Source organism: Corynebacterium sp. NPDC104732 (genome assembly GCF_055583565.1).
The window spans coordinates 56,852-111,629 of the sequence record NZ_JBVJNS010000008.1; the positions used below are offsets into that span (position 1 = coordinate 56,852).

At 59.5% G+C, this 54,778-nt stretch carries 60 protein-coding genes and 2 riboswitches (2 of these 62 cut by a window edge); of the genes, 17 read left to right on the forward strand and 43 right to left on the reverse strand.

Features of this window, described 5'->3' with window-relative positions; genetic code table 11:
• On the forward strand, positions 1-195 hold the 3' end of the coding sequence (locus tag ACZ6ZO_RS07405; protein ID WP_465291672.1) for a glutathione S-transferase family protein. It extends 822 nt beyond the left edge of the window; only the last 195 of its 1,017 coding nucleotides appear in the window; its start codon lies off the left edge, out of view; its stop codon occupies positions 193-195.
• Here the strand turns inward: ACZ6ZO_RS07405 and ACZ6ZO_RS07410 are convergent.
• Positions 192-1,061, reverse strand: a complete 870-nt coding sequence (locus ACZ6ZO_RS07410; protein WP_182385943.1) for a LysR family transcriptional regulator ArgP — start codon at positions 1,059-1,061, stop codon at positions 192-194. The two genes, ACZ6ZO_RS07405 and ACZ6ZO_RS07410, sit on opposite strands and share 4 nt — an antisense overlap.
• 126 nt (positions 1,062-1,187) lie before the next feature.
• Here ACZ6ZO_RS07410 and ACZ6ZO_RS07415 point away from each other — a divergent pair, with 126 nt between their 5' ends.
• Positions 1,188-1,859: a LysE/ArgO family amino acid transporter gene (locus ACZ6ZO_RS07415; RefSeq protein ID WP_465291675.1), complete on the forward strand. Its 672-nt coding sequence runs from the start codon at positions 1,188-1,190 to the stop codon at positions 1,857-1,859.
• Positions 1,860-2,372: 513 nt separating this feature from the next.
• Here the strand turns inward: ACZ6ZO_RS07415 and ACZ6ZO_RS07420 are convergent.
• From ACZ6ZO_RS07420 to ACZ6ZO_RS07455, 8 genes are all read right to left on the reverse strand, one after another.
• The gene (locus ACZ6ZO_RS07420) at positions 2,373-3,368 is read right to left on the reverse strand and encodes a hypothetical protein (RefSeq protein ID WP_465291677.1); all 996 of its coding nucleotides are present in this window, start codon (positions 3,366-3,368) and stop codon (positions 2,373-2,375) included.
• A 256-nt stretch (positions 3,369-3,624) separates the two neighbouring features.
• Positions 3,625-4,590 carry a hypothetical protein gene (locus tag ACZ6ZO_RS07425; RefSeq protein WP_465291679.1) on the reverse strand — a complete coding sequence of 322 codons (966 nt, stop codon included), beginning with the start codon at positions 4,588-4,590 and terminating at the stop codon, positions 3,625-3,627.
• Positions 4,591-4,713: 123 nt separating this feature from the next.
• Positions 4,714-5,337, reverse strand: coding sequence for an LPXTG cell wall anchor domain-containing protein (locus ACZ6ZO_RS07430; RefSeq protein ID WP_465291681.1), 624 nt, complete (start codon positions 5,335-5,337; stop codon positions 4,714-4,716).
• 470 nt (positions 5,338-5,807) lie between these two features.
• Positions 5,808-6,413 (reverse strand): LPXTG cell wall anchor domain-containing protein, encoded by a 606-nt coding sequence (locus ACZ6ZO_RS07435; protein WP_465291683.1) that lies wholly within the window; start codon positions 6,411-6,413, stop codon positions 5,808-5,810.
• A gap of 281 nt (positions 6,414-6,694) precedes the next feature.
• Positions 6,695-8,188, reverse strand: a complete 1,494-nt coding sequence (gene gatB, locus ACZ6ZO_RS07440; RefSeq protein WP_465291685.1) for an Asp-tRNA(Asn)/Glu-tRNA(Gln) amidotransferase subunit GatB — start codon at positions 8,186-8,188, stop codon at positions 6,695-6,697.
• 128 nt (positions 8,189-8,316) lie between these two features.
• Positions 8,317-9,348, reverse strand: a complete 1,032-nt coding sequence (locus tag ACZ6ZO_RS07445) for a 6-phosphofructokinase (RefSeq protein ID WP_182385936.1) — start codon at positions 9,346-9,348, stop codon at positions 8,317-8,319.
• 3 nt (positions 9,349-9,351) lie between these two features.
• Positions 9,352-10,719: a DHA2 family efflux MFS transporter permease subunit gene (locus ACZ6ZO_RS07450; RefSeq protein WP_465291687.1), complete on the reverse strand. Its 1,368-nt coding sequence runs from the start codon at positions 10,717-10,719 to the stop codon at positions 9,352-9,354.
• Positions 10,716-11,915 carry an MFS transporter gene (locus tag ACZ6ZO_RS07455; protein WP_465291689.1) on the reverse strand — a complete coding sequence of 400 codons (1,200 nt, stop codon included), beginning with the start codon at positions 11,913-11,915 and terminating at the stop codon, positions 10,716-10,718. The genes ACZ6ZO_RS07450 and ACZ6ZO_RS07455 overlap by 4 nt, the downstream gene beginning before the upstream one ends.
• A gap of 22 nt (positions 11,916-11,937) precedes the next feature.
• Between ACZ6ZO_RS07455 and ACZ6ZO_RS07460 the strand changes: the two genes are divergently transcribed.
• Positions 11,938-12,255, forward strand: a complete 318-nt coding sequence (locus tag ACZ6ZO_RS07460; protein WP_417925477.1) for a hypothetical protein — start codon at positions 11,938-11,940, stop codon at positions 12,253-12,255.
• On the opposite strand, the gene ACZ6ZO_RS07465 is transcribed toward ACZ6ZO_RS07460, so the two are convergent.
• The 5 genes from ACZ6ZO_RS07465 to gatC all read right to left on the reverse strand — a co-directional run bounded on the left by ACZ6ZO_RS07465 (position 12,235) and on the right by gatC (position 16,869).
• Positions 12,235-13,185 carry an ABC transporter substrate-binding protein gene (locus ACZ6ZO_RS07465; RefSeq protein WP_465291692.1) on the reverse strand — a complete coding sequence of 317 codons (951 nt, stop codon included), beginning with the start codon at positions 13,183-13,185 and terminating at the stop codon, positions 12,235-12,237. The genes ACZ6ZO_RS07460 and ACZ6ZO_RS07465 overlap by 21 nt on opposite strands.
• Entirely contained in the window at positions 13,182-13,925 is a 744-nt protein-coding gene (locus tag ACZ6ZO_RS07470) for an ABC transporter ATP-binding protein (RefSeq protein ID WP_182385932.1), read from the reverse strand. The genes ACZ6ZO_RS07465 and ACZ6ZO_RS07470 overlap by 4 nt, the downstream gene beginning before the upstream one ends.
• The gene (locus ACZ6ZO_RS07475) at positions 13,922-14,959 is read right to left on the reverse strand and encodes a FecCD family ABC transporter permease (RefSeq protein ID WP_465291694.1); all 1,038 of its coding nucleotides are present in this window, start codon (positions 14,957-14,959) and stop codon (positions 13,922-13,924) included. The genes ACZ6ZO_RS07470 and ACZ6ZO_RS07475 overlap by 4 nt, the downstream gene beginning before the upstream one ends.
• A gap of 121 nt (positions 14,960-15,080) precedes the next feature.
• Complete coding sequence (gatA, locus tag ACZ6ZO_RS07480; RefSeq protein WP_465291696.1) at positions 15,081-16,571, reverse strand: Asp-tRNA(Asn)/Glu-tRNA(Gln) amidotransferase subunit GatA; 1,491 nt, start codon at positions 16,569-16,571, stop codon at positions 15,081-15,083.
• A 4-nt stretch (positions 16,572-16,575) separates the two neighbouring features.
• Positions 16,576-16,869 carry an Asp-tRNA(Asn)/Glu-tRNA(Gln) amidotransferase subunit GatC gene (gene gatC / locus ACZ6ZO_RS07485; RefSeq protein WP_465291698.1) on the reverse strand — a complete coding sequence of 98 codons (294 nt, stop codon included), beginning with the start codon at positions 16,867-16,869 and terminating at the stop codon, positions 16,576-16,578.
• Between the two features lie 203 nt (positions 16,870-17,072).
• Between gatC and ACZ6ZO_RS07490 the strand changes: the two genes are divergently transcribed.
• Complete coding sequence (locus ACZ6ZO_RS07490) at positions 17,073-17,732, forward strand: ACT domain-containing protein (RefSeq protein ID WP_208767634.1); 660 nt, start codon at positions 17,073-17,075, stop codon at positions 17,730-17,732.
• Here ACZ6ZO_RS07490 and ligA read toward each other — a convergent pair.
• A complete protein-coding gene (ligA, locus tag ACZ6ZO_RS07495; RefSeq protein ID WP_465291700.1) occupies positions 17,725-19,734 on the reverse strand; it encodes an NAD-dependent DNA ligase LigA in 2,010 nt (669 codons plus the stop codon). The two genes, ACZ6ZO_RS07490 and ligA, sit on opposite strands and share 8 nt — an antisense overlap.
• A 64-nt stretch (positions 19,735-19,798) precedes the next feature.
• Here ligA and ACZ6ZO_RS07500 point away from each other — a divergent pair, with 64 nt between their 5' ends.
• From ACZ6ZO_RS07500 to ACZ6ZO_RS07520, 5 genes are all read left to right on the forward strand, one after another.
• A complete protein-coding gene (locus ACZ6ZO_RS07500) occupies positions 19,799-20,470 on the forward strand; it encodes a 3'-5' exonuclease (RefSeq protein ID WP_182385927.1) in 672 nt (223 codons plus the stop codon).
• A 191-nt stretch (positions 20,471-20,661) separates the two neighbouring features.
• Entirely contained in the window at positions 20,662-21,258 is a 597-nt protein-coding gene (locus ACZ6ZO_RS07505) for a peroxiredoxin (protein ID WP_208767637.1), read from the forward strand.
• 71 nt (positions 21,259-21,329) lie between these two features.
• Entirely contained in the window at positions 21,330-21,854 is a 525-nt protein-coding gene (gene ahpD, locus ACZ6ZO_RS07510; protein WP_465291703.1) for an alkylhydroperoxidase, AhpD family, read from the forward strand.
• 434 nt (positions 21,855-22,288) lie between these two features.
• Entirely contained in the window at positions 22,289-22,516 is a 228-nt protein-coding gene (locus ACZ6ZO_RS07515; protein ID WP_182385924.1) for a hypothetical protein, read from the forward strand.
• A 21-nt stretch (positions 22,517-22,537) separates the two neighbouring features.
• Positions 22,538-22,744 carry a hypothetical protein gene (locus ACZ6ZO_RS07520; protein WP_182385923.1) on the forward strand — a complete coding sequence of 69 codons (207 nt, stop codon included), beginning with the start codon at positions 22,538-22,540 and terminating at the stop codon, positions 22,742-22,744.
• 8 nt (positions 22,745-22,752) lie between these two features.
• On the opposite strand, the gene ACZ6ZO_RS07525 is transcribed toward ACZ6ZO_RS07520, so the two are convergent.
• Entirely contained in the window at positions 22,753-23,673 is a 921-nt protein-coding gene (locus ACZ6ZO_RS07525; RefSeq protein WP_465291705.1) for a uroporphyrinogen decarboxylase/cobalamine-independent methonine synthase family protein, read from the reverse strand.
• Positions 23,658-24,731: a tRNA 2-thiouridine(34) synthase MnmA gene (mnmA, locus tag ACZ6ZO_RS07530; RefSeq protein ID WP_182385921.1), complete on the reverse strand. Its 1,074-nt coding sequence runs from the start codon at positions 24,729-24,731 to the stop codon at positions 23,658-23,660. Before mnmA ends, ACZ6ZO_RS07525 begins: the two co-directional genes overlap by 16 nt.
• A 95-nt stretch (positions 24,732-24,826) precedes the next feature.
• Here mnmA and ACZ6ZO_RS07535 point away from each other — a divergent pair, with 95 nt between their 5' ends.
• The 3 genes from ACZ6ZO_RS07535 to ACZ6ZO_RS07545 all read left to right on the forward strand — a co-directional run bounded on the left by ACZ6ZO_RS07535 (position 24,827) and on the right by ACZ6ZO_RS07545 (position 27,652).
• On the forward strand, positions 24,827-25,258 hold the full coding sequence (locus ACZ6ZO_RS07535; RefSeq protein ID WP_182385920.1) for an ArsR/SmtB family transcription factor: 432 nt from the start codon (positions 24,827-24,829) through the stop codon (positions 25,256-25,258).
• Positions 25,255-26,220 carry a serine hydrolase domain-containing protein gene (locus ACZ6ZO_RS07540; protein WP_465291708.1) on the forward strand — a complete coding sequence of 322 codons (966 nt, stop codon included), beginning with the start codon at positions 25,255-25,257 and terminating at the stop codon, positions 26,218-26,220. The genes ACZ6ZO_RS07535 and ACZ6ZO_RS07540 overlap by 4 nt, the downstream gene beginning before the upstream one ends.
• A gap of 259 nt (positions 26,221-26,479) precedes the next feature.
• Positions 26,480-27,652 (forward strand): HNH endonuclease signature motif containing protein, encoded by a 1,173-nt coding sequence (locus tag ACZ6ZO_RS07545; RefSeq protein WP_465291710.1) that lies wholly within the window; start codon positions 26,480-26,482, stop codon positions 27,650-27,652.
• Between the two features lie 45 nt (positions 27,653-27,697).
• On the opposite strand, the gene ACZ6ZO_RS07550 is transcribed toward ACZ6ZO_RS07545, so the two are convergent.
• From ACZ6ZO_RS07550 to ACZ6ZO_RS07610, 13 genes are all read right to left on the reverse strand, one after another.
• Positions 27,698-29,188, reverse strand: coding sequence for a disulfide bond formation protein B (locus ACZ6ZO_RS07550; protein WP_465291712.1), 1,491 nt, complete (start codon positions 29,186-29,188; stop codon positions 27,698-27,700).
• On the reverse strand, positions 29,189-29,356 hold the full coding sequence (locus ACZ6ZO_RS07555) for a hypothetical protein (RefSeq protein WP_182385916.1): 168 nt from the start codon (positions 29,354-29,356) through the stop codon (positions 29,189-29,191).
• Between the two features lie 157 nt (positions 29,357-29,513).
• The gene (thiC, locus tag ACZ6ZO_RS07560; RefSeq protein WP_208767647.1) at positions 29,514-31,160 is read right to left on the reverse strand and encodes a phosphomethylpyrimidine synthase ThiC; all 1,647 of its coding nucleotides are present in this window, start codon (positions 31,158-31,160) and stop codon (positions 29,514-29,516) included.
• Positions 31,151-31,267, reverse strand: a riboswitch (TPP riboswitch). Its footprint overlaps the gene before it by 10 nt.
• Positions 31,268-31,274: 7 nt before the next feature.
• Complete coding sequence (locus tag ACZ6ZO_RS07565) at positions 31,275-32,051, reverse strand: energy-coupling factor ABC transporter ATP-binding protein (protein WP_465291715.1); 777 nt, start codon at positions 32,049-32,051, stop codon at positions 31,275-31,277.
• Complete coding sequence (locus ACZ6ZO_RS07570) at positions 32,039-32,746, reverse strand: CbiQ family ECF transporter T component (RefSeq protein ID WP_465291717.1); 708 nt, start codon at positions 32,744-32,746, stop codon at positions 32,039-32,041. The genes ACZ6ZO_RS07565 and ACZ6ZO_RS07570 overlap by 13 nt, the downstream gene beginning before the upstream one ends.
• Entirely contained in the window at positions 32,747-33,049 is a 303-nt protein-coding gene (locus ACZ6ZO_RS07575) for an energy-coupling factor ABC transporter substrate-binding protein (protein ID WP_182385912.1), read from the reverse strand.
• 1 nt (position 33,050) lies between these two features.
• A complete protein-coding gene (locus tag ACZ6ZO_RS07580) occupies positions 33,051-33,728 on the reverse strand; it encodes an energy-coupling factor ABC transporter permease (RefSeq protein ID WP_465291759.1) in 678 nt (225 codons plus the stop codon).
• Between the two features lie 45 nt (positions 33,729-33,773).
• A riboswitch (cobalamin riboswitch) is annotated at positions 33,774-33,980 on the reverse strand.
• Entirely contained in the window at positions 33,980-35,077 is a 1,098-nt protein-coding gene (locus tag ACZ6ZO_RS07585) for a cysteine desulfurase family protein (RefSeq protein ID WP_465291719.1), read from the reverse strand. It overlaps the preceding riboswitch by 1 nt.
• On the reverse strand, positions 35,077-35,943 hold the full coding sequence (locus ACZ6ZO_RS07590; protein ID WP_182385910.1) for an electron transfer flavoprotein subunit alpha/FixB family protein: 867 nt from the start codon (positions 35,941-35,943) through the stop codon (positions 35,077-35,079). Before ACZ6ZO_RS07590 ends, ACZ6ZO_RS07585 begins: the two co-directional genes overlap by 1 nt.
• On the reverse strand, positions 35,940-36,716 hold the full coding sequence (locus ACZ6ZO_RS07595; RefSeq protein ID WP_465291722.1) for an electron transfer flavoprotein subunit beta/FixA family protein: 777 nt from the start codon (positions 36,714-36,716) through the stop codon (positions 35,940-35,942). The genes ACZ6ZO_RS07590 and ACZ6ZO_RS07595 overlap by 4 nt, the downstream gene beginning before the upstream one ends.
• A 19-nt stretch (positions 36,717-36,735) precedes the next feature.
• Complete coding sequence (locus ACZ6ZO_RS07600) at positions 36,736-37,842, reverse strand: THUMP-like domain-containing protein (protein WP_465291761.1); 1,107 nt, start codon at positions 37,840-37,842, stop codon at positions 36,736-36,738.
• Positions 37,836-38,597, reverse strand: coding sequence for an NUDIX hydrolase (locus ACZ6ZO_RS07605; protein ID WP_465291724.1), 762 nt, complete (start codon positions 38,595-38,597; stop codon positions 37,836-37,838). Before ACZ6ZO_RS07605 ends, ACZ6ZO_RS07600 begins: the two co-directional genes overlap by 7 nt.
• Positions 38,598-38,608: 11 nt before the next feature.
• A complete protein-coding gene (locus tag ACZ6ZO_RS07610; protein WP_232843270.1) occupies positions 38,609-39,478 on the reverse strand; it encodes an ABC transporter ATP-binding protein in 870 nt (289 codons plus the stop codon).
• A gap of 49 nt (positions 39,479-39,527) precedes the next feature.
• Between ACZ6ZO_RS07610 and ACZ6ZO_RS07615 the strand changes: the two genes are divergently transcribed.
• The 3 genes from ACZ6ZO_RS07615 (at position 39,528) to ACZ6ZO_RS07625 (ending at position 44,512) form a co-directional block, all read left to right on the forward strand.
• Positions 39,528-41,531, forward strand: a complete 2,004-nt coding sequence (locus tag ACZ6ZO_RS07615) for an alpha-1,4-glucan--maltose-1-phosphate maltosyltransferase (RefSeq protein ID WP_465291726.1) — start codon at positions 39,528-39,530, stop codon at positions 41,529-41,531.
• Position 41,532: 1 nt separating this feature from the next.
• On the forward strand, positions 41,533-43,650 hold the full coding sequence (gene glgB / locus ACZ6ZO_RS07620; RefSeq protein ID WP_465291728.1) for a 1,4-alpha-glucan branching protein GlgB: 2,118 nt from the start codon (positions 41,533-41,535) through the stop codon (positions 43,648-43,650).
• A gap of 193 nt (positions 43,651-43,843) precedes the next feature.
• Entirely contained in the window at positions 43,844-44,512 is a 669-nt protein-coding gene (locus ACZ6ZO_RS07625) for a CPBP family intramembrane glutamic endopeptidase (RefSeq protein WP_465291730.1), read from the forward strand.
• Positions 44,513-44,524: 12 nt separating this feature from the next.
• Here ACZ6ZO_RS07625 and ACZ6ZO_RS07630 read toward each other — a convergent pair whose 3' ends face one another.
• From ACZ6ZO_RS07630 to ACZ6ZO_RS07645, 4 genes are all read right to left on the reverse strand, one after another.
• Complete coding sequence (locus ACZ6ZO_RS07630; protein WP_465291732.1) at positions 44,525-44,803, reverse strand: hypothetical protein; 279 nt, start codon at positions 44,801-44,803, stop codon at positions 44,525-44,527.
• Entirely contained in the window at positions 44,790-45,254 is a 465-nt protein-coding gene (locus ACZ6ZO_RS07635) for a hypothetical protein (protein ID WP_465291734.1), read from the reverse strand. The genes ACZ6ZO_RS07630 and ACZ6ZO_RS07635 overlap by 14 nt, the downstream gene beginning before the upstream one ends.
• A 246-nt stretch (positions 45,255-45,500) precedes the next feature.
• Entirely contained in the window at positions 45,501-46,325 is an 825-nt protein-coding gene (locus tag ACZ6ZO_RS07640; protein ID WP_465291736.1) for a co-chaperone YbbN, read from the reverse strand.
• Complete coding sequence (locus ACZ6ZO_RS07645) at positions 46,318-46,617, reverse strand: thiamine-binding protein (protein WP_182385901.1); 300 nt, start codon at positions 46,615-46,617, stop codon at positions 46,318-46,320. The genes ACZ6ZO_RS07640 and ACZ6ZO_RS07645 overlap by 8 nt, the downstream gene beginning before the upstream one ends.
• 42 nt (positions 46,618-46,659) lie before the next feature.
• On the opposite strand from ACZ6ZO_RS07645, the gene mce reads away from it, so the two are divergent.
• Both mce and ACZ6ZO_RS07655 read left to right on the forward strand, forming a co-directional pair.
• Positions 46,660-47,115, forward strand: a complete 456-nt coding sequence (gene mce / locus ACZ6ZO_RS07650; RefSeq protein ID WP_182385900.1) for a methylmalonyl-CoA epimerase — start codon at positions 46,660-46,662, stop codon at positions 47,113-47,115.
• 38 nt (positions 47,116-47,153) lie between these two features.
• Positions 47,154-47,420 carry a hypothetical protein gene (locus ACZ6ZO_RS07655; protein ID WP_465291739.1) on the forward strand — a complete coding sequence of 89 codons (267 nt, stop codon included), beginning with the start codon at positions 47,154-47,156 and terminating at the stop codon, positions 47,418-47,420.
• Between the two features lie 5 nt (positions 47,421-47,425).
• Here ACZ6ZO_RS07655 and ACZ6ZO_RS07660 read toward each other — a convergent pair whose 3' ends face one another.
• The 9 genes from ACZ6ZO_RS07660 to ACZ6ZO_RS07700 all read right to left on the reverse strand — a co-directional run.
• Positions 47,426-47,695 carry a hypothetical protein gene (locus tag ACZ6ZO_RS07660; protein ID WP_465291741.1) on the reverse strand — a complete coding sequence of 90 codons (270 nt, stop codon included), beginning with the start codon at positions 47,693-47,695 and terminating at the stop codon, positions 47,426-47,428.
• Entirely contained in the window at positions 47,695-48,387 is a 693-nt protein-coding gene (gene nucS / locus ACZ6ZO_RS07665; protein WP_182385898.1) for an endonuclease NucS, read from the reverse strand. Before nucS ends, ACZ6ZO_RS07660 begins: the two co-directional genes overlap by 1 nt.
• 3 nt (positions 48,388-48,390) lie before the next feature.
• On the reverse strand, positions 48,391-48,843 hold the full coding sequence (locus tag ACZ6ZO_RS07670; protein ID WP_465291743.1) for a DUF2550 domain-containing protein: 453 nt from the start codon (positions 48,841-48,843) through the stop codon (positions 48,391-48,393).
• A gap of 97 nt (positions 48,844-48,940) precedes the next feature.
• Positions 48,941-49,315, reverse strand: a complete 375-nt coding sequence (locus tag ACZ6ZO_RS07675) for a F0F1 ATP synthase subunit epsilon (protein ID WP_417925454.1) — start codon at positions 49,313-49,315, stop codon at positions 48,941-48,943.
• A 12-nt stretch (positions 49,316-49,327) separates the two neighbouring features.
• Positions 49,328-50,776, reverse strand: a complete 1,449-nt coding sequence (gene atpD / locus ACZ6ZO_RS07680) for a F0F1 ATP synthase subunit beta (protein WP_182385895.1) — start codon at positions 50,774-50,776, stop codon at positions 49,328-49,330.
• Positions 50,777-50,779: 3 nt separating this feature from the next.
• Positions 50,780-51,757 carry a F0F1 ATP synthase subunit gamma gene (locus ACZ6ZO_RS07685; protein WP_182385894.1) on the reverse strand — a complete coding sequence of 326 codons (978 nt, stop codon included), beginning with the start codon at positions 51,755-51,757 and terminating at the stop codon, positions 50,780-50,782.
• Positions 51,758-51,811: 54 nt separating this feature from the next.
• On the reverse strand, positions 51,812-53,452 hold the full coding sequence (atpA, locus tag ACZ6ZO_RS07690; protein ID WP_182385893.1) for a F0F1 ATP synthase subunit alpha: 1,641 nt from the start codon (positions 53,450-53,452) through the stop codon (positions 51,812-51,814).
• A 57-nt stretch (positions 53,453-53,509) separates the two neighbouring features.
• Positions 53,510-54,328: a F0F1 ATP synthase subunit delta gene (locus ACZ6ZO_RS07695; protein ID WP_182385892.1), complete on the reverse strand. Its 819-nt coding sequence runs from the start codon at positions 54,326-54,328 to the stop codon at positions 53,510-53,512.
• Between the two features lie 5 nt (positions 54,329-54,333).
• Positions 54,334-54,778, reverse strand: the 3' portion of a protein-coding gene (locus ACZ6ZO_RS07700) for a F0F1 ATP synthase subunit B (RefSeq protein WP_182385891.1). The gene runs 125 nt beyond the window's last position; the window shows 445 of its 570 coding nt (coding positions 126-570); its start codon lies off the right edge, out of view; the stop codon is at positions 54,334-54,336.

Below are 54,778 nucleotides of genomic sequence, written 5' to 3' on the forward strand. Positions count from 1 at the left end.
TACCAGACACCGGGCTTCGGTGACACCACCGACCTGCAGCAGGTCAAGGAGCATTACTTCATTACGCACGCAGAGATTAATCCGACGCAGATCGTGCCGGTGGGTCCTGACATGTCGGATCTCATCTCACCACATGGTCGGGAGCGGCTCGGCGGCAGCCCGTTCGGGCCGGGCGCTACCCCGCCGACGAGCTAAAGCAGGTGCTCGTTGGCTGCAGCCACGACGGAGGTGGTGAGGCTGCCGAGCATGGACGATTGCAGACGCCAGTGTTGCCAATAGAGCGGGACGTCCACGACGGCGTCGTCAAGCAGCACCAGCTCGCCGGAATCGAGCAGCGGTTGACTTTGTAGGTCAGCGACGAAAGCCCAGCCGAGGCCGGCACGCACCGCTTCGAGGAAGGCCTCGGAGGATGGGATTTGGGAGATGCGCCGTTCCCGGGGGCGTTCCGGTAGGCGGCCGTGCCAGTCCATGTCTTGGAGTGCGTCGTGGGGCCCGTAGCGCAGGACGGGCATTTCTGCCCAGTCGATGGCGCCGCCCTTGAGGTAGTCGTCGCGCAGGCGGGGCGCTGCTACCGCGCGGTACCGCATGATGCCGAGTTCGCGGACGTCGCAGCCGGAAACGGGATTGGCTTCTGTGGTGACGGCGCCGAGACAGTCGCCGCGGCGAAGAAGGGAGAGGGAGTGTGCCTCGTCCTCGATGCGCACCTGGAGGGTGGCGTGTTTCCAGGTGGCAACGTCGGCGAAGACGTCGGGGAACCACGTTGCGAGGGAGTCTGCGTTGATGGCGACGGACAGTGGCACTCGGGCGATGCTCCGCTCGAGCGCGACGTCGGTTTCCGCTTGGAGGAGCGCCATGCGCCGGGCGGCTTGGGCGAGGATTTCTCCGGCGTCGGTGGCCGCGACGGGGCTGGTGCGGCGGATGAGGACGCGCCCCATGTCCGATTCGAGCGCTTTGATTCGTTGACTCACGGCGCTCGGGGTGATGTGAAGAGCCTCGGCAGCACCTTCAAAGCTGCCTTCGTCGAGGACAGCGAGCAGCGTCGTGAGGTGATTTTGGTTCATGAAGCAATTCTAACCCACCGTTATTGCTTTTTTACAAGCATTCGCGAAGATGAACATTAGGTATATTTCTCACTTTTTCAGCGCGTTAATTTTGCTTCACATGACTTTTCGGTCACAATATAGGGCATGAGCGTAGTACTGAGTGGATTAGTGATCGGCCTTTCTCTCATTGTCGCTATCGGCCCCCAGAACGCCCTCATTATTAAGCAAGGGATGAAACGCGAACATGTCGGGGCGATCCTACTCGTCTGCATGCTTTCCGACATCCTCCTCATCCTCGGTGGCACCCTCGGCGTCGGCGTCCTCATCGAACGCGCCCCGCTCTTCCTCACTGTGCTCAAATGGTTCGGCGTGGTGTATCTCAGCTACTTCGCATTCACCTGCTTCAGAGACGCCACCCGCCAGCGTGACACCGAAGTCATCGCCGAAACAGCGCCGGAACAAGCAGCGTCCGCAGGCAGCTTCACGACGACCACCCTCAAAACCCGCGTCAAGGCGCAGGCGCGCACCTCATGGCACAAACCCGTGCTGACCGCGCTAGCTTTCACGTGGCTCAACCCAGCCGCCTACATTGACGCCCTAGTGATGCTCGGAGGCATCGCCAACCAACACGGCGACATCATGCGCTGGTACTTCGCCGCCGGCGCCCTCGCCGCCAGCGCCCTCTGGTTCCCCACCATCGGATTCCTCTCCATCAAGGGCGCCGCTATGCTCCAGCAGCCACGCATCTGGCGCATCGTTAACGTCGCGATCGGCTTCATCATGGTGTACATGGCCATCAAGGTGGCGATGTTCTAAGACGCCTGCGCTTTGGGGCTGAACCTGTGTGCCCGCGCGTTGGCCGCCTAGATTGCTGTGGGTTTGGCTGGGCCCCGACGTTACGCCCCCGACATTGCCCTGAAAATGTGGCCCTGCAACGTTGGCCCCGACATTACGCCCCCGAGGTTGCCCCAAAAACACCCCAATGAGCCCGAACTTCGGGAGGGTAATGTCGGGGAGAAGATAAAGCAGCCTTAACCGCGCCCCAACACCGAAAAGGCTGAGGCCAGTGAAACGGTTGGGAATGCTGTGGCGGCAAGGTTCACGGATCCGACATCACGGCCTGCGCGTTGGCCCCGACATTCGGGCCCTGCAACGTTGGCCCCGACATTACGCCCCCGAGGTTGCCCCAAAAACACCCCAATGAGCCCGAACTTCGGGAGGGTAATGTCGGGGGGCAAACGCATAGCCACCCCAAGATCAGCAAATCCCGCCACCCGAGCAACGTCGTCGGATGGCGGGATGAAAACTGGAACCTTTGCAGTTAAAACCTTAGGAAGCAAACTTGCGGCGAACTACCACACCCGCTGCACTTACAACCAGCAGGAAGAGAACGGCAGCAAGTGCGCGTGCAGCGGTGTTGTTACCGGTTGCAGCCAAGACGCCTCGCTTGCCAGCGGCAACATCGCCCTTCTTTGGGTGACCTGCGGCAACTTCGCCGGCCTTGCCCTGGTTTCCGCCATGACCCGCGGCAACTTCGCCACCGACGCGGCCACCATTGCCACCGTTACCACCGTTTTCCTTCTTTTCGGTGTTGGTGTTGGAGGAAGAACCGAGGTTTGCGCCCCCCTCAGAGGAGAGCATGCTGCCGAAGGACAGTCCAGCCAGAGTCAGGCCAGTGATCCCTAGGATGGTGCGAACATTCAGACCACCGTCTTCGGAGGAACCTGCGGTCAAGTTCAGGCTCCGGTTGGTGTTGGTCGTGGTAGTGGTGTTGGTGGTGGTGCCAGAGGAACCGGTAACGGCGTTAATGTCGACGTTTGGCACGTCTACCTTTGGCACGGAGGAGCCCATGTTCCCGGCAGTGTTAGTGCCACCGGTGATGGTGCGTTCGATCTTACCGTCGGTGCGCACCTCGGTCTGTGGAGCAGAAGAACCAAGGTTCCCGGCAGCGTTGGTACCACCGGTGATGGTGCGTTCGATTTTCCCATCGGTGCGTACCTCGGTCTGAGGAGCGGTTGCTGGAGAAGAAAGAGCGTTGAGTGCGGCGTTGCCCGTTGCATTTGCGCCGGTCTGGCCTGCGAGCTCAGCGTCTGCGCGGGCCTTGAGTTCGACCAGCTTAAGTACATCGCCCTTTTCCAGGGCCTCACGGATCTCTGCCTGCAACCCGCCAGAAAGCTTGTAGAACTGCGCCATGGAGCCGGCGATGGACTCAATGGAGTAACCAGAGCTCATCGCGGTGGACTGTGCGCTGGCAGCTGGAACGAAAGTAAGAGACATCGCGCCTGCAAGTGCCAGAGCGGTTACAGAAGTAGCAAAACGCTTCATAACAATCCTTCTAAAAAAGAAATTACAAGTGTTGGTCATCACTGGCGTACCGAGTCGTCCCAGCCATGTGTGAACACGTGCTCACATACGACCATCATTCACCACTTAAGCCACTTTGGAAACTTAAACCTCATTAGTCACAAATTTCAGATTGGCATCATTCGCACCAAAGCCCAGGTGAATGCCATAAAAATAGAAAATCCACCCACCCTATTTCGGGGGTAGGTGGACGTTATAGAAGCGCGGAGGCCGAAAACTAAGCCGGCGGTGGCGGTGGCAGCAACGGCGGCAGCGGTGGAAGCGGCGGCAGTGGTGGCAACGGCGGCAGTTCAGGCGGTGGAGGCAGCACCGGCCCAGGTGGTGGCGGTGGTGCCGGTGGTTCAGGCGCCGGCGCTGGTGCAGGAGCAGGGGCCGGCGCTGGCGGTGGCGGTGGCGGTGGCGGAGCGAGCGGAGCACGTGGCGCCTCAGATGTCGACGTCGTGGTAGGAGTCGGAGAAGGCGAAGGCGACGGCGATGAAGTAGGAGTCGGCGACGAAGTTGGGGTTGTGCTTGGGGCGGCCGGGGTGGTCGTCGACAAGCGTGCTGCTTCCTCTCCCCCAGCCACACCAACGAACTGCCACCCGACGACGGCGTTGCGCACCGAATCGGCGAGCGGATTGGCGGGCTGGATACAGCTGATGGTCAGCAGGCGACCGGGAGTGGCGTCGGTCCCCCAGATTTCATCTTGGTTAACCAACGTGTCCTTGTTGGGCGAGTGGAAGTCGGTGGCGCGGTAGACCAACCACTTGTCGCCGGACTCCGCGGTGCGGATGTAAAGCTTGGCGCCTTCACTAATGGTGTGTCGGTCATCTTTCCCGTCGTACAGATCATTGAAGACAGCTGGGACACCTGCGCCGGTGTGGCCCGCGATCACGACGAGGTCCTTGGAGTTGGTTCCAGGCAATTCGTAAGGCTTGTCCGGCGCGGTGTAGACGCACGCGTTGCTCATGGACTTGGGGTCAATCGCCCCGTTCTTCACCCGGCAAGATTCTTCATCGAAATTACCGCGGATGTTCACATCCGGAATGACCAGTTCGATAGGAGCGCTCGGGTTGATCGTTGGGAAATCCTGGGTCTGCACTACCCCGGTGGCGACCTCGTCCGGGATTACCACTTCCTTGGAGCAGGCCGTCACCGTTACCGCGGACGCACCGAGTGCCACCGCCACGAGAGCTTTGCGCATTTCGCCACCTTACGTTGAGTCTTCTGACGGGATATTAGCACCGCTTAACGACGCCCCGGTGCACAAACACGAATCCCCGCTCCCAAACTTGGGAACGGGGACTACTAACCACCTAGAAGATTATTAGGCAGACTTGCGACGCAGGATGAAAGCAGCAGCGCCAGCAATGGTCAGTGCGAACATGATGGCAACAGGAGCCACAGAGTTAGCACCGGTCTGAGCGAGCATACCGCGCTTTGCAGGAGCCTGAGCAGCAGGAGCAGCAGGCTTCACGCCCTTCTCAGCACCTGGCTTAACACCCTTTTCTGGGCCCTTTGGAGCCTCAGGAGCAGGAGCAGGCTTCTCTGCTGGCTTCTCTGCAGGCTTCTCGGAGGAGCCGTTAGCGCCAGAAGACAGAGCAGCAGCACCAAGACCCAGAACAGCAGCAGCGCTCAGAGCAGGGCCGAGGCCGTAGCCAGCGTCAGAGTCTTCGTCCTCAGGAGCAAGGCCTACCTTTTCACAGCCAGAAACTTCGCGGGTGTTTGCTTCAAGAACCACCAAAAGGTCTTCAAAGAGCTTTTTCTTTTTCGCGTCGTCAGTTTCACCCTCGAGGCCCGCAAGCCCCAACGCCACATCGAGATCTCGACACTCTTCGGTGTAAGCCCCCACACCCGGTACGTAAATTTCAGCCTGTGCGACTGGAGCGGCACCGAGGGCCATGGCGCCAGCGAGTGCGATGGCGGAAGCAGACTTAGCAAAGCGCTTCATAGGATTGTCTCCTTTTGATCAACGGTGCCGACTTGTTTCAACACCTACGCACATAACTTAGACGCTTTTTGCGTGTACATCACTGTAATTTTCAGAACACTTGCAGCTGTCACCCCGAAGGTTCACGTTCCATCGAACTAACATGCAGGTAATCTGTAACTTTTTAGTTAAAATTCAGGATGGCAGCAAACCCCTAGCCTGGGGGTATTGTTATCACAATTAGGTACCGCTCATATCAATACACACGTCCCCTGAAACACGCCCGGCCACACACGGCACGCAATCAACAGTTATGTGCGCTTCTAAATATTCAGATTGTTCACCATTGCGGAATCCACTTTACCGGGAACTGCCTCCCCAATAGCCAGCTCGATAGCAATACTCGGGCCGGCCTTTAGACAGTCCCAATACAAACACGAGTCCCCGCTCCCAAACTTGGGAACGGGGACTACTAACCACCTAGAAGATTATTAGGCAGACTTGCGACGCAGGATGAAAGCAGCAGCGCCAGCAATGGTCAGTGCGAACATGATGGCAACAGGAGCCACAGAGTTAGCACCGGTCTGAGCGAGCATACCGCGCTTTGCAGGAGCCTGAGCAGCAGGAGCAGCAGGCTTCACGCCCTTCTCAGCACCTGGCTTAACACCCTTTTCTGGGCCCTTTGGAGCCTCAGGAGCAGGAGCAGGCTTCTCTGCTGGCTTCTCTGCAGGCTTCTCGGAGGAGCCGTTAGCGCCAGAAGACAGAGCAGCAGCACCAAGACCCAGAACAGCAGCAGCGCTCAGAGCAGGGCCAAGGCCAGCGGAAGAGCCATCATAGTCTGGATCGATTGGGGTTGGGCAGGTAACTTCGGTCGCCATACGTTCAACCAAGGCTTCACGAGTCTCTGGGTAACGGTCTTCCTTAGGAGTAGCGTTCCATACATTGACCGCATTGTGAATATCAATCGTAGCGGTGCACTCGCCCGGAATGTTCAAATCAGCAACATTTGCATTCTGGGCAGATGCGACTGGAGCGGCACCGAGGGCCATGGCGCCAGCGAGTGCGATGGCGGAAGCAGACTTAGCAAAGCGCTTCATAGGATTGTCTCCTTTTGATCAACGGTGCCGACTTGTTTCAACACCTATGCGCATAACTTAGTCGCTTTTTCATAAGGGCAAAACTGCAACTGTCAGAAGAATTGCACGAAATTCTTTAAAACTTTACGGCTGGCGTTATGAATGTGCAGGTTATCCACAACTTTTTAGTAAGGATACAAAACGATAACAATCCCCCGCTCCGGGAGGATTGTCATCAAATTTAGGTATCACTCACAGCGACACACGCGCCCCTTGAGTCAAACCAAGCCTCAAAGGACTAGTTATTGGCACTTCTGAGCAATCAGTTTGTTCACCGTTGCGGGATCCGCCTTGCCACGGGTCGCCTTCATCACCGCGCCCACGATTGCACCGGAGGCCTTCATGTTGCCACCCTTGATCTTCGCTACCACATCAGGGTTAGCAGCAAGCGCCTCATCCACAGCCTTTTCTACGGCGCCGTCATCCTGCATCACTTCCAGGCCACGGTTCTGCACGACCGCATCCACGTCGCCTTCACCGGCCAGCACACCGTCCACGGCCTGGCGGGCCAGCTTGTTGGTGAGCTTTCCTTCCTTAATAAGTGCCACCACGCGCGCTACCTGCGCCGGAGTGATCGGGAGCTGTTCCAGCTCCACATCGGATTCCTTGGCCTTCTGCGCCAGGTAAGACACCCACCAGGAACGGGCCTCGTCAGGGGTGGTGCCTTCCTCCACGGTCTGGATAATCAGCTCCAGCGCCCCGGCGTTGACCAGATCGCGCATTTCGGCGTCGGAAAGCTGCCATTCCTGCTGAATGCGGGCCTTGCGCACCCACGGTAGCTCTGGCAACGTCGCACGAATCTCCTCCACCCACTCGCGCGGCGCAATGACCGGCGGCAGGTCAGGATCGTTGAAGTAGCGGTAATCCTCCGCAGTCTCCTTCGGACGTCCCTTCGACGTGGAGCCGTCCGCCTCCTGGTAGTGGCGCGTCTCCTGGACGATCTCCTCACCGTTTTCAATCGCGGCAGCCTGGCGCATCATCTCATAGCGCACCGCCTGCTCAACCGACTTAAGGGAGTTAATGTTCTTCGTCTCCGTACGGGTGCCAAACTCAGTGGTACCCACCGGGCGCAGCGACACGTTAGAGTCCACACGCATCGACCCCTGATCCATGCGGGCATCGGACACGCCCAGGGCCTTCACCAGGTCACGCAGCGCAGAAACATACGCGCGGGCAACCTCAGGAGCACGCTCCCCCGCCCCCACGATCGGCTTCGTAACGATCTCAATCAGCGGCACACCAGCACGGTTCACATCAACCAGCGAGGACGTCGCACCGTGGATACGCCCCTCAGCGCCACCGAGGTGGGTGAGCTTCGCGGTGTCTTCCTCCATGTGCGCGCGCTCAATTTCCACGCGCCAGGTTTCCCCATCATCCAGGACAACATCCAGGTAGCCGTCATACGCGATCGGCTCATCATACTGGGAGATCTGGTAGTTCTTCGGCTGATCCGGGTAGAAGTAATTCTTGCGGGCGAACCGAGACGATTCAGCAATCTTGCAGTTCAGCGCCAGACCAATCTTGATCGCCCACTCCACGCCTTTTTCGTTGACCACCGGCAGCGCGCCCGGCAAGCCGAGGCTCACGGGATCGACGTTGCTATTTGGCTCAGCGCCAAAGTGCGCCGAGCTGGCCGAAAACATCTTGGTTTCGGTCGCCAACTCAACGTGCACTTCCATGCCCATCACCGGCTCGAATTTAGTGAGAACTTCGTCGTAATCCATGAGGTCAGTCATGGTTCACTAGTCTACTAACATGCGCCCGATAAGGTAGCTAACGGGGTTGCGCAACCCCCATCAAACGCCACTGTGCCCCAGGAGGCAGAACTTCCTGAGGCACAGCTTTTGAGTTACCAGCGGGCAGCTTAACCAAACAGCGCGCGAGCCGTCTCGTAACGGTTCAGCGGAACCTGCTTCAGCGTTCCGACTGCTTCCTGTAGGTCAATGAGCTCGATGTGCTCGCCATGCAGCGCCACACACTTGCCACGCTCACCACGGTGGGCCGCGCGGGCAGCCTGCACACCATAGCGGGTAGCCAGGACGCGGTCGAAGGCCGTTGGGGTACCGCCACGCTGAATGTGGCCGAGCACCGTGGTACGCACATCGTGGCCGAGTCGCTTGTGGATCTCATCCGCGATCACCTGGCCGATGCCGTTAAAGGTCTTGTGGCCGAACTCGTCCTCGCTGCCGAGGTTGAAGTCCATCGTGCCTTCCTCAGGCAGAGCGCCCTCAGCGACCACAATGATGCCGTACTTCTCGCCCATCTGGAAGCGGCGTTCCATCTGCTTGGCAATCGCCTCAATGTTGAATGGCACCTCTGGGATCACAATGTGGTGGGCGCCGCCAGCCATGCCGGCGTGCAGGGCGATCCAGCCGACGTGTCGTCCCATCACTTCCACGATCATCACGCGGTTGTGGGATTCAGCGGTGGTGTGCAGTCGGTCGATGGCGTCCGTGGCCACGGCCACGGCGGTGTCGAAACCGAAGGTGTAGTCGGTGCCATTGACGTCATTGTCAATAGTCTTTGGCACACCAATTACGGGAATACCGTTGTCGGACAGCCACTTAGCGCCCTTGAGAGTTCCTTCGCCGCCGATCGCGATGAGGGCATCCACGCCAGCGTCCTCCAGGTTTGCCTTAATGGTGTCCAACCCGGCCTTGAACTTGTCGGGGTGCAGGCGACCGGTGCCAAGAATCGTGCCGCCTTTGAGCAGGATCTTATCGATGTCGGCGTCGTCGTAAAGCTGCACGCGACGGTCCTCCATGAGACCCACCCAGCCATCTTCATAGCCGATCACATTGGAACCGAATTCGGAGGAAGAAGTACGGACGATGCCTCGGATCACGGCGTTGAGGCCTGGGCAGTCGCCACCGGAAGTTAGAGTCGCAATACGCATGCTTTACATAGTAGTGCCCTCGGCAGGTTTCGCTGCACTGAACTGCGATACGGCCACCAGACCCATCGTGAGCACCACCGCCGGAACGATCATCGCCAGCCCCATTGCGGTGGCCATACTGGTGTATTGCACCGCGATCTGCATCGCCCCGCCGATCGCCGCGGTCCCCACCACCGCCCCGGTCTGCCGACACGTGTTGTACACGCCGGACGCCGCGCCAAGGTGCTGCACGCTCAACGTACGCATGGTGGTGGCAGAGTTCGGGGACCACACAAACGCATTACCCAGGCCCAGCAGCGCAATGCCCGCGAGCATCCACTGCACCGGCACGCCGTCGCGCATCACCACCACGAGCACCAGCATCGCCACCACCATGAACCCGAACCCCATCATGGACAGCACCCGCGGATGCAGCCGATCCGCGAGCCGCCCAGCCACCGGAGCGAGCACACCGGAGATCACCGCCATCGGAATCATCATCATGCCGGCCTGCTCCGCGGACAACCCCTTGCCGTCCTGCAGAAACAACATAACCGGCAGCATCGTCCCGGCCACGGCAAACCCCATGGTGAAGATGGAAAATGACCCGAGCGAGAAATTCCGGTTCTGAAACAGCTCCAGCGGGATAAGGGGCGCAGCCACGCGCGACTGCAGCGCCACAAAAGCAGCGAGCATAACGACGCCCACTGCCAGCGCACCCCACACCACCCAGCTCCAGTTCTGGCTCGGCCCTTCCTGCAGGGAAAATACGATCGCGAACAGCGCAATACCGGACAGCAGCACACTCGGGGTGTCCACCTTGGACGCGGTGGCATGAAGATCAGGAACCCACGCGAGCACCAAGGAGATGCACAGGATCCCGATGGGCACGTTGATAAAGAAGATCCACTGCCAGCCCACCGAACCCACGAGCAGACCGCCTAGGACTGGGCCACACAGCGTGGCTAAACCAGCCGTTGCTCCCCACACGCCCATCGCGGCGCCGCGTTTCTCGCGCGGGAAGATGCGGTTGATGATCGCCATGGTCTGCGGCGTCAGCAGCGCCGCGCCGAGTCCCTGGGTGAGCCGGGCACAGATCAGCACCTCGATGGAAGGCGCTAGACCACAGGCGAGGGAGCTCAGCGTAAACACGGCCATGCCAATGATGTACATCCGCTTTTGCCCGAACCGGTCCCCCAGACGACCAGTGAACAGCAACGGCACCGCGCAGGCTAACAGATAAATCGAGCTCACCCATACCACCGCGTTGATGCTGGCCTCCAGTTCCTGCTGGAACTGTGGGGTTGCCACCGCCACGATGGTTTGATCCAGCAGAATCATGAAAAAGCCGGTGCACAGCGCGATGAGCGCTTTCCAAGGATTGCTAGTCACTCGACCAAACTAGCACTGCGATAGTGCGGGAGTACACGGGCGCCGCGCACAATAGCCCACACCGCCACCGGCAGCCACACCACCAGCAGCGCAACCGCCAGCCAATAAATCGAATAAAACTTTAGGGCCAGCGTCGCGAGCGACAGCCCGATCGGGGTGGCAAACAGATTAATCGCGGTAAAGAGCGAAAACGCCCGGCCCCGCATACTCTCCGGAGTTTCCTCCGTCACCACCAGCGTAACTATGGGCCCGGTCAGACCACTACCCAGTCCAGCAACGAACATCCCGAGGAACACGAGCCAGGTGGTGTCCAAAAACGCTGTACATCCAAAGGAAATTGCTAATAACGCGATCGCGATAATCCAGGCGCGGCGTCGGTAAGCAAGCCCCACCGCGGAGACCGCCATGCTGATCACAATCATGCCCACCGCGAACGACGACATCGACAGCCCCAGCAGCACCGGCCGTCCCAGGCTCTCAAACTGAGCCGGCAGCAACACCGTGAGCAGCGGTCCCACCAACATCCCGGACACCAAGGTCATCACTGCCAACATCCGCACCGGGGCGATCTGCAGCAGACTCCCCCACGCGCGCCAGCCCTTGAACACTTCCTCCTCCGCCACCGGTGCCTCGCCGCTGAGCCGCAGCAGCGCAGTGAGTACCGCGGCCAACAGCGAACACGCCGCCGTAATCCACAGCACCAACTCGATACTGAGCACCGACATCAACGCGCCCGCCAACGCCGGCCCCAACAGGAACGTGATCCCCACCAAGCTCTGATTAAAGCCACTGAGCCGAGAGACCGTAACCCCTGAGTCTTTCGCAATGTCGGTGATGAGCGCATTGCGCGCCGCCATCCCCGGAATATCCCCCACCGCGCCCACAATGCCCAGCGCAATAAACCACCACAAATTCAATCCAAAAACGTGGTCCACCACCACGACGCTGGCCACCGACGCCGAGGAAACCACATCGGAAACAACCGACATCCGTCTCCGCCCGACACTATCGATCAAGTGGCCGCCCACAATGGCAAACAGCAACGCGGGAACCGCAATCACCGTTGCCACCATTCCCGCCGCCGCGGGATCCCCCGTCCGGTTGAGCACCAGCCACGGCCACACGATCTGGACCACGGAATTACCCAACATCGACGCTCCCGCGGATGCGAGGTAAAGCCATACGTTCACTTTCATGAGCCAAGTATGCTTAAGAACTATGACTACCTTCAAGAAAGCAACCGAAGTAAACACCGCATCCGTTGTCGGCGTGGGTCTCATTGGTGGCTGGCTCACCGCCCGCGAAACCGGAATCCGTCCGCTAGGTGGCGTGGTCCTCGCAGCAGCTGGCATCTGGGCAGGGCGTTCCTGGCTGGCCAAGCGTGGCGCTGCAACAACTGCTGCGCTTACCGGTACCTACCTCGGCGCTTTTGGCGCCTCCCACCCTCTGGCAAAGAAAATCGGCGCCTGGCCAGCAGTGATCACGGTGACCACGGTGGCATCCGGCGCCGCTTGTTTACTCAGCGACCTTCGCTAATTCGGCGTGCAGCGCTTCCGCTGCATCAATGTTCAGTGGCCCCGAGGTCCACATCGCGTACGGCAGGTTGACGAAGCGTTCTTCCTTGACCGCTTTCAGATCCTTCGCAGCGGGGTGGGCCTTGAGCACGGCCACCTTCTCTTCATACTCCTGGCCCGGGTAATCGACGAAAGCGATTACGTCCGGCTGCTCAGTGATGAGCTTTTCCCAGCTCACGGTAGTCCACGTATCGTTGATGTCCTCGGCTGCGTTCACACCACCGGCGGCGTCGATGATGGCCTGCGGACCGCCGAACTTGCCGGACGTAAAGATGGTGTCGGTACCGGAGTCGAACACGAACACCTTCTTGCCACTCTTGTTGTTCGCCATTGCTTCCCGACGCTGCTTAATATCCGCAATCACGCGCTCTGCCTCGTCTGGGTCACCGGCAAGCTTGGCGATGTTTCGCAGATCCGTATCCACGGCCTCCCACGGATCCATCGTTCCGCGCTTGCCATCTGCCTGACGGCAAGACTCGCTGAGCACATAGGTATCTATGCCGTGCTCTTTCAGGGTTTCCGGCAGCACGTTCTTGTCCTCGCCCAGTCCGTAGTTCCAACCGGCGAAGTACAAATCAGGGGCCGCGGCGACGAGTTCCTCCAGGCTTGGGTACTTTTCGTTGACCTCATTGAGCTTGTTTACCCGGTCACCGTACTTTTCTGTCAGCACCTTCCGGTCACGAGCCAAGCTACTCACATTGACGATCTTGTCCCCAGCTCCCGCCGCCAACGCCGTCGCGATCAAGGAGCCATCGTTGACCCAGAGTTTTTCGGGGCGCTCATAGGTCACTGTCTCACCACAGTTGACCAGCTCAATTTCGCCCTTGGATTCCTCCGGGGCGCTGCAGCCAGCCAACGCCAACACCAAACAGGTTGCTAATACTTTTTTCATTCCTTCTCCTCAATAACCAAATGTGGACGTTCGAGCTGGGCTAAGCGCACCACCTGCGCTTGCACCCGGAACGCCTTCCTAATGTTCTCCGGCACCAACACCTCATCCGATGGGCCTGTCGCGAGCACAGTTCCCTCGTGCAGCACCACCACATCATCAAAATGGGCCAGCGCTAGATCCAAGTCATGCATAGTGGCGACCACAACCTTGTTCAGTCCCCGCAGAATCTCCAGGATCTCTAACTGATGCCGCACGTCTAGATGGTTCGTCGGCTCGTCCAGCAACACCACCGGGGTATCCTGCGCGATCATCCGCGCCACCAGCACCAACCGGCGCTGGCCGCCGGAAAGCTCATCGCAATAGCGATCCTTCAGGTGGGACAGCCCTACCTGAGCTAATGCTTCATCAACATTCCCGCCCTTCTCCCACGGGCGCATGTGTGGCAATCGGCCGAGCGCAACCACTTCATGCACCTTCAGGTCACCACCGAGGACCTCTTCCTGCCCTAGGAAAGCAAGCCGGGTGGCGCGCTCTCGGGGTTTCATCAGGTGCACGGGGTGGCCGTCGATAAGCACCTGCCCCGCGGCGGCCTTCCTAATCCCGGCGAGGGTCCGCAACAACGTCGACTTTCCAATGCCGTTCACCCCAACGATGGCGCAGGTGCGCGTAGTGGTGAAGGAAATATCGTGCAGGATCGTTGTTCCGCGAACCTCGCAGGAGATGCCTGAGACCTCAATCATGCTTGTCCCCCAAATCGGTAGGTGCCGCGCCCCATGATGAACAGGAAGAGCGGTGCGCCGATCAGGCCGGTGACCACACCCAGCGGGATCTCCTGCGGCGCCACCACCACGCGAGCGATAATATCAACCCACAACAGGAAAACGGCCCCCAACGTCATCGCAACGGGAATCACTCGCCGGTGGATACTGCCGACCAACATCCTGGCCAAGTGCGGGATAATCAAACCAACAAAGCCAATTCCGCCGGCCACCGCAACCATAATCCCCACCAACGCGGCCTGCGCCAGGAAAAGCACGTTGCGTAGCAACTCCACCCGCACACCCAGGGACGCGGCCGTATCGGGCCCGGCAACCATCGCGTCCAAGGGGCGCGAGATCACTACCGCCAAGATCGACCCGGCGATGATCATCACCAAAGGCAAGAGCAACTTGTTCCACTGCGCCCCGGAAACGGACCCCAGCATCCAGAACATCACCGACTGCGCGGCACGGGCGTCGCTGGATTTGAACACCAGAAAACTTGCCGTCGCGGAAAACGCCGATGAGAGCACGACGCCCGCCAAGATCAGCCGCAGCGGAGTCAGCCCACCCTGAATCATCGCGACGAAAAACACGCAGGCGGTGGCCACCACCGCGCCGAGCAGCGCGCCAATAGCGAGGGCGTAGATTCCCGAAAACACACCGAAAGTGATCACGGCGGTGGCACCAACGCTCGCACCGCTTGATACGCCCAGCAAATAAGGGTCCGCCAGCGGGTTGCGAACCAGGGTCTGCATCAACACGCCCGCCAGCGCTAAGCCAGCGCCGACGATCAGGGCTAGCAGCCCGCGGGGCGCCCGGAGCTGCCAGACCACCGCGTCTACAGAAGGATCGTTCACAGGGCTACCGGTGAGACGATTGCGCAGTACCTCAATCACATCAGCCGGCGCGTAGTGCACGCTCCCGAGCGTGAGGGAAAAAACGAAGGTCACCACGGCCAGCAAAGTTAAGCTAGACACAATTGCTTTTACCGGCACACAACTCTCCCGCAACATCCACTCAGCGAACAATAAACGTAGTTCTTAATCTATCAGCCTTAGTGAAGCCCATGTTTATTAGGGAGCGTGTTAATGAAAAAAGACGCCCCGTAGGACGCCTTAAATTCACAACCGGATGTTACTTCCTGCCAGCCTCAAAAGCTGCGCCGACGCGGTACAGCCGGTCGTCAGCAAATGCCGGGGCCATGATCTGCAGACCTACCGGCAGCCCAGTGTCGGACGCCAAGCCAGCTGGCAGGGACATGCCACACAGGCCAGCAAGGTTCAGCGGCAGGGTGCACAGGTCAAAGTTGTACATCGCCATCGGGTCAGAAACCTTCTCGCCCAGCTTGAACGCGGTGGTCGGGGTGGTCGGAGCCACCAGCACATCGCATTGCTCGTAGGCCTTGGCAAAGTCCTGTGCGATGAGGGTACGCACACGCTGCGCTTGCAGGTAGTAGGCGTCGTAGTATCCCACGGACAGGGCGTAGGTGCCGAGGATGATGCGGCGCTTGACCTCAGGTCCGAAGCCTTCCGCGCGTGACAGTGCCATGACTTCGTCGGCGGAACGGGTGCCGTCATCGCCAACACGCAGGCCGTAACGCATGCCGTCGAAGCGAGCCAGGTTGGAGGAGACTTCACACGGCAGGATCAGGTAGTAGGCTGCGAGGGCGTCGTCGAAGTGCGGGCAATCGACCTCAACGACCTCTGCACCTTGCTCTTTCAGCTGCGCAACAGCTGCGTGGAACGCCTCCAGAACGCCAGGCTGCCAACCTTCGCGGTCAAACTGCTTAACGACGCCCACGCGCACACCCGTGAGGTCACCCTTTGCGCCCTCACGGGCTGCGGCAACGACGGGGGCCACCGGGCGATCCACGGAGGTGGCGTCGAACTTATCGTGACCGGCGATGACCTCGTGCAGCAGTGCGGTATCCAGCACGGTGCGCGCGGTAGGGCCGGCCTGGTCCAGCGAGGAGGCACAAGCGATCAGTCCATAACGGGACACCGTACCGTAAGTCGGCTTCACACCCACGGTATTTGTCAGCGCTGCCGGCTGACGGATAGAGCCACCGGTGTCGGTACCGATCGCCAGTGGGGCTTCACCGGAGGCCAGTGCAGCGGAGGAACCACCACCGGAGCCACCTGGGGTGCGCTCCAGATCCCACGGGTTCTTGGTCGGCCCGTAGGCAGAGTTTTCCGTGGAGGAACCCATGGCGAACTCATCCATGTTCGTCTTACCCAGAATTGGGATGCCCGCTTCGCGGATCTTGCGGGTCACGGTCGCGTCGTACGGCGACATGTACCCTTCGAGGATCTTGGAGGCCGCGGTGGTAGGCGCATCCGTGGTGGTCAGGACGTCCTTGAGAGCCAGTGGCACACCGGCCAGTGGAGATGCGACGGTGCCCGCAGCGATCTGCTCGTCCACGTCCTTCGCGGCTGCCAGCGCGGCCTCCGCGCCCACGTGCAGGAACGCGTGCAGCTCGTCGTCGATGTCAGCAATACGATCCAGGTGCGCCTGGGTGACTTCCACGGAAGATACTTCCCGGGAGTGAATCTTCTCAGCCAACGCAGCCGCGGTCATGGCGGTGAGTTCAGAAGAGCCTTCGGCTCCGACGAGGTACTTGTTCATCTCTTTACTCCCCCAAGATCTGCGGTACCACGAAGCGCTGCTCGGCAGCCTCCGGTGCCTGGTCGAGTGCTTGCTGCGCCGTCAGAGTCTTTTCCACAACATCGGTACGCATAGTGGTTTCAATATCGTGTGGGTGGCTCATGGGCTTCACACCGTCCGCGGCTACTTTACCCACAGCACTCACGTTGGCGATGATGCTGTCGATCTGCTCTGCATAGATGTCAAGTTCTTCATCGCTGAGGGCAAGCCTAGATAGTTTAGCCAGGTGAGCGACCTCTTCGCGCGAAATTTCAGGCACGAGCGCAACTCCATTCTTGTATCGCTAAAACGTTGCTACAAACGCTACCTGGAAAGTTTAGCGGAACCACTTCCTATGAGGGCGCAGCGGGGGTTTACTCGCCATAATCAAACATTGATAAGAATTATGGAACTTTTCTTCCGTAACGAGCGTTATATTTTAAAAGAGACCTGTTCCACCCACACGAAAGGCGGATTGTACAGATGTCATATCTCATCCGTGTCATGATTCCCGACGCCCCCGGCAGCCTCGGCAAGCTTGCCGACGCGATGGGCTCTGTCAACGGGAATATCGAATCCGTAGATGTGGTGGAAAAGAGCACGAACGGACAGGTCACTGACGATATCGTGGTCACCCTCCCTCAGGGCACCCCACCCGACACGATCATTTCGGCAGCTCAGGCCATCCCTGGCGTGGAGGTGGACTCCATCCGCCCATTTTCTGGCCGTGTGGATAGGCGCGGTCAGATTGAAATGCTCGCCGCGGTAGCCACGAACCACCGCCAGCGAGACAAGGCAATGACGGACTTCGTGGGTGTACTGCCCAGGACGATGACCTCCGGCTGGGCGATCGTGCTGGACAACGCCGGCGTCATGACCCGCGTCGCCGCCTCCCCCGCCGCCCCGGAGGACGACGGCACGAACCCGCCGCATGCCGATGTAGAAAGCGCCCGCATCCTGCGGGAGGACGAAGATTGGGTTCCTGCATCGTGGCGCCTTCTCGACGCCTCCCTCTGCGCCGCCCCAATTGGTGCCACGGGCCTCATGCTGGTGGTCGGCAGGCCTGGCGGTCCGGACTTCCTGGCCACAGAGGTCGATCACATCGGCTCCCTCTGTGACATTGTCGGATCGATCCTTAGTTAAGCAGCGCCACGAATTCTGCTTCGCTGAGCACGGGAACGCCCAGTTCCCGTGCTTTTGTTTCTTTAGACCCGGCATTCTCACCGGCCACGACGTAGGACGTTTTCTTCGACACGGACCCTGCGGCTTTGCCGCCGCGAGAGACGATTGCTTCCTTGGCTTCGTCGCGGGTGAAACCTTCCAGTGTTCCAGTGACCACGATAGTGAGGTCGGCGAGGGTTTGTTCCGGCAGGTCAGTAGCGTCCTCTTCCATGGTGACGCCGGCTGCGGCCCACTGCTCCACGATGTTGGTGTGCCAATCCACCGCGAACCAATCATTGAAGGACTGGGCGATGGTCAAACCAACGCCTTCGGTGGTAGCGAGATCCTCCACACTCGATTCCCGCAGCGCCGTCATCGACCGATACTTGGTGGCCAGGGCGCGAGCGGCGGTGGGGCCCACGTGTCGGATAGACAGCGCGACGAGGACGCGCCACAGGTCAGTTGCTTTGACCTCGGCAAGGTTTTTCAGCAGCTTCTTTCCTGAAGCGTTAACGGTGCCTTTCTTTGTCACGTACACCGAGGTCCGAGAAAGGTCCTCTTCGGTGAGATTGAACAGCTCTGCTTCGTCGTGAAGCACGCCGGAGCGGATGAGGTCGTGCGCACCTTTTTCGCCGAGCGCCTCGATGTCGAACGCGCCACGCCCCGCGAGGTACGTCAGCCGCGCCCCGAGCTGGCCGGGGCAGGATTGCGTGTTCGGGCAGCGCCAGTCCGCGTCGCCTTCCTTGCTGGGGGCGAGGGTAGCGCCGCATTCGGGGCAGGTCTTAGGGAAAACCCACTCCACTTCGCTGCCGTCTCGCTTCTCTACGATCGGCCCGAGCACCTCGGGGATGATCTCGCCGGCCTTTCGAATCACCACGGTATCGCCGATGAGCACGCCTTTTCGTTTCACTTCGCTCGGGTTGTGCAACGTGGCCATGGAAACGGTGGAACCAGCCACAAAAACTGGCTCCATCACGGCGAATGGGGTCACGCGCCCGGTGCGTCCGACGCCCACCTGAATATCAAGGAGCGTGGTGGTCACTTCTTCCGGCGGGTACTTGTAGGCGATGGCCCAACGGGGCGCGCGGGCTGTCGCGCCGAGGGCACGCTGCGTGGCGATGTCATCGACCTTGACCACTAGCCCGTCCATTTCGTGGATCGCGTCGTGCCGGTGGTCCTCCCAGTACTTCACCTTTTCCACCACTTCCGCCGCGGTGTTGACTGCTTCGGTGTATTCCGAGGTGGGCAGCCCCCAGGCCTTCATCGCCTGGTAGGCATCAAACTGGCTGGTGGGAGTGAAGCCTTCCAGGGCGCCAATGCCGTGGCAGATCATGCGGAGCTTGCGCTTTTTCACATCCGCCGGGTTTTTCTGCCGCAACGATCCGGCGGCGGCGTTGCGTGGGTTGGCGAACGGCTTGCCACCTTCCTCCATGCGCAGGGCGTTGACCTCGGTGAAGTCTTCTAGGGCGATGAACACCTCGCCACGCACTTCGAGGACTTCGGGGATGGGGTATTCGTCGGTGTGGTTAAGTTTTTCCGGGATGTCGCTGATGACGCGGGCGTTTTCGGTCACGTCCTCCCCTACCCGCCCGTCGCCGCGGGTGGCGGCGCGCTCAAAGACGCCGCGTCGGTAAATCAGGTCGATGGACAGGCCATCGATTTTCAACTCGGTGAGGTAGCGCTGCGCTGGGGTGCGCGCGAGCCAGTCCCGCAGCTCGGCTTCATCAAAGACGTTATCCAAGCTCATCATGCGTTCGAGGTGCTCAACGTTGGCAAAGCTGGAGCTGACGGGCGCGCCGACTTCCATCGTCGGCGAATCTGGAACGGCGAGTTCCGGGTGTTCTTTTTCCAGGGCTTGGAGTTGTTGGAAAAGCTTATCGAAGTCCGCGTCGGGAATTTCCGGGGTGCCGTTGTAGTAGAGGTCGCGATGCCGGCGTACTTCTTCCGCCAGTTCATCCCATTGTTTGCGCAGCTGTGTGTTCACGGGTTCCGATTCTACTTACCTAGCGGGGGCACCCGTGTCCGACGGTCGGTCTAGAGTTTTGGGCATGAACACTTTTAGTCCACAGCAGATGCTTTCCTTCGATTTGGAAACCACGTCCCCCAACCCATTTGAGGCACGCATTGTCACGTCCGCACTGGTACGCATTTCGGGCCGCGAGGTGTCCTCACAGGAGATGCTCGCGGACCCTGGGGTGGAGATCCCCGAGGGCGCACAGCAGGTGCACGGCATTTCCACGGAGTACGCTCGCGAGCACGGTCGTCCACATGACGAGGTCCTGGATGAGACCATCGCTGCGATTGAGAAAGGCTGGGCTGACGGCCTGACATTGATTGTTTTTAACGCCCCTTACGATCTCACCGTGCTCGGCCAGTTGCGCCCGGGGTTCGCGGTGACCGGCCCGGTCTTCGACCCCTTTGTGATTGATAAGGCGAAGGACCCCTACCGCAAGGGAAAGCGCACCTTGAGCGATTTGTGCGCGCTTTACGACGTCAAGTTGGACAATGCTCACGAAGCCACCTCGGATGCGTTGGCTGCGGCCCGAATCGCCTGGAAGCAGGCCAGGCAGTGGCCTGACCTGGTACAGAAACCGCTTGACGAGCTCATGGAGTATCAGGCCGTGAGCTACTACAAGTCGCAGCAGAGTTTTAAGCGCTACTTGGAAGGCAAGGGGTCGGACTCAGGTCAGGTCAACGTGTCCTGGCCTATGCAAAGCTAATTACCCACTTTGCAATAAATAGCTTTCAACTAACCTTGCAGGTCACCGCACAGCATAGGTTTTCCCTATGTAAGTTTAATACACCCTAAGATTTAATCTCTTGCCGGATGGTCGAAACCTAGGCATAATTGCTTTCAGACCCGAACAATTCGGATCAGAGAAACACACACTTCAACTACAGGAGGATTCACATGGCTCTTTTGACCATCGGCGACAAGTTCCCAGAGTTCAACCTCACCGCACTTAAGGGCGGCGACCTGCACGAGGTTAACGCTTCCCAGCCTGAGGATTACTTCGAAGAGGTTTCCCTGGACAAGTACGAGGGCAAGTGGAAGGTTATCTTCTTCTACCCGAAGGACTTCACCTTCGTGTGCCCTACCGAGATCGCTGCCTTCGGCAAGCTGGATGAAGAATTCCAGGACCGCGACACCCAGATCCTCGGTGGTTCCATCGACAACGAGTTCGCTCACTTCAACTGGCGCGCTACCCACCCAGAGCTCAAGACCGTTCCATTCCCACTGTTCTCCGACATCAAGCACGAGCTGATCCAGGAGCTCGGTGTTGAGAACGCAGCTGGTGTTGCAGACCGCGCTACCTACATCGTTGACCCAGACGGCATCATCCAGTTCGTCTCCGTCACCCCAGACGCTGTTGGCCGCAACGTGGACGAAGTCCTCCGCGTCCTCGACGCCCTCCAGTCCGAAGAGGTCTGCGCTTGCAACTGGCAAAAGAACGACCCAACCAAGAACATCGACAAGTTCGCTGAGGTTCAGGAAGCCCTGAAGTAAGGTTTCCCCCGCCCCGCCGGACTACTTCCTGCGGGGCACCTTTTTACCCAAAACTAGTTTAAGGATGAAATATGTCTATCGATAACCTGAAGAACGCACTGCCTGAGTACGCCAAGGACCAGAAGCTGAACATCGGCTCCCTTACCCGCTCTACCGAACTGAACGAGGAGCAGCTCTGGGGCGCTCTCGTCGCAGCCGCCGCTGCGACCAAGAACGAGACCGTGATCTCCGAGATCGTCGACGAGGCCAAGAGCCACCTCTCCGAAGCAGCCCTCGAAGCAGCCTTCGGCGCAGCCACCGTGATGGCTATGAACAACGTTGCGTACCGCTCCCGCCACATGCTTGGCGATGACTACGCGAACGTCAAGATGGGCCTGCGCATGAACATCATCTCCAACCCAGGCGTGGAGAAGGTCAACTTCGAGCTGTGGTCCATCACCGTTTCCGCAATGAACAACTGCGAATACTGCCTCGGCGCCCACGCTGAGACCGTGAAGGCTGAGGGCCTGACCAAGGAGCAGATCTGGGAGGCCGTGAAGGTCGGCGCCGTAGTCAACGCTGTGGCACAGGCTGTCCAGATCCAGGACGCCCGCTAAACAGCTTCTTTAACCCCACCGTTCTGTTACAGGACGGTGGGGTTTATGCATGTAACGGCACTGTTAGATGATCCGTCCAATGATGTATTGACCATCAGTCGAGAGAGGGTTCCCGGTCTTCCACCTCTGGATGGAAGTGAACAATACCCAGTAGGTAGAGGGTCGTTGGTAGAGAATTCGAGAAAAAGTAGCTTTCACAGGGGGCTAAGGTCGTTTTCTACTCGAACTCTCTACCAACGATTCTCTACCAACCGCTGTGAATAGCGCTCGGCGTGCCCGTTAACCTCACACCACCACAACAACCTCACACCTAGCCACCCAAAAGATATGCTCATTTGTTAAGCTTCAACAGTCGTAAGTTTCTCATCCTGATTCCACTTTTCGTGCTTACTTCCTGCACCAATTCAGAGCCTGTACCTCAGAAGACCGTAGAGGTGACAATCACCGAGGAAGAAACGGTTGCTGAGGTATCAGAGGCAAGGTCAGAACAGGCCCCGCCACCACCGGCACCAGCGCCAAGCCTGGAGCGGCCTGTCAGCCAGCATACAATCAACGCTGGTCAAGTCGGTGGCGTCTGCGGCTACACCGTGTTTGGCGATGAAATTCGCGCCTACCCAGATACTTCGTGTGAGTTCGCTGCCGCCATTTTTGACGTGGCCTAGTATGCCCAGTACAACGACTCCATGAAGAATGACTGGACGCTTCCTCGAACTGTCGAGACTCTGCAGGTTTCCAGCCCGGTCACGGGCGAGGTGTATCCCATTGACTGCTCCGTCGGTTCCGACGGCAAAGCCCTCATTTGTTCGGACAAGCGCGCCGTAAACAGGGTCGGCGCCACGTACGATTCTGGCCGAAATGACTATTGGCGGGGTCGCATCTCAATCAGCTAGCACTCCCTTTAAAGGTCCCCTGCGTCCCGCGCCAACATATCCGCAACCGCGCGGGCGAAGTGGAGGGCGGCTCCGGCGTCGGCAAGCTGCAGCTTTTCGACGCCCACCGGATACACATCGACGTCCGCTAGCAGGTCGCGGGAGAGGCTGAGTTCGTCCCAGAGGCGGGCAAGCTCGATGGCGACCGCGCGCGGTTTTTCACCGAGCTCATCGACGCGCCCAGGCGGGATGCCCAGACCGGCGCGGACACCGCGTGAGACCAATGCGCCAAAGCCGTCGAGGTTGGCTGTGCCGCAGATGAGGGCGCGTTCCAGGAACACCTGGGGCGCGCTCACCTGCCAGAACGGTTCGGCGAGGTGGAGGATGTCGCAGTCCATGAGCTGCAGCTCCGGGATCGCGGGGATGGTGTCCCACTGGGTGGTGCCCGGTAGTTCGCCCCGGATGATGGGCCCGAGCAGGGGTTCATCCACTTGCGTGATCACGTCAGCATTAAAGCGGGTGCGCACGTCCGCCACGTGTTCTGTCACCCCGTGAGCGAGGCCTTCACGGATGTCGCGCAGCGCGCCACGGTCAGTGATTGCCCGGTGCCCGTTTGGCAGCTCTAAGGACGCTGCCAGGCTCCACGGCCCCATGACCTGGACCTTCACCGTTGCGACCGAGGTTCCCCACACCGATTCGCACTCGTCCAGGTCTTGCTCCAGCCGATCCCACACCCGGCGCGTCAGCAACTGTGGCCGGTTGGTGAGTTGCCAGGAACGGGGCCCGGCGTCCACGTTGAAAGGCAACAACGCGCTTGTTCGCCCCACGGGGTCTGATCCGGTGCCCCGGGCGGGCAGTTGCGGGATGGCCAGGATTTCGCATTCGCCGAGGATGACGTCGGCGGCGTCGATAAGCGACGTGCCTGGGAGCGGGCCTAGCGCGTGGTGCATGAGATGGTCCCGGAGCCGAGAACGATGTCACCTTCTGCGTCTGGCAGGTAAAGGACGGCTGCCTGCCCGCGCGCGACGCCTTCGAGCGGTTCATGCAGCGTGAGCACCATCTTTTCCGGACCAATGACGGCCGTACAAGGCACGACCTCGCCGTGGGCACGGACCTGAACCTGACACTCGATGGTGCCGGTCATGGCCGGGTGCAGGACTTTGAGGCGGTCAGCTGTAATGCCTGTCACTGCCAGGTCAGCGCGGGAACCGACGGTGACCTCGCCGGTAGCAGCATTGATGTCCGTGACATAGCGGGGCTTGCCATCCTTGGCCGGCTGCTTGATGTCCAGGCCCTTGCGCTGGCCGATAGTGAACTCGTGCACGCCGTGGTGCTCCTTGAGCACATTGCCTTCTTGGTCCTTCACCAACCCCGGGCGCAAGCCGATGTGCTTACCCAGGAAAGCCTGCGTATTGCCGTCGGGGATGAAGCAGATGTCGTAGGAATCGGGCTTCTTCGCCACTGAGAAGCCGTGCTTGGCGGCCTCTTCCCTAATCAACGGCTTCGGGGTGTCCCCGACCGGGAACATGCAGTGATCCAGTTCGTCGCGGGTCAGCACGCCGAGGACGTAGGACTGATCCTTTTGCGGGTCGTCGCCCCGGCGCAGGTGCCCATCAATGATTTTGGCGTAATGGCCGGTAGCGACGGCATCGAAGCCAAGGGCGCGGGCGCGTTCCAGCAGCGCGCGGAACTTGATTTTCTCATTGCAGCGCAGGCACGGATTCGGGGTTTCACCACGTTCGTAGGAATCGACAAAATCATCGATGACGTCTTCCTTGAAGCGATCCGAAAAGTCCCACACATAGAACGGAATACCGAGCTTGTCACACACCCGGCGCGCGTCCGCGGAATCCTCCAGCGAACAGCAACCACGGGAGGACTCCCGGACCGCCTGTGGGTCACGGGACAGCGCAAGATGGACCCCAACCACATCATGGCCTGCCTCCACCGCTCGGGCTGCCGCCACCGCACTATCGACGCCGCCACTCATTGCTGCCAGAACTCGCATGTTTTCCCCTTTCAGGTGGACTAGCTTAGTCGACGGTAGCCTCCTAATAACAACCTCCGCTGCACCTGATTCCATTTTTCGGTATTTTTAGAATTATGGAAATTGAGGCAAAGCTCGCGGAACTAGAAGAACGAATTGCGAAGCTGGAACAGCAATCTCCACCGACGTACGAGGGTGGCATCGTCTCCTTTCAGGGCGATGTCACGGTGGGTTCACGGCAATACTCCTATGAGTGGGCTCGCCCAACACAGTTCCTAACCGATGAGATTTTCCACTCCGCGATGGAGCGCGTCTCCGCGCTCGCCCACCCGATTCGTCACGCCCTCTTGCGCAGGCTTCTCGACGCCCCCGCGCCGGTTACGGAGCTGGTAGCGGAAGGGTTGGCGTCGTCAGGCGCTGCATACCACCACCTCACAGCGCTCCAGGCCGCGGGCTGGGTGCGCAAGCGAGACAATCTCTTTGAGATTCCGCCCGCACGAGTCGTGCCCCTATTGACCATCATTGCTGCTAGCGAGGATCACCGATGAAGAAAATTGTGGCCGTACTGTGCGGCCTCGCCACCACTGCCCTGCTATTAGTCTCTGGACCACAGCGAGTTACCCTCGCCAGCGACCCGACGGGAGACCCGGGGCTCGCTGGGTTCATGAAAGAGCACGCTCCACGAGGAGCACACGAATTGACCGGCTTCGTTCTTGACGGCGATCAACCAGTGTTTGCCGGACTCGGAGCCGACGAACATACGGAAGTAGAAATTGGATCAGTGACCAAGACCTTCACTGCGGAATTGCTGCGGCAGGCCGTCGAGAAGGGCACTGTTCAGCTAGACACCAAGGTCTCCGACATCATCGACACCCACGGCGCCCCCATCGGTTCCGTTACGTTAGAGCAGCTCGCCAACCATGAGGCGGGCTTGCCACGTAATCCAGGATTGGATTTGGTTTCCTTGTTTGTTGAGCGTAACCCCTATGGAACGGTGACGCGCGACGACATTTTAGAGATGGCTCTCGATGCAAAACTCAAGGGCCAAGGCGAGCGCAACTACTCGAACCTGGGGGTGGCTTTTCTTGGACAGTTAATAGCGACCAAAGACGGCCGAACATGGGAAGAGATGGTGCAACAAGATATCTTCACACCGCTAGGCATGTCTGAGTCTTACGTTGCTTTGATTGGTAGCGCCGCTGATGCACCGCACGGGCTAAATGGCCGTGGCCGCGTGGCCGCGAACTGGGAGATGGACGGCTATGCCCCTGCTGGCGCCATCCGTTCAACTGCACATGACATGGCACTGTTTGCCGCACATGTGCGTTCTGTTGGAGTGCCCCCTTACGTCTGGGTGCACGATGAAGCCGGAATGTGGCACAACGGCGGTACTGGAGGTTATCGAACGATGTTGATCTTCGACCCCAACGGAAAGCGAGTTGCCTTCGTGAACACCAACACTCCAGCAAGCGTCGATATCTTGGGAGAAAGGATGCTGCAGTGGTCTTAGTTCCTGTCTTTATAGTCAGCTGGCTCGTCCTTGAACTGTACTTCTGGAAGCGACGCTCTTTGTTGAAAGCGGCGGTCGTTGCATTGATCGCTTGGTTCGTTTGCATGACCAGCGTGGATTGGGTTGCTACGAGCCCATTTTTTCTATGGTGGACCATCGCCACACTTGCCGGACTATTAGTCTCCCTCTCGCTCTGGCCCCGCACAAAAAGTTTCGATTAGCTCTTGTGTTCTAATCTTTACTGGGATAGAATGGGGGTATGAAATTCGGGGAATCTTCAACACTTACCCAGGTCAAGGAGTTACTTCAACACTCCATTGACTTCGGTGAGCCTTTCGAACATTTCCCCGCATTGCTGGAGATCAAGGAGCTGATTGCCCGGCTCGAAACAGACATGGCTTCGGGGTATGAGTGCAACAAATTGGAACGTGCTGGGGCGTCGGCTAGCGAAGCCCGCCGCATTCACCGACGCTCCCTGAATCCCTGGGAGGAAGGTGTCCCAGTTGAGCACCAAGACCTCATTTTGTCGGCTCTAGAGAAACTAAGCTCAGCATCCAAACGGCGCACCGAGATTTACAACCTCGCCGCAGCCTCCGCCGCCGAGTCCTCCCCCAAGGCAACACACGCCTACGCCAAGGAACTTGTCCGCGAAGAAAACCGGCGCCTGGCCAAGGATCCACACGAAGCCTACAACCAGCGCCGTTTCCAGCTACGCGAACAAGACGAGCACGGTGGCTGCAGCTTCCACGGCTACGCACCAGCGGCCCACGCCGCACTCCTGAAATCACTCATGGATGACGCCTGGCGCGCGGAACAGGCCACCGAGGACCGACGCAAAGACGACAACCGAACCGTAGCCCAACGACACGCAGACAATTTCTTCCAAGTGTTGCGCTGGGCTTCCGCCACCCGCATCGACCAGGTCGGGCACTGCTCCCTCGTCATCGGCGTCACCGAAGAACACGAATTCAACTGGGAAGCGAAGTTCGGCAGCAACGTCGGCATCGACCTCACCCTCTTCGACCTCAAACTGCTCGACGGCCACCGCATCGTTGACTACATCGTGGTCCACGATCACCACGGCGCAGTGAAAAAGCTAGTAACAGCCGGCCGATCAGCCACCTTCTACCAGCGTCTGGCAATGTTCTCCCGAGATGGATGCTGCGCTTACCCAGGCTGCAACGAATCGATCAGCCGCTGCGAATCCCACCACGTCGTACCGTGGGCGCGAGGCGGACCAACCAGTATCGACAACCTCGCCCCACTCTGCCCGAAACACCACGGCTGGAACGACGACAGCGCCATCGAAGCACACATCGCAATGGTGCTCAGTAGATACCCCGTGTTGGTCGATAGCGCCGGAAAACACCACAGAAACAACAGCCCGCAAGCCCGAAGATCCAACGGCCGCAGGCTGACCGAAGACAACTAACGCACCCCACCCTAGTGAGGCGGGGCGCGTTAACGTGCAGATTTTCTAGGAAATCTTTAGCTCATGAACTAAATCACGGTCACCATCGTGTGCAAGCACAAAGGCGCTCTTTCCGGATACCGCCACGTCGCGAACATCGCCAAGCTCAGGCAGGTTTCGAATCTCTTTCACACTAAAGTCCGCAATATCAATGGTTAAGAGACTGTTGTGTTCCTTAGACAGGACATACAGGAGTCCGTCGTGCAGGTCTGCACCCACCGGATACACCCCTTCGGCGTCCAACACCCCTTCCCGGATCAGCTTGTTGTCCGCTTTAGAAAACTCCGATATAACCACCTGCTTAGAGCGCTCATGCGGAACACTGAGAGTGACAAATGTGTCTGCCGTGCTTTCCGAAGCGACTGACAACGTGTAGGCCATCCGAGCCCGAATAGTCCGCAGCTCCGGACGCCCCTTCGAGTCGAAGATCGGCATGATGTCGCCTGAAGTATCAGTGAAATCCTTCCAGGCAATCTTCTCATCCACTTCATCTTGAATCACAGCACCGTAGATCGTTTTGTTCTGCGCAATCGCAACCAAACCGCCTGGTTTAAAGTAGGCCGCATCTACGGTGTTGTGAATATCGGAGCCATTAGGAACGTCCACCCGGGCAAACGAGGAGTACTCTTTAAAATTCTCGTCAGTGTAGTAAAAGCCACCATCGGAGGAGACCAGACCAAACTTGTCATTGTCGGAATCATAGGCGATACCAGCAGCACGACCTTTTCCACGGAAGCCTGCGACGGGGAAACCGATCTCCTGAGTACCGGCCAGCTCCAAGGTTTCTTTTCCTGCTAGTGGGCTGGTATCAAACTCAATACCTTTATACGGGTCGGGTGCATTAAATTTGTGTAGCCGAATGTCACCAAGAGATTCATACTGATGCTCCTTATCCCAGTATTTCGCGGTTTGTGCAATATTAAAAGTGAACCGCGCCGGATCCCCTGCCCCCGCATAGGGAGGAATACCATTACCAATGAGAAATTGAAGACAGTTAGTGCACGTAATAAGAATAGCGACGATGGTCACAAATTTAGTGGCGGGAGAGAATTTCTTTACGTTCACCTCAGTGGAAATAAATTCCTGCGCCAGCACCTTATCTTTTCCGATAAAGATGAAACCAACCGCGAGAACACCAATCACAACCCAGTACACCAGGATGCCCCAGGTGTAGGTGTGAACACCCAACACGGCGTCACCAAACCCTTGACCAAGGTCAGCATTAGCACGTCCACCCCAGTGGCGCACCGTGGTGTACAGATAATAGAAGGCCACCAACAGGAGAGTTACCATGTAGCGCATACGTGCCCCGTAGCGCAAAATGAAAACACCCAAAGCCCCGATGAGGACCATACCAAAGCGCTCGTTACCACAGAGGATGCACGGCGATTCACCATTGATAAAGCCTAGGTAGATGTTTGCGACGCCCACCGGAAACGCCATGATAATAAAGACCGCTGCGGCCAGAATAAAACGGAAAACCTTTGCATTGAACATTTACAGGTTCACCGCCGGAACAATTGACGTAGCAGAAGCCATGAAGAACATCAGCACAGAAAATGCAAATGATCCGACCAACAAGCTGAATGCCAGCTTTTCTTTTTCTGGCTTGAATAACACCAGAACGAGTGCAATTGCACACAAACTGTAGAAAACAAACTCCACGAGAGAGCCTTTCCTAGTTGAGAGAAACGATGACCCTCAAATAATAAAATTGGCTGCTCATTACTGTAAATAAACGTAAGAGTTTTGTAGGAAAAAACACAGTTAGTTAGTTCCGGTCGGGCTAGAGCCAAAAACAGCTCAGCCCACCCGATATCTGCTAGCTCTCCACCACCGGCAAGTACACGCGAGAACCCGACTCAGCAAACTCCGCCGACTTCTCCTTCATGCCCGCCTCAATGGCCTCCACAGTCTCAAGCCCATGCTCCGCCGCATAGTCCCGCACATCCTGCGAGATCTTCATGGAGCAGAACTTCGGACCACACATCGAGCAGAAATGCGCCGTCTTCGCAGGCTCTGCTGGGAGGGTCTCGTCATGATAAGACAGTGCGGTGTCCGGATCCAGAGCCAACGCGAACTGGTCATGCCAGCGGAATTCGAACCTCGCGCGAGACAGCGCATCGTCTCGCTCCTGGGCGCGCGGATGCTGCTTCGCCAGGTCCGCCGCGTGGGCGGCGATCTTGTAGGTGATCACGCCGACCTTCACGTCATCGCGGTTCGGCAACCCGAGGTGTTCCTTCGGGGTGACGTAACACAACATCGCGGTCCCAGCCTGGCCGATGATCGCAGCGCCGATCGCGGAGGTGATGTGGTCATAGCCTGGTGCAATGTCTGTCGCCAGGGGCCCCAGGGTGTAGAAAGGTGCGCCGTGGCACCAGTCCTCTTCCCATTCGACGTTGACTGGGATCTTGTGCATCGGAACGTGGCCGGGGCCTTCGATCATGACCTGGACGCCGCGGGAGCGTGCGATCAAGGTCAGTTCGCCCAACGTGCGCAGTTCTGCCAGCTGAGCTTCGTCATTGGCGTCCGCGATGGAACCTGGACGCAGACCGTCGCCGAGGGAGAAGGTGACGTCATACTGAGCGAGGATGTCGCAGAGCTCGGCGAAGTTTTCGTACAGGAAGGATTCGCGGTGCTCTTTCAGACACCAGGCAGCCATGATGGAGCCACCGCGGGAGACGATGCCGGTCACTCGGTCAGCCGCCAGCGGGATGTAGCGCAGCAGCACGCCAGCGTGGACGGTCATGTAGTCGACGCCCTGCTCGCACTGCTCGATGATGGTGTCCCGATAGATTTCCCAGGTCAATTTAGTCGGGTCGCCCTTAACTTTTTCGAGCGCCTGGTAGATCGGCACCGTGCCCACCGGAACTGGGGAGTTGCGCAGGATCCATTCGCGGGTTTCGTGGATGTCCTTGCCGGTGGACAGATCCATGATGGTGTCCGCACCCCAGCGGGTGGCCCACACCATCTTTTCCACCTCTTCATCGATGGACGAGGTAACAGCGGAGTTGCCGATGTTCGCGTTGATCTTCACCGCAAACGCCTTACCGATGATCATCGGTTCCAACTCCGGGTGCTTGCGGTTCGCGCAGATCACGGCACGTCCCGCGGCGACCTCGTTACGCACGAACTCTGGCGAGAACCCTTCGCGTGCGGCACAAAATGCCATCTCCGGGGTGATGATCCCGGCGCGAGCCCACGCGAGCTGGGTTTGAACTCGAAGCTCGGGGTGTTCCTCGGATGCTGGTACCGCTTCTGCTGGTTCCCAGGTACGAACTGGCGACAGCCCCTTCTCCAGATCCAGCTGTGGATCTGTGAGCGTGTACGGACCTGAGGTGTCGTACACATCGAAGTGTTCGCCATTCGTGAGGCCAATGCGTCGAGCTGGAATTTTCAGGGTGTGTCCCTCGAAGGGCACGTCCTGGTAGACCTTTTCGCTACGGTAAATGGGTCCAGTGGTAATCATGTAAACCTCCCTACGCCGGCATTATCCGGACAGGTTAAACGGTCGACGCTCCGTGGTGTGTTGCGTCCTCTCAGCGAAGAATCGGCTCCGCTCCCGTGTGACGAATGTGCCCTTCTACCCTAATAGATCTTCCACCCGCGTAATCGGTTTTCCGAGTTTTTCTGATACGAGTGGCGCCCACGGTGGGCGCAGACGCGCCGCGGCCAGCAGCGATGGGTCGGTAAGGAGGGTTCGGTCACCAGAGCGGATCGTCCCGTCAACGAGGACTCCCACCGACGCTGCGAAAGCGTAGGCGAAGTCGATTTCGTGCGTGGAGATGACGATGGTTGTTCCGGCGTCGTTAAGCTGCAGCAGCGTGGCTAGCAGGCGGTCGGAGGCGACGGGGTCGAGGCCGGCGGTCGGCTCGTCGAGAAGGAGGACGCGTGGCTGCATCGCCAGCGCACCGGCCAGCGCCACGAGTTTGCGTTGGCCGTAGGAAAGCTGGTGGGGGACGCGGTCAGCAAGGCCAGTGATTTCGCAGGTGGCCAGCGCCTCACGCACGCGCTTATCGACGTCCGACTCCTCCAATCCCATGTTCACGGGGCCGAAAGACACGTCCTCCGCAACCGTGGTGGCGAAGATTTGTTCATCGGGTTCCTGCAGCACAAGCTGCACATTGCGGCGCACATGGTCCCGGCCGCGCCTGGTGTACTCCATCGGCGTGTCATCGAGCAAAACCGTGCCAGATTGAGGCTGCCACGCCCCCGCTAACAGCTTGAGCAGCGTGGACTTCCCGGAGCCATTCGCACCGAGGATCGCGAGGCGTTCCCCCGCTACCACGGCTAGGTCGACCCCGTTCAGCACAGGCTGATCGTGGGAAAAAGTCAGGTCACGGGTCTCTAGAACAGACATAATAAACTCATCACAATCACGGCGCCGCAGGCACGGAGCCAGTTCACGGGGCGCGCCACAGTACGCACTTTCATCGCGGTGGGATCCGCCCGCAGTTCCAATCCTTCTTGCAGCGCCCGAGCCCTGGCAAAGGACAGCACAAATAGCGACGCTGCTTGGCCCGCAACCGAACCCACCCACCGGCGGGTACTGCTATGCCCGAGCCGGGCGGCCTGGGCCTCCCACATCGTCTTCGCCGTCACCACCAGGGCACCCACCAGGCGGTATATCAGGCCCGTGACGTGCACGAGCGACTCCGGAAGGTGCCGACGACGCGCGAACATGAGGATCTCGGACATCGGGGTGGTCAGCGCAAACAACACGGTGATAGCCATGCCCACCACGGACCTAGCCAACACCTCACCGGCGTGCGCCACCCCTCCTGGGACCATGATCAACCCGCCGGAGGTAATGGAGAAAATGAGCGGGCCGAGGCCCAGCGCGATGAACGTCGCCGGGGCCCCGACCAGACCCAGGTACAGTTTCCAGTTGATCCCAGCAGCGACCGCCATCACCAAGGTGATAGCGGCGATCACTGCGAGTTTGATACCGGAAACCGAGATCGCAATAAACAGCAGTACGATGAGCAGGCTTTTTTCGCCCACATTCACGTGCGCCCAGCGGCTCCTAGCAGCGGCTAGTTCCAGGGCATTCATTTAGACAGCAGCAGATTCCTCAGCACGCTGGGTACGGCCACGGAACACACCGAGGACATAACCGAGCAGGCCAGCACCAAGACCAGCTTGCAGCGCGAACCGGCCGGACTCCACTTCTCCTGGCAGTTCACCAGCAACAGATTCGAACCATGGTTCATAATCAGGGTTAGCCTCTTCCACCAAGGTTTCCGCACCCGCGTCGGTGCCCACGAATTGTTCTTCAGCGTCCGGGTCACCGAAATTGAAGAACATCGGGAACATGATCAGAACGCCGGCCACGATGACCAAAACTAGGTTCTTCATTTTAGGCTGCCACCATCTCTCGCTTCGGGGCAGCAACTGGGATGCCCAAAACCGTCAGTTCCTTCTTCGCGATCTGTCGCAGGCTGCGGAAGATCAACACGGATACGATGCCTTCCACGATGGACAGTGGCACCTGAGTTGGTGCGTAGAGCGCCAGGAAGGTCCCGGCAGCGTTTGCGAAACCAGCAGCGTGGTGGGCTGCCGCCAGCTGCAGCGCAGTAACGCAGTACGTGGCAAAGTTGCCGAGGAATGCAGCGAAGAACATGGCCAGCTCAGGGGATTTGGATCCCAGGAGCTTCCACACCGCGTACGCCACCCACGGGCCAACGATGGCCATGGAAAAGACGTTCGCCCCCAGGGTCGTGAGGCCGCCGTGCGCCAGCAATATAGCTTGGAACAGCAGGACGATGGTGCCGATGAAGGCCATCACCGGCGGTTTGAAGAGCACCGCCCCCAGGCCAGTGCCCGTGGGGTGAGAGGAGGAACCGGTCACTGATGGGATTTTCAGCGCACTCAGCACGAAAGTGAAAGCGCCAGCAGCACCCAACAGCATGCCGGTTTCTGGTCGTTCCTTGATCTGCTTGTTGACTGCGTAAGCACCGTAAACAACAAATGGGGTAGCAGCAGCTCCCCAGGCTACGCAATGCTCGACGGGGAGAAAGCCCTCGGCAATATGCATGACAATCTTCTTTCCAACTTTAGGTCCGTCCATCTCGCGAACCTATACGAGTAAGCAGCTGCAATCGGTCTCCTGGCTTAGCTCCAACGCTCTTGCCTCGCGCCCGTCCTTCCCACCCGTTCTGTCAACAGACAGTGAACGCGCGCAGCGCCGACAGGCATGAAGTTACCTGCCTCAAGAAGCAACACAGTGACGAGGACCGCTGCCGGATTCTCACCGGCATTCCCGTACATTGCAGCGGTTTCAGATTATCAGATGGCCATTCCCGCTTCTCGGGCTTGGCGGACCACTCCCCCCAAGTGGGCGAGCAAAAACTCAACCTCCTCCGGCGTGGTTGTCCGTCCAAGGGTCAGCCGCAGCGCGCCGCGTGCTACATCCTCCGGCACCCCCATGGCAAGCAGCACATGGCTCGCCCGGTTCACACCGCTCGCGCAGGCCGATCCGGTAGACGCCGCCACGCCGAGCATGTCCAGCAGCATGATGAGGCTATCGCCCTCGGCTCCGGGGAAAGAGACAAGCAGGTGCCCGGGCAGGAGATCGCCCGTGGAATGGATCACCGCGCCGTCGATAAGCTCGATGCCGGCGCGGAGTCGATCGCGCAGCTCCGACAGCCGCGCCCGTTCCGTTTCGATCTCTGCAACAGCCTCACGCAGGGCCGCCGCGGTCGCTACCGCACCCGCCACGTCGACGGTGCCAGGGCGAATGCCGCGCTGCTGCCCACCACCGAACAGGGTGGGCGCCACCCCGGAGCGGCGCGCCAACAAAATGCCGACGCCCCTCGGTCCGCCGAACTTGTGCGCGGAGGCAGCCAGCGTTGTAGCGCCAAGCGAAGCAAAGGACACCGGAATGTGTCCCACCGCTTGCACCGCGTCCACGTGCACGGGAGTCTGGCCTGCTGCCTGGACTAACTCGTGGACCGGCTGGATGATGCCGGTTTCGTTGTTCGCCCACATGCAGGTCGCCAGTGCGGCGGGTTCGGACAGCGGCTCGAAGGAGGAGACCCGCCCGTCGGCAAGTGGCAGCATCTGAACGTCCGCGCCGAGGGCCGCCACGGTTTCTAGCACCGCCGGGTGTTCGATCTCGGTGGAGACCACGCGGCTAAGCTCCGACTGCCGAAACAGGCCCTGAATGGCCAGGTTGTCGGCCTCAGTACCGGAACCAGTGAAAATGACTTCGATCGGCTCGCAGTCCAGCAGGGAGGCCACCGCTTCCCGGGCCTCGGATAACGCCCGGTTCGCCGCCCTCCCCGCCGCGTACTGGCCGGCGGGGTTGAGAAACTCGGAGGCCGCTAGCCAGGCATCTCGCGCTACCTGGCGGATCGGCGTGGTGGCCGCGTGGTCGAAATACACTAGAACTTCTTCAGCAGCTCAGGGATGATGTCTTCCACGTCGCCGACGACACCGAGGTCGGCGATCTTAAAGATCGGGGCGTCTTCGTCGTTGTTCACAGCGATGATCTTCTTCGAGGTCTGCATACCCGAGGTGTGCTGGATGGCTCCCGAGATACCGAGCGCGATGTACAGATCTGGCGACACCGTCACACCGGTTTGTCCCACCTGGTACTGAGCTGGGTACTGGCCGTCGTCGACCGCGTCGCGGGTGGCACCCACGGCGCCGCCCAGGGCGTCGGCAAGCGGCTCAACGTACTCTGCGAAGCCACTCTCGCCGACGCCGCGCCCACCAGACACCACGACCTTAGCGGTCGCCAGTTCAGGGCGCTCCCCCTCAACAGCCGGGGTGAAGCCAGTTACTTGAGCATCCATAACGCCAGCTGCTGGGAGTTCCATGGTGGTCACCGCACCGGAACCGGGGTGTACCGGGGTGACAGAGCCGGGGCGGATGGTGTAGATCGGGCTGGTGCCACCCACCGCTGCGGTGCCGGAGATGGTGTCGCCGAAGATGGACAGTTGCGCGGTACGGTCCGCGTTGATGCCCACCACGTTGGTGAGCACGCCGGAGGCGAGACGGGCAGCGAGACGACCGGCGATCTCGTTGCCCACGGAGTCCGCGAGCAGCACGATCGGCTGCGGGTTCTGGGCCGCGAGCATGGACAGCGCATCCACCGCCGGCATCACTACGCGCCCCTCGGCGGAGCAGCGGACAATGTTGGCGGGGTACTGTTCCTCGTCAAAGGACACGACGGTGACATCGCCCAGCACCTGGGCAGCCGCGATCAGTTCCAGGGTGTGGGACCCTGCTGCGAGTACGTACGTCACTTGATGGCCTCCTGAATGAACTGGTAGATGCGCTCTGCACCGTCGGTGTACACCATTTCCCCACCGTCGCGCTCCGGGCGTGGCTCAGCTGCGGTGACAGCCGTTGCGGCGTTGGCCAGTCCCACTTGCGAAGGGTCGACCCCCACTTCCGCCAGGGTGAGCACGGCAATGTCGGCTTTCTTTGCAGCCATGATGCCCTTGAAATTAGGGAACCGCGGCTTGTCCGTCTTTTCTGTCACAGAGATCAGCGCCGGCAACGACGCCTGCAGCTGGTAGGAGCCTTCTGGGGCTTCCTTGACTCCCGAGACCATGCCGTCGGCTACGGCAACGGAGGACAGGTTCGTGAGCGATGGAATCTGACGGTACTCCGCGAGGATCCCCGGCAGCGCCCCCATCGCGCCGTCGGACGAGGCGTTCCCGGCGACGATCAGCTGGACATCACCCAGAGTATTGATCGCGCTGGTCAGGGCCCACGCCGTGCCGAGCACGTCGGATCCGGCAAGGGCGGCGTCGGAAAGCAGCACGGCCTTGTCCGCCCCCATCGCGAGCGCCTTCCGCAGCGCCTCCTGCGCCCGGAATGGGCCAGCGGATAGTGCGATTACCTCGTATCCGGGGTTCGCTTCGCGGATGCGTAGTGCCTGCTCCACGGCGTATTCGTTGATTTCGTCGATAACCTCATCGACGCCCTCGCGGTGGAGGGTGAAGTCCTCATTCAGTGTCTTTGTTGACCAGGTGTCCGGCACATTCTTTACCAGGACCACAATAGCGGGCATCGTTCCTCCGTTTCGTTTTTTACGATCCTACCCCGCGCGCCCCACAGATGAACGCCACCCCCTGGGACCCGATCCGCGTCACCACGACGGCCATCGGACGCTCCCCACGCGGCCGCAATTTCTTGCGCAGCGCATCCGGATCAATGTCCACCCCACGCACCAAAATCTCCAGCGAGCCCGGCTGATACGACGCGAGAGCACTCTTCAATTTCTTCAGCGGCACCTGTTCCAGGATCGGGAACCCGGTGTAGCCTTCCGGAATCCGGTCGCCGGTGAGGTACGCAATGCGCTCGTCCAGCATCCACAGCCCCTCCCGCACCGCGAACTGGCGCACGAGCCCGGCGCGCACGATCGCGCCGTCGGGGTCAATAAGGTAGGTGCCGTGCGGCGCGGCGAGTTCGTCAGCGGCCGGGAGGGCATCGCTGAGCTTATCGACGCCACTGCCCCGAATCACCACGGCCTCCCGGGTGATCCCGCCAGCCAGCCCCGGAGTGTAAAGGCACGCTTCCTTGACCCCGCCGTCGACGCTGACCACGGAGACCAGCCCCTCCCAGGCGGTGTAATCGATCCCGGGGGCGCACTTGATGGCTGCCTCCCCGGAAATGGCCGCCAGCAGGTCAGGCAGGGGCGGGATCAGGTCCTTCGGCGCGGTGATGCGTCGGCCGCCAGCCCGCCGGGCGGGATCGGCGATGACCACATCGGCGGTCATGGGCGGGCGCAGGGCGTCGGCCTGGAAAAAGTGGCCGGTTACGTTGGCTCTAGCCATGGTCAGGCGTGGCAGCGACAGGTCTGAACCGAAGTACTCAAGTCCGGCCGCCGCGGATCCTTCGGTGCCGATGGAGCAGGTGACGTCGTGGACGCGGGGGCTGCCGAGAATCTCACGGATTCGGTCGAATCTCACCTGGGCCACGGGAAGCGGGGTGGCTTGCTGGGCGCTGTCGCTGTCGGCGTACCAGTGGGTCGGAAGTTTCCCGCCTGCGCGGGCATCAAGGAGCTCAGCGACGGCGCGGGAGAACTCGCCGTGTTCTTTCTTAAGCAGCGTGGCCCGCTTGAATGGGTCGGTTTCCGGGCAGGGGTCGATGGTGCGTGAGGTGAGGTAGCGGGCTTCGTCGAGGTTGATCAAAATCGCTCCGGCAGGTCTCCGTAGAGAAAAAATTCATCGAAGAACGGGTCGTCGGGGTCTCCGATGATCGGCGTCATATCCACGTTGATGAGGGAGGCTTCCAAATCCGCCACGGTGTGGAACTCGGTGAGGGCGGTCAGCTGCGCCCAGGTTGGAATAACCAGGCGCAGCAGCCCAGTTTTCCAACCACCCAAGATCACGGAGGGCAGGAACCATCCGGTGGAGGCTGCTTCCCGGGTGGCGCCGTCTGGCATTTGCCCGAGCGGTGCTTGGGCCACGAAAGAGAAGGCATCAAACTTCGGTGCCACTGGCCCCGGCCCCACCCAACGAGCGAAGGGGTAAAGCAGGTCTGTGGCCACAGTCAGTTCGTTGTCGTGGAGGAAATCGGTGAAGGCCAGTTCGTGGTTTTCCAGTAGTGGACGGGCGTAGTGGTACTGCACGGCGTCAGAGACCAGCTCGCCGGTGCGGTGCCGGGCTAGGAGGATTCCGGTTTCCTCGAATACTTCCCGGACGGCAGCCATCACCAGGCCGTGCGCGATGGCTGGCTCGATCTGCAGCAGTGTGCTCCACCGCTGCGCCTCCACCCCATCGCCGTCACCGAGGTCTCGTTCATCGAGCACACCACCGGGGAAAACGGTGGTGTTGGGGAACGTGGGCATCTCAGCGACGCGCTCCTGCACGTACACTTCCATGCCGAGTGCGCTGTCGCGGACGAGGAGCACTGTTGCTGCGAGCTTGGCGCCACGGATTCCTTCCATAGCTAGCGATTCTAGCCCGCCCGGTGGCGACCCCGCCCACGGATTCGGCGGGCAAAGTATCGGCCGTCGATGCGATCCACCTGAATCTGCTGGTGGAAAGTCGTGGTCAGGTTTTCGCTCGTCAACACATCATCAATGAGTCCTTGAGCGACGATCTTCCCCTCGTCCAGCAGCATCGCGTGCGTGAATCCGAATGGGATTTCTTCCACGTGGTGGGTGATCATGACAATGGCGGGCGCATCCGCGTCCAGGGCAAGTTCCCCGAGATACCCCACCAGGTCTTCCCTACCGCCCAAGTCGAGTCCGGCACCCGGTTCGTCGAGAAGCAGCAGCTCCGGGTTGGTCATGAGCGCGCGGGCGATCAGCACGCGTTTGCGTTCGCCTTCCGAAAGCGTGCCCCAGGTTCGTTTGGTTAGGTGCATCGCACCGACGCGCTCCAGGATGTCCATGGCTTGATCGAAGTCCATCTGGTCGTATTCTTCGCGCCAGCGCCCCAGGATGGCGTAGGCGGCGGACACCACCAAGTCCTCTACCGTCTCGTCCTTGGGGATGCGGCTGCCGAGCGCAGCGGAGGAGACACCGATCATGGTGCGCAGGTCGCGCATGTCGGTCTTGCCGACGCGCTCCCCCATGATGTGGGCGCTACCCCCGGACGGGTATTCTTCGGCGCCCGCTAAGCGCATGAGGGTGGTCTTGCCCGCACCGTTTGGACCAATGATCACCCACCGCTCGTCAAGCTCAACCTGCCAGGACAGTGGCCCCAGCAACGTGCGGTTATTCCGCACAAAGGTGACGTCGGCAAAGTCAATGATCAAATCTGGGTTGTATTCGCTCACCCCACCATCATGGATCACAACTGGGTTGCCGTGTGCGATCGACACTGCTCACCTACTCTGGACTGAGTACTGTACAAGCGCGAAAGGATTTGTGATGACCGGACGACTCGGCATCGACGACGTACGCCCTAACGTGGCCGGCGGGGCCCCTTCCAAAGCGGTAGTTGGCGAAGTGATCCCAGTGTTCGCACTGGCGTGGCGCGAGGGTCACGACGTGATCTCCGCAACTCTCAACGTCAAGGGGCCAGAGAATTCCGCTGTTGCTGCAAAGACGATGCGTACCATCATGTCCCGTGGCGAGGACCCCGACCAGGTGCATGGGATTTTCGTTCCCGATGTTCCGGGCGATTGGACCATCCGCGTCGATGTGTGGAGCGATCCGATCGCCACATGGAAGCACAATGTCACGGCGAAAATCGAGGCTGGACAGAGCGAAGCCGAGTTGGCTAATGATATCGAGATCGGCGCCCAGCTTTTCGAGCGGGTGGCTGCCGGTGCACCACAGCAGCACCGGGAGACCCTGCAGGACGTCGCTGATTCCTTGCGCTCCACCGGTGATCTGCGGGCCCGCGTAGCACCGGCCTTTAGCAAAGAGGTCTCCAGCATCCTGAGCATGCATCCGCTGCGGGATCTGCTGACCCGTGGCCAGACGAGCACTGTGCGGGTGGAGCGTCGCAAGGCGCTCGTGAGCTCGTGGTATGAGTTCTTCCCGCGTTCCACTGGTGGCTGGGATGCGGATGGCAAGCCCGTGCACGGCACTTTCGCCACCGCTGCTGCCGAGCTGGACCGCGTGAAGCGAATGGGCTTTGACACCGTCTACTTCCCACCTATCCACCCGATCGGCGAGATCAACCGCAAGGGCCGCAACAACACCCTGACCCCATCGGCCACGGACGTCGGATCCCCGTGGGCCATTGGCTCCAAGGATGGCGGCCATGACGCCGTCCACCCGAAGCTCGGCACCCTCGAGGACTTTGACGCGCTGATCGCTCGCGCCCGCGAGCTGGACATCGAAATCGCGCTGGACCTGGCGTTGCAGTGCGCGCCCGACCACCCGTGGGCGGCGGAGCACCCAGAGTGGTTCACGGTGCTTCCCGACGGCACCATCGCCTACGCCGAGAACCCACCAAAAAAGTACCAGGACATTTACCCGCTGAACTTCGACAATGACCAAAAGGGCATTTATGAGGAAATTCTGCGGGTGGTGCTGTTCTGGGTCAACCGGGGCGTGACCACGTTCCGAGTGGACAACCCGCACACCAAGCCAGCGAACTTCTGGGAGTGGCTGATCGATACCGTTCACGTCGATCACCCAGAGGTGATTTTCTTGGCAGAGGCCTTCACCCGACGGCCACGACTGTACGGCCTGGCCAAGGCTGGTTTCTCCCAGTCTTACACTTACTTCACCTGGCAGACCTCCAAGAGGGAGCTGACGGAGTTCGCCACTGAGATCGCGAACATGGCGGACATCTCCCGCCCGAACCTGTTCGTAAACACCCCGGACATTCTGCATGAATCCCTGCAGAAGGGTGGTCCAGGTATGTTCGCGATCCGCGCCGTGCTGGCAGCCACCATGTCCCCGCTGTGGGGCGTGTACTCCGGCTACGAGCTGTTCGAGAGTGTCCCGGTGAAGGAAGGATCCGAGGAGTACCTCGATTCGGAAAAATACGAGCTGCGCCCCCGCGTGTACGGCGAGAACTCCCTGGAGAGCTTCATTACGCTGCTGAACCGGATCCGCCGGGAGCAGCCTGCGCTGCAGCAGTTGCGTAACATTCACTTCCACGACACTGACAACGATCAGATCCTTGCCTACTCCAAGGTGGACGCCTTGACGGGCAACTGCATCCTCGTGGTTGTGAACCTTGATTCTTTCAATGCTCAAGGGGCCACGGTGCGTCTTGATCTGACTAAACTCGGTGTCACCGGCACCTTCCCGGTGCATGATCTGGTGACCGGCGCCAGCTACACGTGGGGTTCCGACAATTATGTGGAACTGCGCCCGTGGGACGACGTCGCGCACATTTTTGTGCTGCCTGAGGTCCCGGAAGAGCGGCGCGAGGCCCTCGCCTGGCGCGAAGTAACTGAGTACAGGAGCTGATATGACTGACCTAGACCGCCTGCTGCATTGCCGGCATCACGACCCGCACTCCCAGTACGGGCGTCACGACGGCGTAGTTCGGACCCGTCAGATCGGCGCCACCAAGGTCGCCGCGCTTATCGACGGCGTGTCCCACGAACTCGCCCCCGTCGGAAATGACATTTTCGAAGGCGCCGTGCCGGAGGGCACTTACGAGCTCGAGATCACCTGGCCAGAGGCAACCGTGGTGACCCGCGACCCGTATTCCTTCCTGCCGACTCTGGGGGAAATCGATATTTACCTCATTTCTGAGGGCCGCCATGAGCGGCTCTGGGAGGCCCTCGGCTCGCACGTCCGCGAGATCGATGGGGTCCGAGGCACGTCATTCGCGGTGTGGGCTCCGAATGCTATTGGTGTGGCGGTAGTCGGCGATTTCAATGGTTGGAATGCCTCCCAGCACCCGATGCGGTCCCTGGGTTCCTCCGGTGTGTGGGAGCTGTTCATCCCTGGCCTTGATGAAGGCACAGTGTACAAGTACGCGATCCAGACGCCAGAGGGCCATCGCCGCGATAAGGCCGACCCGCTGGCGCGCCGCACGGAGATTCCTCCGCACACCGGGTCCATCGTCACGTCCTCGTCCTACGAGTGGCAGGATTCCGACTGGCTGGCCGCCCGCGCTGATATCTCAGACAAGCCGATGAGCGTCTACGAGGTGCACCTCGGTTCCTGGAAGCAAGGTCTTTCCTACGAGGACATGGCTACCGAGCTTGTCGACTACGTGGCCGAGCAAGGCTTCACCCACGTCGAGTTCATGCCCGTTTCCGAGCACCCCTTCGGCGGTTCTTGGGGCTACCAGGTGTCCGGCTACTATGCCCCCACCGCGCGCTGGGGCACCCCGGACCAGCTGAAGGCGCTTATCGACGCCTTCCACGCTCGCGGCATCGGTGTCATCGTCGACTGGGTCCCTGCCCACTTCCCTAAGGACGACTGGGCACTGGCCCGCTTTGACGGGCGCGCGCTCTACGAGCACCCCGACTGGCGCCGCGGCGAACAAAAGGATTGGGGCACCTTCGTCTTCGATTTCGGCCGCGCTGAGGTCCGCAACTTCCTGGTTGCCAACGCACTGTACTGGCTGGAAGAGTTCCACTTCGACGGTCTACGCGTGGATGCCGTGGCATCCATGCTGTACCTCGACTACTCCCGTAACGAGGGCGAGTGGGCACCAAACCAGTATGGTGGCCGAGAGAACCTAGAGGCTGTCCAGTTACTGCAGGAAATGAACGCCACGGTGCACAAGCTTCACCCAGGGGTGTTGACCATCGCCGAGGAATCCACGTCTTGGCCAGGAGTGACCGCCCCGACATCGACCGGCGGGCTGGGATTCTCCCTGAAGTGGAACATGGGGTGGATGAACGACACTCTGGAGTACTTCTCTAAGGATCCGATCCACCGCAGCTACCACCACGGTGAGATCACCTTCTCCATGGTGTACCAGTTCAGCGAAAACTTCTGTTTGCCGATCTCCCACGATGAGGTGGTCCACGGTAAGGGCTCGCTCTGGACCCGTATGCCGGGAGATGCGTGGAACAAGGCTGCCGGCGTGCGCACCCTCTTTGCTTACATGTGGTCTCACCCCGGCAAGAAGCTGCTCTTCCAGGGACAAGAGTTTGCCCAGGCTGCGGAGTGGACGGAGGCTCACTCGCTCGACTGGCACAACTTGGAGGGCTGGGAGTCCGAATACCACCGCGGTATCCACCGCCTGGTGCGCGACCTCAACCTGGTCTACCAGGATTCCCCGGCTCTGTTCTCGCAGGACACCACGCCGGAGGGCTTTTCCTGGATCAAGGGCGATGACGCAGCGAACAACATCCTCGCTTTCGCGCGCTACGGCAGCGACGGACAAACCTACCTGTGTGTATTCAACCTCGGTGGCACCTCCCAACCGAATTACACCCTCGGTGTGCCACATGGCGGCACCTGGACGCGCGTGGTCAACACCGACGATTCCGTCTATGAAGGCGCCGGAAATGAGCTGCCGTTCTCGGTGTGGGCAGATAACGGCCACTGGGACGGGTACCCGCACTGCGTCACACTGCATATTCCGGCGATGTCCGCACAGTGGTACCGCTGGGACGGGTAGGTAGCTGGTTTAGTGCTTGGCTTTAGCCGTTTTCGTCGGTTACATGTCCGGCAGTATAATTTTGGGAAAATAAGCAACGAAAACCCTTAGTTAGGAGACCAAAATAAAACGGCTGGCTTTTATAAGCATTAACCAAAACCGGGGGCGGCTCGATCACCTGAGATGGTGGGATATCGCAGCCGTCACCGCTATCATGTGGGGCACGTCCATTTATGCCGCAGCTGCTAGTTTTGTGCAGCGTTCCGCGGAACCCATGAACGCTGCCACAGACGCAGTTCCGGAGTTTTCCTCCAACGACAATCTCGTCGCCCTAGCGACCCAGGTCCCGCTGCTGTTGATTGCCCTCGGCTACCTATATCTGAGGGGATTTAATTTCCGGCAGTGGATCCTACGCCCCTCGGTGCGGGGCACCTTCATCGCTCTCCTAGCGTTCGCCCTGATTGGGCTCTGCATGGACCTTGCCCTTTCCGGCCAGTACTACCTGGCGCCGACGGGCGGCGAAGTAACTACTGATGTGGCCGCGGCCGAGAACTCCTGGGGCCCATGGGCCAACCTCACAGACCCCACCCTGGTCGTGTACTCCCTTTTCAACGGCCTCTATGAAGAGCTTTTCTTCCTCGGCGTATGCCTTTCGGTTGCCCCCAAATACCAGCGCGTTGCTTTTATTTACTCCCTTATTGTCCGGTTTTCTTTCCACATCTATATGGGCGCTTTCATTGCGCTTTGCATTGGCGTTATTGTGGGGCCAATTTTCTACCTCGTGTGGAAGAAAATGACAAATAAGAACATATACCCGCTGGTAATCGCCCATATGCTTGGTGACATTTTTGGCGTCAGCCTGCTACAGTTCCTGCCTCGCTAAAACACTTTGTTTTTAGATATGCCTGGAAATTTTGGCGCTTTTTGCTAGCGACAATGTCACGATTGCCCCCGCAGCAACCATAACCTCGATCCCCCAGAAATTTCTCACACCACTTACGAGCGCCACAATGATTGCCAGTGACACTAATACAGCAATGCTGGACGTCACTGGTGCGAAATCTTGTGCCGTAAGTTGATTAAGTGAAAGCCACAGGCCAGAAACAACACACAGCGCAATGGGGATCGGCATCATCTCCGGCAGTTCATGGAAGTGACGCTCAAAGAACCACACCCAGGCCAAAGTAAAATTGGCTGCTGTTGAAGCAAGCAAATCCAAACCAAGCGGCGGAGATTCCTGTTAAAGCTAGCGCTGCAGCTATCTTTTGGCGATATTTCCAGTTTTGCTTCGCGACAAGCAAAGTGGCATGGCTCCCAAGTGGAATACCTACGCAGCCAATCACAATGTCAGCAAGCTGAGTATATATGCGCTGGGAATCAGAACCGTTACGAAATACCCAACCCGCATTGAGGACGCAACCAATAATCGCGGTTGGTCCCGGCAAGGGAATCCCATATGACTGCGGGGCCGTGCTGTCGGAAGCAATTCGCTCGATCTCTTCTGGTGTCATCCCCTCGAGCGCTTGAAGCTCGGCTTCGATTAGTGCCAGAGCTTCTTTTCCCTGCGGAGTGAGATCGAATGTTGAAGCGGTCTGCATAACCCCTGGGTCTATTTCATTAGCCACGGAAACTGACGGTGTCGCCGCTAATGCTAGCACCAGCAACGATGCGAGAACTTTTTCTCATAAGTACCCCTTTTGGGCTATTTGGTATACATCACTACTCAGACCATAACTGACATTATAATTGACATCACCATATACCAGCTTTTCAGTTATTAATGACCCCTAGACCAGTTATGGAAGAATTCCGCACCGACCAAACCGACCGTTGACATCTACAGGCAGCCTATCAACGGCGCTAAGCACCTACTAAAACAGCTTCATCGCCATCTTGGTCCGCGCGGCCTTCACGCGCTGATCGCCAGGCTCGAATACGGAGTACAGCTCTAATAGGCGCTTTTTGACCGTCTCATCTGGCAACAGCTCGATGAGACGGTCAAATGCTTCTTCCACTTTCCCCACCGCGATTTCCCGATCAGCCGCGCCCAGCTGCTTGTCCACGTTGGTAGGGTCGGCTGCAGCTTCTGCGACGGGGTCACCTTCAGCGGTGGCGAGTCGGGATACGAGTTTCGCGTTGTCGAGGGCAGCTTTTGCTTCCTTGTTGGCGGGTTCCTTGGCCAGGATCGCTTCGTAGGCCTTGATAGCCGCCTCGAACTCGCCCGAGTCCAGCAACGCGGCAGCCTCTACCAGGCGGGGATCTTCTTCCTGCTCCCCAAGGCCGGGTAGTTTCGCGGCCCCGACCACGGCCGCTGTCCACTGTTGCAGCGCTTCCAGGGGTTGACCACCCTGGAAATTCGCTAGGGGACGGCCGTCGGCAAGTGCAATGACGGTCGGCAGCCCCTGAATACCGAACGCTTGCGCGATCTGGGGTGTGGTGTCGGCGTCGACGTAAGCGAAGAGCCACTTGCGGCCTGCCTGCGCGGCGAGCGTCGATAGGTTGTGCCGCAGCTCTTCTGAGTCCTGGCTGCGCGCGGTACCCACCAGCACCACCACCGGCACTTTCATGGACAGGCCGATGGTCGCCTCAAAATTCTCCTGCGTGAGCGTGGTCGCGGTCGCGACGTCCCCACCTGTGGCGGCCTGCTTGGCCTCCGCGCGGGCCTTTACCTCTGCCAGATCAACGAAATTAGCCACGGAGACGCTCTTCTACTGCCGCCACCTTCCGCATCAGCTGCCCCTCATAACCAGGCCGAATGTCCGCCTTAAGCACGAGGGAGGCGCGCGGGCTCACCGCGAGCACAGCGTCAGTAGCACGCTTCACGACGCCCATCACCTCATCCCACTCCCCCTCAATAAGCGTGAACATGGCATTCGTCTCATTCGGAAGGCCAGACTCGCGGACCACCCGCACAGCCTCAGCGACAGCATCAGCCATGTCAGCAGACTCATTAGTCACCGCGGGGGCAACAGAAAACGCAATAATCATGTTTTCCAGCATAGCGATCTGCCCGGGACTAAACTTGATGTCATGTCTGATATTGCAGCAATCGAAATCCCACACGAGTACGTCACCTGCCTCGACCACGTCGGCATCGCTGTCCCAGACTTCGATGCAGCCGTCGAGTTCTACCGCACCGCATTCGGCTGGGTCAACCACCACGAAGAAGTCAACGAAGAACAAGGCGTCCGCGAAGCCATGATCGGCCCTAAGGACAAGACCGAGCGCGACGGCATGATCCAGCTCCTCGCCCCACTGAACGAAGAGTCCACCATCGCCAAGTTCATCGACAAGAAAGGCCCAGGCCTGCAGCAGATGTGCCTGCGCACCAACAACATGGACGCACTCTCCGAGCACCTGCGCGCCCAAGGCGTCCGCCTGCTCTACCCAGAGCCAAAGATCGGCACCGGCGGCGCACGCATCAACTTCGTGCACCCGAAGGATGCTGGCGGCGTTCTGCTGGAGATTACGGAACCAGTTAAGTAGCCGAATTTCTGGTTCTGATTGGCCGAAAGAATACTCTCATGAAATCCTGGCCCGACATGCTGAGTAGATTCACGCTCATCTCGTCTTTCCTCGTCGCTGCGCTCGTTTCCTCCGAACCGTTTCAGGGTAATGACGGGTTTCGAGCGATTTCCGCCGTGATTCTCGGGTGCATGGCCGTAGTCGTGGCCGTCAAAAAGCGCCAGTTTACGATCGCAGCCCTAGCACTCGTCGCGCCGTGGATCGACATCCTGTTAATGTTTCTGGTGTTCGGAATATTCGGCATCAGGGTGAACTTAGGGATTTAGTTTTCCTACGCGCATTCCCGGTGCCAGCACGGCTTGTGCCAGTGTCGACGATCATGTTCCCGCCCGGGTTCCCACGCCACGATGTGGGCCACCCCGGGCGGGATATTTTGATTGCAGCCTGGACAGATGTAGAACTTCCGCGCAGCGCTGGACCCGATCTGTCGCACCAAGAACGAGATTCCGTGTGCTTCTTGACGCCTCGTTCCCCAATAGGTGGAGCCGTCGACAGGTAGCTGGCGCAGCTCCGTGCGTTGGCGCTTGTTTCTGCGAGGCATTAGAACAGCCGGAGCTCGTCAGATTCGATGCCTCGCAGCTCCTGGTAGTCCAGCACCACGCACCGGATACCGCGGTCCTCCGCCAAGGTGCGGGCCTGCGGCTTGATTTCCTGCGCAGCAAACACCCCGTGCACCGGGCGCAGCAGCTCGTCACGATTAAGCAGTTCCAGATAGCGGGTCAGCTGCTCCACACCGTCAATACCGCCCCTGCGTTTGATCTCCACCGCCACGGTCTCCCCATCAGCATTTCGACACAAAATGTCCACCGGCCCAATGGCCGTGGGATACTCGCGCCTGATGAGGGAATAGCCGTCGCCAAGCGTGGCAATATGCTCCGCCAACAGCTCCTGAAGGTGCGCCTCCACGCCATCCTTCTCCAGACCTGGGTCGGTGCCCAGCTCATGCTCGACGTCGGCGAAAATCTCCTTGATGGTGATGCGCAGCTGCTCGCCCTTCTTGTTCTCCACAATCCACAGCTGCTCCCCCGTGTCCGTATCGTCCAGGTCGAGCACCGGCTGCTCCGTCAGATAACACGGCGGACTCATCCAGTTAAGAGGCTTGTAGGCCCGATCGTCAGCATGAACGCTCACGGAACCATCAGCCTTAACAAGCAGAAGGCGCTTGGCCTCAGGCAAGTGAGATTCCAAGCGCCCCACATAATCAACGATGCAACGGGCGATCACAAGTCGCATAAACTATTTGTCCTTAAAGTACTTTTGCGCGGTCTTCACATCCATCCGCTGCAGTGGCTGCGTAGGAGCGGACTCCACCCAGGCTAGCAAGGCCATCTCCGCATGAGAATCCATGGCCCACTCAAACTCGCCACGGCTGGTCTGTACCACCAACACCTTCAAACCTGGTTCCATGAATTTTTGCTCACGAGCCGTCTGTTCACGACGGCTCTTCAGCGAAAACCCACGACGCTCAAAGGTCACATCCGGCGAAGGAGATACGGAACGGAGCTTGTAAAAATCGAGGATATTCCCACGGTAGCGCACGACACCATGGCGCCACGCCCGCCCATCTTTCGCAGGCATTCGGCGGATCAACACCGGCGTGCCATTCGCACGGTGGGCAATAAAACGCCAGGCAGCAAGGAGGAACAACACCACGCCTAGTACCGCGATGATCCAGCCGATAATTTCCACGGATGACCTCCTTTGAAAAGAGTATAGATCAACCTCAGAGAAAATAAGGAAAGGGCCTGCCCAGTGGGCAGACCCTCCTGTTTACGTGTTGGAGATCTTAGCTCTCCTGAGCGCGGCGCACCGCGCGCAATTCAGCTTCGGCGCGTGCCTTTGAAGACTCATCCACAGCAGCGGACAGTGCCGATTCAGCCTCAGAGGTGTCCACCTCATCAGCCCAAATGGCGAAGTCAGCCAAGATGGTGACCTTGTCGGTACCTACCGAAAGGAAACCACCCTGGACGGCAGCGGTAAGCTTGCCGCCGTCCACAGGGCGAATGGTGACGACGCCATTTTCGACCAGCTGGCCGAGCATCGGCTCGTGACCAGGCAGCACGCCGATCTCACCCTCGGTCGTCTGTGCGGTGACAATCGTGGCCTGACCGGACCACAGCTTGCGCTCGACAGAGACCAGTTCAACGGTGATATCAGCCATAGCCTGCGCCCCTTACTTCTCGTTGAGCTTCTTGTACGCAGCTTCGACGTCGTCGAGACCACCCAGGCCGTTGAAGGCCTGCTCTGGGTAGGAGTCAAACTCGCCGTTGCAGATGCGCTCGAAAGCGTCGATGGTGTGCTCCAGTGGCACGTAAGAACCAGGGATACCGGTGAACTTCTCTGCGACGAAGAAGTTCTGGCCCAGGAAGCGCTCGATACGACGTGCGCGAGCCACGGTGATCTTGTCCTCTTCAGACAGCTCGTCCATACCGAGGATGGCGATGATGTCCTGGAGTTCCTTGTTCTTCTGCAGGATGCGGATAACGCGCTGAGCAACCTCGTAGTGACGCTCACCGACGATACCTGGTTCGAGGATACGAGAGGTGGAGGTCAGTGGGTTCACTGCTGGGTAAATACCCTTGGAAGCGATACCACGGTCAAGCTCGGTGGTTGCGTCCAGGTGGGCGAAGGTGGTTGCTGGAGCTGGGTCGGTGTAGTCGTCAGCAGGGACGTAAACGGCCTGCAGCGAGGTAATCGACTTACCCTTGGTGGAGGTAATGCGCTCCTGGAGAACACCCATTTCGTCAGCCAGGGTTGGCTGGTAACCCACTGCGGAAGGCATACGGCCGAGCAGCGTAGAAACCTCAGAACCAGCCTGGGTGAAACGGAAGATGTTGTCGATGAACAGCAGCACGTCCTGGTGCTGAACATCGCGGAAGTACTCCGCCATGGTCAGGCCGGACAGCGCCACGCGCATACGGACTCCTGGAGGCTCGTCCATCTGGCCGAACACCAGGGCGGTGTCCTGAAGAACGCCCATCTCTTCCATTTCAAGGAAGAGGTCGGTGCCTTCACGAGTACGCTCACCAACACCTGCGAACACGGAGGTACCGGAGAACTCACGTGCGATACGGGTAATCATTTCCTGAATCAGAACGGTCTTACCCACACCTGCACCACCGAACAGGCCGATCTTGCCCCCCTTAACGTAAGGGGTCAGCAGGTCGATGACCTTAATGCCGGTTTCGAGGATCTCGGTCTTACCTTCGAGCTGGTCGAATGGTGGTGGGTCGCGGTGGATGCCCCAGCGCTCTGCACCTTCGACAGCAGCTGGATCGTCGAGGCAGTCGCCGAGTGCGTTGAACACGTGGCCCTTAACGACGTCACCAACTGGGACGGAAATTGGGCGACCGGTGTTTTGAACCTCAACGCCACGGACGAGGCCGTCGGTAGGAGCCATGGAAACGGCGCGAACCAGGTTGTCGCCGAGGTGCTGAGCAACCTCGAGGGTGATGGTCTTTGCGACTGCTTCGAGGGTGACCTCAACAGTCAGTGCGTTGAACAGGGCCGGCAGCTCGCCACGCGGGAATTCCACGTCGACGACCGGACCGATGACACGCACGACACGGCCAGCGGCGTAAGCGCCTGGCTGTGCGTTCTGCTCTGCAAGAGCTGTAGTCATAATCTAGTCACTTTCTCCGCTTTCGGCGAGCGCACCGGCGCCACCGACGATCTCTGTGATTTCCTGGGTAATTTGAGCCTGACGGGCCTGGTTTGCAACGCGGGAGAGGTCGTTGACCAACGCCGTAGCGTTGTCGGTTGCGGACTTCATTGCGTTACGACGCGATGCAGACTCGGAAGCGGCAGCTTCGAGCATCATTGCGAACAGGCTGCGCGAGACGTACTTCGGCAGAAGCTCTGCAAGAAGCGTGTCTGCGTCTGGCTCGAACTCGACGTCAGGGTGGACTTCGCCGGTGTTGGCGAGGATGCCATCCTTGAATTCGAGCTCCATGTCTTTAATAACAGGCTCAATTGGCAGCAGCTGGTGAGCTGTTGCAGTTTGGGTCAGCATGGACTCAAACTTGGTGTACACCACGTGAACCTGGTCGAAACCCTGAATACCTTCGCCTTCAGCGACATTGAGACCCGCACGGTACTTTGCAGTGCCTTCGGATCCAGCTATGAAGCCGTCGATCAGGTGGCGGCGCACATCGTGCGTTTCCTTGTATCCCGGGTCTTGCGAGAAGCCAGTCCAAGCACCGGCAACCTCAACACCACGGAACTTGTAGTAACCAACACCCTTTTGGCCGGTTACGTAGGTTACGGTCTCGTAACCCTTTTCTTCAAGCAGACTGCGCAATTCACGGGTCTTCTTGAAGACGTTGTAGTTGTAACCGCCGGCCATGCCGCGGTCACTGGATACCACCAAGATGGCAGCGCGCTTGCCGTTCTCACGTTCACGCAGCATCGGGTGGTCAAGGCTGCTGGCCGCGAGCAGGGTTTCCGTAACCTTACGGATTTCATCTGCATACGGCTGCGATGCCTCAACACGAGCCTGAGCCTTGGTGATGCGAGAAGTTGCAATCAGCTCCTGGGCCTTGGTGATCTTCTTCGTTGACTTGACCGACTTGATGCGGTCGCGAAGCTCGCGAAGATTAGCCATGGTATGTACGCCTCCCTTCTAATGCTTTAGGTGAATGTCCTGTGAAGTAATTTCTTACTTGTTCACCTTGCGGGAGACGTTCAGCTGCTCTTTACCGAGCTCGCCCTCAGCGAGAGGAGCGGCCTCTGGCTCACCGATGACTGGAGCGCCCTCGCTGGTGACGAAGATACGCTTGAAATCTTCGGTGCCAGCAATCAGAGCCTGCTTGGAGTCGTCGGACAGCGCAGCGCCACCTTCGATCTGCTCGTAAACGCCTGCAGCGTGCTGCTTCAGGTAGTCCTGCAGCTCAGCCTCGAAGCGACGGACATCTTCGACGGGAACGTTATCGAAGTGGCCTTCGCCAGCCAGGAAGATGGAAACGATCTGGTATTCCACCGGCTGAGGAGAGCTCTCTGGCTGCTTGAGCAGCTCGACGAGGCGCTGACCACGCTGCAGCTGAGCCTTGGATGCAGCATCCAGGTCAGAAGCGAACGCAGCGAATGCCTCGAGGTCACGGTAAGCGGCAAGGTCCAGACGCAGGGAGCCTGCGACCTTCTTCATGCCCTTGGTCTGTGCAGCACCACCAACACGGGACACCGACACACCAACGTTAATAGCAGGGCGGACACCCTGGTTGAACAGGTCAGACTCGAGGAAGACCTGGCCGTCGGTAATGGAAATCACGTTGGTAGGAATGAAGGCAGAAACGTCGTTTGCCTTGGTTTCGATGATCGGCAGTGCCGTCATGGAACCCTTGCCCATGTCGTCGGAAAGCTTTGCAGCACGTTCCAGCAGACGGGAGTGCAGGTAGAACACGTCACCTGGGTAAGCCTCGCGGCCTGGTGGGCGGCGCAGCAGCAGGGAGATCGCACGGTAGGCTTCTGCCTGCTTGGTCAGATCATCGTAAATAACCAGGACGTGCTTGCCCTGGTACATCCAGTGCTGACCCAGCGCTGCACCAGCGAAAGGTGCGAGCCACTTGAAGCCGGCGGAGTCAGATGCTGGAGCTGCCACGATGGTGGTGTACTCCAGAGCGCCGTGCTCTTCGAGGGTCTTGCGGACTGCGGCAATGGTCGAGCCCTTCTGGCCGATGGCAACGTAGATGCAGCGCACCTGCTTGTTGACATCGCCGGACTCCCAGTTTGCCTTCTGGTTAAGGATGGTATCGATGCAGACTGCGGTCTTACCAGTCTTACGGTCACCAATGATCAGCTGACGCTGACCGCGACCGATTGGGGTCATCGCGTCGATTGCCTTGATACCAGTTGCCAATGGCTCTTCAACCGGCTGGCGCTGCAGCACGGATGGTGCCTGCAGTTCCAGGACGCGGTCTTCTTCCTTCTCGATGGCGCCAAGGCCGTCGATAGGCTGACCCAGTGGGTTAATAACGCGGCCGAGGAATGCATCTCCGACCGGAATGGAAAGGACCTCGCCGGTCCGCTTTACTTCGTCGCCCTCAGTAAGAGTCTCGTAGTTGCCCAAAATAACGACGCCGATACGGTCGGTGTCGAGGTTCTGTGCGACGCCAATGACGCCGTTTGGGAACTCGAGCAGCTCATTCGCCATAACAGACGGCAGACCAGAAACCTGGGCAATACCGTCAGCTGCCGAAATGACCACGCCGACCTCCTCACGGGAGGCCTCCGGGGAGTAGCTCGAGGTGTAGTTCGCAATCGCGCTACGGATCTCATCGGAGGAGATCGTCAGCTCCGCCATGTTCTTCCTGCTCTCGGTTGTTTCTTCCAGCAATTTTTGTCTTCTATTAGTCGTGTTCTAGACGAGGCTTGCGCGGAGCTTCTCGAGCTTGCCCGAGGTGCTGCCGTCGATAACTTCGTCGCCAACGCGGATGACCAGTCCACCGAGGAGGCTGGGATCAACCTCAGTGTGGATGCTCATCTCACGACCGTAAATTCGGCCCAATTTAGCTGCCAACTGGTCAGCCTGGATCGCGTTCAGTGGCTCAGCCGAGGTGACTACTGCGACTTCCTTGCCACGCAGCGCTGCAGCAGCGCCGGCCAGGGTAGCCATGTCGTCGATCGGATTGGCCTCTGGGCGTCCAACTGCCTGCTTAGCCAGCGCCTCAGATACGGCGGTTACCTTGCCGTAGAGGACAGCGGCCAAAAGCTCGCGCTTCCGGTCAGCCTTCGTGTTGCGGTCTCCCAACAGCTGAGCAAGTTCTGGCTCATCCTTGAGGATGCGACCGAGACGGAAGAGTTCGTCTTCAACTTGGGTCAGCTGGCCCTGCTTTTCAGCAGAACGCAGCAGGGCGCGGCGGCCCAGTTCGACGAGTCCAGTGCGGAACTCGCGGGGAGTTGACCAGATACGCGATGCGGCTTCCGCAGCAAGGTCCAGAGTCATCTGGGACACCTTGCCGGCAAACACCGTGCGCATCAGGCCAGAACGCTGCTCGGCGGTGGCAGAGGAATCCGCCACAGCGACACGCAAGCCACGGTCGCCGTCAAGAACCTCAACGATGCTGAACAGTTCAGCACCGGTTTGGGATGCAGCTGCGATCGCCTGGTCAGAGTTCTGGATCCACTGGTCCAGGGTCTGAGCGGTGGTCGTCAGTGCTTCGCGGCTAGCTGCGTGCATGTCGCCTACTTTCCGGCCGGAGCCACAGTGTCGAGCTCGGACAGGAACTTGTCAATCGTTCCGGAACGCTTCACGTTGTCGGACAGCTGCTCGCCGATCAGGCGCTCAGCAAGATTGATGGAGTTCTGGCCCATCTCTTGACGCAGTTCGGTGACAACCTGCTGGCGCTGTGCCTCAAGCTGCTTTTCACCAGCTGCGATGATGCGGTTGCTGTTCTCGACAGCTTCTGCCTGCATTTCAGCGATGATCTGCTTGCCCTTTTCGCGGGCCTCTTCGCGGATCTGTGCAGCCTCAGCGCGAGCCTCAGCCAGCTGTGCGTTGTACTTCTCAAGAGCGGCCTTGGCTTCGGCCTGTGCAGCCTCTGCGCGCTGGATGCCACCCTTAATCCGGTCCTCACGCTCAGTCAGGACCTCCTGGAACTTCGGAAGAACGAGCTTCCAGAAAATCAAC

Bases quoted from the DNA above. Each gene is read 5' to 3' on its own strand.
- ACZ6ZO_RS07410 (WP_182385943.1), bottom strand. From the start codon at position 1,061: ATGAACCAAAATCACCTCACGACGCTGCTCGCTGTCCTCGACGAAGGC.
- ACZ6ZO_RS07415 (WP_465291675.1), top strand. From the start codon at position 1,188: ATGAGCGTAGTACTGAGTGGATTAGTGATCGGCCTTTCTCTCATTGTC.
- ACZ6ZO_RS07420 (WP_465291677.1), bottom strand. From the start codon at position 3,368: ATGAAGCGTTTTGCTACTTCTGTAACCGCTCTGGCACTTGCAGGCGCG.
- ACZ6ZO_RS07425 (WP_465291679.1), bottom strand. From the start codon at position 4,590: ATGCGCAAAGCTCTCGTGGCGGTGGCACTCGGTGCGTCCGCGGTAACG.
- ACZ6ZO_RS07430 (WP_465291681.1), bottom strand. From the start codon at position 5,337: ATGAAGCGCTTTGCTAAGTCTGCTTCCGCCATCGCACTCGCTGGCGCC.
- ACZ6ZO_RS07435 (WP_465291683.1), bottom strand. From the start codon at position 6,413: ATGAAGCGCTTTGCTAAGTCTGCTTCCGCCATCGCACTCGCTGGCGCC.
- gatB (WP_465291685.1), bottom strand. From the start codon at position 8,188: ATGACTGACCTCATGGATTACGACGAAGTTCTCACTAAATTCGAGCCG.
- ACZ6ZO_RS07445 (WP_182385936.1), bottom strand. From the start codon at position 9,348: ATGCGTATTGCGACTCTAACTTCCGGTGGCGACTGCCCAGGCCTCAAC.
- ACZ6ZO_RS07455 (WP_465291689.1), bottom strand. From the start codon at position 11,915: ATGAAAGTGAACGTATGGCTTTACCTCGCATCCGCGGGAGCGTCGATG.
- ACZ6ZO_RS07460 (WP_417925477.1), top strand. From the start codon at position 11,938: ATGACTACCTTCAAGAAAGCAACCGAAGTAAACACCGCATCCGTTGTC.
- ACZ6ZO_RS07465 (WP_465291692.1), bottom strand. From the start codon at position 13,185: ATGAAAAAAGTATTAGCAACCTGTTTGGTGTTGGCGTTGGCTGGCTGC.
- ACZ6ZO_RS07470 (WP_182385932.1), bottom strand. From the start codon at position 13,925: ATGATTGAGGTCTCAGGCATCTCCTGCGAGGTTCGCGGAACAACGATC.
- ACZ6ZO_RS07475 (WP_465291694.1), bottom strand. From the start codon at position 14,959: ATGTTGCGGGAGAGTTGTGTGCCGGTAAAAGCAATTGTGTCTAGCTTA.
- gatA (WP_465291696.1), bottom strand. From the start codon at position 16,571: ATGAACAAGTACCTCGTCGGAGCCGAAGGCTCTTCTGAACTCACCGCC.
- ACZ6ZO_RS07490 (WP_208767634.1), top strand. From the start codon at position 17,073: ATGTCATATCTCATCCGTGTCATGATTCCCGACGCCCCCGGCAGCCTC.
- ACZ6ZO_RS07500 (WP_182385927.1), top strand. From the start codon at position 19,799: ATGAACACTTTTAGTCCACAGCAGATGCTTTCCTTCGATTTGGAAACC.
- ACZ6ZO_RS07505 (WP_208767637.1), top strand. From the start codon at position 20,662: ATGGCTCTTTTGACCATCGGCGACAAGTTCCCAGAGTTCAACCTCACC.
- ahpD (WP_465291703.1), top strand. From the start codon at position 21,330: ATGTCTATCGATAACCTGAAGAACGCACTGCCTGAGTACGCCAAGGAC.
- ACZ6ZO_RS07520 (WP_182385923.1), top strand. From the start codon at position 22,538: ATGAAGAATGACTGGACGCTTCCTCGAACTGTCGAGACTCTGCAGGTT.
- ACZ6ZO_RS07525 (WP_465291705.1), bottom strand. From the start codon at position 23,673: ATGCACCACGCGCTAGGCCCGCTCCCAGGCACGTCGCTTATCGACGCC.
- mnmA (WP_182385921.1), bottom strand. From the start codon at position 24,731: ATGCGAGTTCTGGCAGCAATGAGTGGCGGCGTCGATAGTGCGGTGGCG.
- ACZ6ZO_RS07535 (WP_182385920.1), top strand. From the start codon at position 24,827: ATGGAAATTGAGGCAAAGCTCGCGGAACTAGAAGAACGAATTGCGAAG.
- ACZ6ZO_RS07540 (WP_465291708.1), top strand. From the start codon at position 25,255: ATGAAGAAAATTGTGGCCGTACTGTGCGGCCTCGCCACCACTGCCCTG.
- ACZ6ZO_RS07545 (WP_465291710.1), top strand. From the start codon at position 26,480: ATGAAATTCGGGGAATCTTCAACACTTACCCAGGTCAAGGAGTTACTT.
- ACZ6ZO_RS07550 (WP_465291712.1), bottom strand. From the start codon at position 29,188: ATGTTCAATGCAAAGGTTTTCCGTTTTATTCTGGCCGCAGCGGTCTTT.
- thiC (WP_208767647.1), bottom strand. From the start codon at position 31,160: ATGATTACCACTGGACCCATTTACCGTAGCGAAAAGGTCTACCAGGAC.
- ACZ6ZO_RS07565 (WP_465291715.1), bottom strand. From the start codon at position 32,051: ATGTCTGTTCTAGAGACCCGTGACCTGACTTTTTCCCACGATCAGCCT.
- ACZ6ZO_RS07570 (WP_465291717.1), bottom strand. From the start codon at position 32,746: ATGAATGCCCTGGAACTAGCCGCTGCTAGGAGCCGCTGGGCGCACGTG.
- ACZ6ZO_RS07575 (WP_182385912.1), bottom strand. From the start codon at position 33,049: ATGAAGAACCTAGTTTTGGTCATCGTGGCCGGCGTTCTGATCATGTTC.
- ACZ6ZO_RS07580 (WP_465291759.1), bottom strand. From the start codon at position 33,728: ATGCATATTGCCGAGGGCTTTCTCCCCGTCGAGCATTGCGTAGCCTGG.
- ACZ6ZO_RS07595 (WP_465291722.1), bottom strand. From the start codon at position 36,716: ATGCCCGCTATTGTGGTCCTGGTAAAGAATGTGCCGGACACCTGGTCA.
- ACZ6ZO_RS07605 (WP_465291724.1), bottom strand. From the start codon at position 38,597: ATGGAAGGAATCCGTGGCGCCAAGCTCGCAGCAACAGTGCTCCTCGTC.
- ACZ6ZO_RS07615 (WP_465291726.1), top strand. From the start codon at position 39,528: ATGACCGGACGACTCGGCATCGACGACGTACGCCCTAACGTGGCCGGC.
- glgB (WP_465291728.1), top strand. From the start codon at position 41,533: ATGACTGACCTAGACCGCCTGCTGCATTGCCGGCATCACGACCCGCAC.
- ACZ6ZO_RS07625 (WP_465291730.1), top strand. From the start codon at position 43,844: ATGTGGGGCACGTCCATTTATGCCGCAGCTGCTAGTTTTGTGCAGCGT.
- ACZ6ZO_RS07645 (WP_182385901.1), bottom strand. From the start codon at position 46,617: ATGATTATTGCGTTTTCTGTTGCCCCCGCGGTGACTAATGAGTCTGCT.
- mce (WP_182385900.1), top strand. From the start codon at position 46,660: ATGTCTGATATTGCAGCAATCGAAATCCCACACGAGTACGTCACCTGC.
- ACZ6ZO_RS07655 (WP_465291739.1), top strand. From the start codon at position 47,154: ATGAAATCCTGGCCCGACATGCTGAGTAGATTCACGCTCATCTCGTCT.
- ACZ6ZO_RS07660 (WP_465291741.1), bottom strand. From the start codon at position 47,695: ATGCCTCGCAGAAACAAGCGCCAACGCACGGAGCTGCGCCAGCTACCT.
- nucS (WP_182385898.1), bottom strand. From the start codon at position 48,387: ATGCGACTTGTGATCGCCCGTTGCATCGTTGATTATGTGGGGCGCTTG.
- ACZ6ZO_RS07675 (WP_417925454.1), bottom strand. From the start codon at position 49,315: ATGGCTGATATCACCGTTGAACTGGTCTCTGTCGAGCGCAAGCTGTGG.
- atpD (WP_182385895.1), bottom strand. From the start codon at position 50,776: ATGACTACAGCTCTTGCAGAGCAGAACGCACAGCCAGGCGCTTACGCC.
- ACZ6ZO_RS07685 (WP_182385894.1), bottom strand. From the start codon at position 51,757: ATGGCTAATCTTCGCGAGCTTCGCGACCGCATCAAGTCGGTCAAGTCA.
- atpA (WP_182385893.1), bottom strand. From the start codon at position 53,452: ATGGCGGAGCTGACGATCTCCTCCGATGAGATCCGTAGCGCGATTGCG.
- ACZ6ZO_RS07695 (WP_182385892.1), bottom strand. From the start codon at position 54,328: ATGCACGCAGCTAGCCGCGAAGCACTGACGACCACCGCTCAGACCCTG.